Below are 55475 nucleotides of genomic sequence, written 5' to 3'. Positions count from 1 at the left end.
TCTCTGGGACTTCCAACGCCAGGCCGCGCAGCGAACCGTGCAGCATCTGCGCGGGGTGCATCGGGTCGACAACAGGGTGACGCTGTTCGCTCGCGTCTCTGCCACCGACGCGAAAGCGCGAATCAGGAACGCGCTTGTCCGCAACGCGCAGCTCGACGCCAACCACATCGTCGTCACCGTCATCGGGAACAGGGCCACCCTGTCCGGACACGTGCGGTCGTGGGCAGAGAAGGAGCAGGCAGGTCGTGCCGCGTGGGCCTCTCCGCACATCACTGAGGTCGAGAACAATGTGCGGGTCCAGTCGGATTGATGTCGAGAGCGCGCACTTGAGCGGAAAGTAGGATCCCATGCCGGAGAGCATCCTGGTCGGAGTCGTCGACACTCACGCTTCGCGTGAGGCGGTCGAGTGGGCGGCACGTCGCGCCTATGACCGCAGCGGCAGACTCACCCTCATATCGATCGTCGGTGGTGCTGTAGGCGCGGTCGGGGAGGGGAAGATGCTCCGGGAGGCTCTCTCGTTGACGGAGACGATGCTTGCGCGTGAGGCGACTCGGTTGCAGTCGCGCGGACTGACCGTGGACACGCGTGTGGGGCGCGGCGATCCGGTCGGCGAACTCATCGATGCCTCGATGGTCGGCGACCTCCTCGTCATCGGAAGCGACCATCGCGGTCCGTCGAAAGGGCACCGACGCGGTCTGCACGGTGTCCGCATAGCGGCGGGCGCTCATAGTCCGGTCGCGGTGGTGCCCGACATCGATCTGACCGACCGCAGCGGCGTTGTCGTGGGCATCGACGGATCAGTTGATTCCGAGCGGGCGCTCGATTTCGCTGCCGAGGAGGCGGACAGAGGTGGCGACGTCCTCACGACTGTGACGACATGGACGACCGTTCCGCTGCCTGTGGGTATGCACGGCTACCCGTCGACCTACCTGTCAGGGATGCAGCAGGCGTCAGAAGAGACACTTGCCATCGCGCTGGCCGGGATCGGGCAACAGTATCCGGACCTCGTCGTGCATCGCGTGGTGGAGAGGGGCAGTCCGGGCCGGACGATCAGCGATCGGGCAGCGAAAGCTCGACTGGTGGTGGTGGGGTCTCACGGGCGCGGGGCGATCGCTCGTTTTCTTCTCGGGTCCACCAGCGAGGAAGTCCTCGCCCGGCTCGCGACCGCCACCGTCGTGGTCCGCTAAGCGAGATCCCGTGGGCCCCGCAACGCCCGCAATGCGTAGAGGATCGTGGCCAGATCTACCAACTCCTGCGTGACCGCGCCAGCGACTGCGGGGATGATCCCGGTCATCGCCACGATCATGAGCGCGAGACTCAGCCCGATACCGATCCAGATCGCAGTGAGCGCGACCCGCAGCGTGTGTCGGCCGATGGATACGGCGTCCACGACCTTCGACAGCGAATCCACGAGGATCACGATGTCGGCGGCATCGCCGGCCGCCGTCGCGCCTTTCGCGCCCATCGCCACGCCGATGTCGGCGGCGGCGAGCACGGGGGCATCGTTGACTCCGTCGCCGATCATCATCACCGGGCGTGGCTGCAGGTCTTGAGCGAGCCGTACTTTCTCGGGCGGGAGGAGTTCCGCGTGAATGTCGTCGACGCCGATCCGATGGCCCACGGCTTCCGCCGTCGACCGGACGTCGCCTGTCAGCATGATGATCCGTTCGATGCCGTGACTCCGGAGCCAGGACACCACGGACGCGGCTTCGGGACGCGCGTCATCGGCAAGTACCAGAACGCCGGCGAATCGTCCGTCCACGGCCACGTATGCGGCGGCTTCGCCGACGTCGAGCGTGGCCCTGGGGGTATCGGGTGCGATAGCGGTGACGTAGGCGGGTTTCCCGACGGTCACGGTGCGCCCGTCGATCGTCGCCACGACGCCGTTGGTCGCTTCTTCACGTGCGGCGCTGGCGGTGCGCAGCGCGAGGCCCCGATCCTCCGCAGCGCGACGGATACCGTCGGCGAGAACATGGGAGGAGTACTCCTCTGCGGAGGCGGCGAGCATCAGGAGCTCATCCGCATCGAAGCCTTCGCCGGGTCGGACGTCGATGAGTCGTGGGCGGCCCTGGGTGAGGGTTCCCGTCTTGTCGAAGGCGGCGGAACGCACGCGGGCGATCTGCTCGATGACGGCGCCGCCCTTCATGATCACGCCGGCCTTCGCGGCCCGGGAGAGCCCACCGAGGAAGGCGACCGGAGCGGCGATCAGGAGTGGACAGGGCGTTGCCAGGACCAGGACCTCTGCGAACCGTGTCGGATCACTCGACAACGCCCACGCGGCCCCGGCGAGAACGAGCGAGACTGCGGTGAACGGGATGGCGAATCGGTCGGCCAGCCTCACCACGGGCGCATGGGAGTCTTCCGCTGCACGCACGAGAGCGACGATCTGTTGATACTGGCTGTCCTCGCTGGTCCGTATTGCTCGGATACGCACCGCCCGGTTTCCATTGATCGCCCCGGACAGCACCTCTCCGCCCGCCTCACGAGTGACCGGCATGCTCTCGCCTGTCAGCGACGACTCGTCGAAGGATCCGGTCTCCGTGAGAAGAGACCCGTCGACCGGCACGATCTCTGAGGGCCGGATGAGAAGCACGTCCCCGATCTTGACCTCGTCGACAGGAACATCATGAATGGCTTCGCCAGCGTCCGCGTCCGCATACTCCAGGACGTGCGCGGTGCGAGGCGAGCGGTCCAGAAGTGCGGAGAGATCGCGCTTTGCTCGTCGTCCGGCGAAGTCCTCCAGCGCCTCGCCCCCCGACAGCATCAACACGATGATCAGCGAGGCTATGTACTCGCCCACGGCCAACGTGGCGATCATCGCCACGAGCGCCAGAATGTCGAGACCTACGTGCCCTCGGAGCACATCCCGCACCATTCGTACCAGTGTCCAGCTGATGAATGCGGCGACGTAGATCGTGGCCGCCCAATGACCGGTGCTTTCGGCTCCCATCACCAGCGCCGTGACGACTCCGACGAAGACGAGAACCGTGAGGGTGATGATCGGGTACCGCAACAGGACTGGTCTCAACGGTTCAGGTCTTCGCCCGAAGATGACTGAGAGGGCTCGCTGTCGACCGCCTTCTTCGTGTGCACGATCAGGACGGGGCAGTGAGCGTGTTCCGCGCAGGCAGCGCTGACCGATCCGAGGAGGAGCCCGACGAAGCCGCCGTGCCCGCGGCTGCCGAGGACCAGCATCGATGCCGAGTTGCTGAGGCCGATCAGGGTTCGCGCGGCGGACCCGAGCAGGACTTCGCTGGTGAGGTCGTGTGGTGGGTTGCCGGCGAATGCTCCCCGGATCGATTCATCCAGAGCTTCGCGGGCGAACTCAGAGGGTGACCACTCGATAGCCAAGTAGGGATCGATCGGGGGAGCCGTCCAGGTCGTGACGACATGCAGAGGCTCCTTCAGCGCCTTCCCCAGACGTGCTGCGTAGCGGAGGGCGTCGATAGAGGAATCGGATCCGTCCACGCCGACGACGATGTGGTGCGTGTGTGTGTTCGACATAGCTTCACGATCCTGCTTTTCGCTTCAGGCCACTGGGCCAAAGGTCACACGGAGCAGAACTTCGTCGGTTCTACTGTGCGGCGGAACCCTCGCCCTCGAGGGCTCAGGGCGCGCTCTGCGCCTCAAGATCGAAGACCCTGCCGCGAACCTCGGATGCATCGATCCGTACCCAGCGGTCTTTCTCTTCCGGGGCCCATGGGTGCACACCCAGTCGTTCTGCCGCGAGCACGTCGGCGTCGCGGTCGAATTCCTGGGCGGTCCCTTTCACCACCACGCTGAAGGCTTCATGCTCGTCGTAACCGTCGATCTCGAAGGCGACGGCCGCGCGGATGGTCAGCTCGAGCAACTTCGTGCCTGCTGAGGTTCGAAAGATGATCGTTCGACCGTCGGTCTTGTGGTTGATCGGGAAGATGTCGATCTCTCCCGCCGCACCGCAGGCGATCCGTCCGTAGGGGGCTCGGGCGAGACGGTCCCAGCACTCGTCCTCGGTCAGCTGTCGTGTCGGCGAGCGTTCGATCTCGGTCATGATTCTCCCGTCCGGAGAGGTTCCTGTCTCGCTCTCATCGTGCACGGGGGCCTCAGCGACCCGGGGGACCAAGGTCCCGTCATCGCGTGGGCTGCATCGACACGGGCGAGGGACCTTCGGCTCTATCCCGCGACTGTCCCCGGGCGAGACTGCGTGCATGGACGCATCTCGGACTTCCTCTCCCGCGCAGACAGAGATCGCGGTCGACGTCGCGACCACATCCTCTTGGCCGCTAGGAACCGGAGACCAGCCTTCTGCGTCCACCCTGGAGGGTCTGAACGCCTGGTGGCGGGCAGCGAACTACCTGTCCGTGGGGCAGATCTACCTTCTCGACAACCCGCTTCTCCGCGAGCCTCTCAGACCTGAGCACATCAAGCCTCGACTCCTCGGGCACTGGGGAACGACCCCGGGGCTGAACCTCATCTACGCCCACCTCAACCGAGTGATCCGGGAACGCTCTCTCCACACGATCTACATCGCCGGGCCAGGACATGGGGGACCGGGGATGGTCGCGAACGCCTACTTGGACGGCACCTACAGCGAGGTCTACAACAGCATCGACCGCTCCGAGGACGGACTGCGCCGTCTCTTCCGCCAGTTCTCGTTCCCCGGAGGGATCCCGAGCCATGTGGCGCCGGAGACGCCCGGGTCGATCCACGAGGGTGGGGAACTGGGCTATTCCCTCTCTCACGCGTACGGCGCCGCGTTCGACAACCCTGGCCTTCTCGTCGCTGCAGTCGTCGGAGACGGCGAGGCGGAGACGGGGCCGCTGGCGACGAGCTGGCACGGGAACAAGTTCCTCGATCCTCTTCACGACGGCGTCGTTCTTCCGATTCTCCACCTGAACGGGTACAAGATCGCCAACCCGACTGTGCTCGCACGTATCCCCGAGAAGGAGCTGCTCTCCCTCATGCGTGGGTACGGGCACACTCCGTATCTCGTCTCCGGCGGGTTCGATGGTGAGGACCCGATGGACGTACATCGCCGTTTCGCGATCGTGCTGGATGACGTGCTCGACCACATCGCACAGATCAAAGCGGATGCCACGGCCGGCGTTCTCCGCACCCGGCCGGCATGGCCGATGATCATCCTGCGCACGCCGAAAGGGTGGACATGTCCGCGCGAGATCGACGGACATCCGGCGGAGAACAACTGGCGTTCACACCAGGTGCCTCTCCGTGACGCGCGTGACACTGAAGCGCACACAGCGCTGCTTCGCTCGTGGCTGCTGTCGTACCGGCCGGAAGAGCTCTTCGATCAGAACGGTGCAGTGGCTGAGTGGGTGACGGCGCTCGGTCCAGTCGGAGAGCTCCGTATGAGTGCGAACCCTGTGGCCAACGGCGGGCTGCTGAGGAAAGAACTGCGACTCCCGGACTTCCGCGAGTACGGCGTCGACGTGCCCAGCCCCGGCGCCACGGTGAGCGAGGCCACCCGCGTCCTCGGAGGCTGGCTTCGTGACGTGATCACGGCCAACCCCGCGAACTTCCGCATCTTCGGTCCCGACGAGACAGCATCCAATCGACTTGATGCCGTCTTCGAGGTGACAGACAAACAGTGGAACGCGGAGTCGCTGCCGATGGATGCCGACAATCATCTGGCACGCTCCGGCAGGGTCGTGGAGATGCTCAGTGAACATCAGTGCCAGGGCTGGCTCGAGGGGTACCTGCTGACGGGACGCCACGGCATCCTCAACTCGTACGAGGCGTTCATCCACATCGTGGACTCGATGTTCAATCAGCACGCCAAGTGGTTGAAGACCACCCGGAGCATCCCCTGGAGGCGGCCGATCTCCTCCCTGAACTACCTGCTCAGCTCACACGTCTGGCGGCAGGATCACAACGGACTCTCGCACCAGGACCCGGGATTCATCGACCATGTCGTCAACAAGAAGGCCGACGTCGTGCGCGTGTACCTCCCGTTCGATGCGAACACCCTCCTGTCGACCTACGACCACTGTCTGCGCTCACGTGGCTACGTCAACGTCGTCGTCGCAGGAAAGCAGCCCGCGCCGAACTGGCTCGGGATGGATGCGGCGATCGAGCACTGCACCCGTGGGCTCGGCATCTTCGACTGGGCGGGTTCCGAACGTGCCGGCGAGGAACCCGATGTGGTGCTCGCCGCAGCGGGCGACGTACCGACCTTGGAGGTCCTCGCGGCGTCATCCATCCTTCGCCGGCGACTTCCCTCCTTGAAGGTGCGTGTGGTGAACGTCGTCGACCTCATGCGCCTGCAGACCGAGGGGGAGCACCCGCATGGTCTCGGAGATCGAGAATACGACGCGATCTTCACCACCGACAGCCCCGTGATCTTCGCCTACCACGGCTACCCCTGGCTGATCCATCGTCTGACGTACCGGCGACGCGGCCACGACCAGCTCCACGTCCGCGGGTACATCGAAGAAGGAACGACGACCACCCCGTTCGACATGGTGATGATGAACGACCTCGACCGCTTCCACCTCGTGATGGATGTGATCGACCATGTGCCCGGCCTGGGACCCCGGGAGGCCGCCCTGCGTCAGGAGATGCAGGACTCGCGCGTGCGAGCGCGGGCCTACACGCGGCTCCACGGAGAAGACGCGCCTGAGATCAGGAACTGGGAATGGCGCGAGCCGGAGCCGGAGGCAGAGCCACAGCCAAGTGGTGAGGCCCGCGACGAAGAGCGGTCGAAAGGAACAGGATGATGAACACGACAGAACACATCGACGATCGAGATGTCCAAAGGGCTGTCTCTCAGGAGCTGCAATGGACACCGGGTCTCGATGACGCGGCGATCGGAGTGGCTGTGACGGATGGCGCGGTTGCCCTGTCGGGTGAGGTGAACACCTACTCGGAGCGCCTGGCGGTGAAGCACGCGGCTCTCCGCGTCCGTGGCGTGAGCACCCTGGTCGACGACATCGTCGTGCGGCCGATGGACGGCGCGCAGATCACGGACACCGACGTGGCCAGGGAAGTCGATCACGCGCTCCACGCCGCCGCGAACGTGCCGATCACGGTCAAAGCGGTGATCGAAGAGGGAGAGGTCACGCTCATGGGGGAGGTCGAATGGGACCATCAACGCCGGTCAGCGAAGCGCGCAGTACAACACCTCAGGGGGGTCATGAATGTCAACAGCCTGATCACGTTGAGTGCACGACCATCGGCAGCGGATGCAGAAGACCGCATTCATGGTGCCATACTCCGGAACGCGGCCGTGGATGCGAACGCGGTCTCCGTCGCGATTGAAGGGACCACGGCGATCCTCACCGGCACCGTGCGCTCCTGGCCGGAGAAGAGTCAAGCGGCAGACGCGGCCTGGGCCTCACCATACGTGACATACGTGGACAACCGCATCGACGTTCGCGCCCGGTAACAGAGGGAAGGACCTACGGGGCGCGATGATCGAACGCGCGGCTCGCTCTTTCGGCCTGCAGGACCGCCGCCTGTGTGCGTCGCTCGAGACCCAGTTTGTTCAACAGAGATGAGACGTAGTTCTTGACGGTTTTCTCCGCGAGACCGAGGCGGTCGCCGATCTGCCGGTTGGAGAGCCCCTCAGCGATGAGGGCGAGGACCTCCTTCTCGCGCATGCTCAGAGCACCGAAGCGAGGATCAGCAGTGTCGGCACGATCGACGGTGCCAGTGACATGGCACACCATCGAGGGTTTGATCAGTCGCTGGCCCTGCGCGACAGCACGGATCGAGCGGAGTAGTTCATCGGTTCGGAGCGTCTTCATCAGGTAGCCGGCCGCGTCTCCGAGAACGGCGGCGAACAAGGCATCGTCGTCATCGAATGCCGTGAATATCAGACACTGCACCTGTGGGTGCGTTTGGCGGATCTCGCGACACAGATCGATGCCACTGCCATCGGGGAGATGCACGTCCAAGACCGCCACATCCGGCAGAGTCGCGGCGACGACCTCTCGTGCATCGTGAACCGTTGCTGCTTCACCGACGACGCTGAGATCAGACTGCGTCTCGAGGAGATCCGCGATCCCGCGCCGCACCATCTCATGATCGTCTACGAGAACGATCCGGAACATGTCGTCCTCCGATCCCCTCACACTGACGGGTAACCACAGAGTACAACTCCGCGGCGACTCGCCCTCGGGACTTTCGACCCTGCTCACAGGGGCGCGTTGGCGATTGACTGGACGCGTCTAGACCGCCGACGAGAACACGTCGGCGGCTGATCCGAGGACCCGATGCTCAGGAGACCCACCATGGCGAATGATGACCCCAACCCGTACTACCGGGAGCCACCGACCGCGCCGGAGACGGCCGCGTCAGCCGGTGTGGAGGAGATCGGAACAGCCGCTTGTTGGAAACTGGTCGAGGCGAACTCGCTCGGTCGGCTTGCGATTCAGAGCATCGACGGACGCCCTGATCTGTTTCCCCTCAACTACCTCGTGCATGAGGGCAGCGTCTTCATGAAATCGGCGCCCGGGGCCAAGCTGCGAAGCCTTGCCGGGCATCCGGACGTTGCTCTCGAGATCGACGGGGTGGATGGCGCGTTCCAGTGGAGCATCGTGATCCGGGGTAACGCGACGCGCATGGACACCGATGCTGACATCGAAGCATCCGGCATTCTCACGCTTGCATCCGACAGTCCCACGGCGAAGCACAACTACGTGCGTCTCGTGCCCGACACAGTGACGGGCCGCCGTTTCCCCGTCCGCAGCCCATCCTCGACGCGGAGGAACGTCCCATCCGCTTCCACTTCGGGCAGGCGCGCACGTGACGAGCATGTCGATCAAGGTGCTTCCGGGGCACGGACGGCCGATAAGCCGCAGCCCATCCCGCACCTCCCGCCGTGGGGCGGATAACTCGTCGACGCTCCGCCACCGCACCCGAAAGGGTCGCGGTTAGCCGCCTCTCATGGGGCTTCACCGTTCGCAGGGTGTGGGGCCCTGGCGAACGAGGAAGGGCGGCGCAGAGGGGGGACGTGGGCAGGGGTGGTGCTTCGGGCAAACCACCCCTGCCCATATGAACGTCAGCCGACCGACCCGTTCGGCGTATGCACGATCAGAACCGGGCATTGCGCGTGGGACGCACAGACGGCGCTTACCGAACCGAGCAAGAGCCTCGCGAATCCGCCGCGTCCGCGGCTTCCCACGACGAGCATGGTGGCGCGATCGCTTTGTTCGAGCAGTACGGCAGCGGCCGGGCCGGGAACGGCAGACCGGCTGAACCGCTCCGGAGGGGATCCTTGAAAGGCCTCCTGCATCGCGTCTTCTAGCAGGCGTTCCGCCTCTGCCTTCGGCGACCAGTCGGAGCTCGGGTCGAAAAGACCCAGCATCACCGGGTAGGTCCACGCGATGACCGCTTCCAATGGTGCGCGGAGTGCTGTCGCGATCGTCGCGGCGCGGATGAGCGCCTCAACCGACGATGCGGAACCGTCTACCCCGACGACTACGGGCGGAGTGTTTGCGTTGTCGCTCATGAATTCTGGGCCGATTCCGGTGAGGTACGGTCGGCGGCAGTGCGCCGCACGACGAGGACAGGGGCATCGATATTCACGAGGACGTCGTGCGTCACAGCGCCGAGCGCGTGCCCGGCGCCACTTGGGTGCCCTGCCCCTACGACGAGGAGTGCGGCGTTGCGCGAGGCGTCGAGCAGTGCCTCTGCGGGCGGTCGCTGCGTGTAGCGCGTTCGAACCCTTGTGCCCGCATCAACCAGGCTCTCCAGGGCAGCGACACGAGCCGCGATGGTGGCCCGCGTTTCGACCATGGCAGGAATCACCCCGCTGAAAAACGAATGGATGAGCTCGATCGGCTCCTGGCGAGCGCTGGCCTCACCGGCGGCAGCGCGGATGATAGCAGTCATGAGATCGTCGTCCTTCACGCCGGCGACGATTCCGCGTCGGAACCGTAGATCGATCATCGGGATAACCGCCACAGAGCAGCGCGCCTCGGCGGCGATCTGCAGACTCACAGAGCCGAAGACACGACTGTGAATGAAGCCGGTCTTGCCCGTACCGATGACCAGAACGTCATCGGCGGTCACGAAGCGAGCGAGCGCTTCTGGAACCCGCCCACCGATATGGACGATGTCCATTTCCTGTGTGCCGACCTTGTGAGCAGGCGTTTGCTCCGTAACGCCACCACCGACGTGCACTCGCACCAGCGGAATGCCATCACGGCGGGCGTGGGACTCTGCCCACCGTCCTGCGGCAGCCGCGTCGGAATCGCCGACGCCAAGTACATATCGAGCGGGCATGCGTGCATCGCCTTCGCAGATCAGATCGGGCATTCATCCCATGTTGCGACTCGCTTCACTCGCGGCGCAGAGTCGAAGGTCCCCCGGGCGCGGTGTGCGAGTAGTGTCATCAGCAGCGGGAGGCCGGAAGGGAAATGTGATGGCCGACGATCACCTCCAAGTGCCTGACCAGAAACAAGCGGACCTAGAGAAAACGATCGGGGAGTTGCTGGATCGTGCCCATCTCGTCCTTGCGGATCAGGGACGACTGAGAAGCCTTCTGCGCGCGAATCAGGCCGTCGTGGAGGACCTCGAACTGGAGCATGTGCTCCGTCATATCGCGGAAGCAGCCGTCGACCTCGTGGAAGCGCAGTACGGCGCGCTCGGCGTCATCGACCGCGACGGAGGTCTCGAGCAATTCATCCATGTAGGCATGAAGGAGGGACTGGCCCACCAGATCGGCCATCTACCGGAGGGGCTGGGCATCCTTGGGGCAGTCATCGAGAGCGAACATCCCATTCGGCTTGACGATCTCGGAGAAGACTCGCGGTCGGTCGGGTTCCCCGCACATCACCCTCCGATGCGCAGCTTTCTCGGGGTACCCATTCGCGTACGAGACGAAATCTACGGAAACCTGTATCTCACGAACCCAGCCGCGGGCTCGTTTTCGGAAGAGGACGAGGAGCTCGTGCTCGCCCTCGCGTCGACAGCGGCGATCGCGATTGACAACGCGCGACGCTTCGAGGAGTCACGGAGGCTGCAGCGGCTGAGCGGCGCACTCGCTGAGATCAATGCTGCACTCTTGTCTCCCGATGCGGGAGACGTGTTCGGCGTTCTTGCCGAACGCGTGGCGACTTTGGTTGACGTCGACATGGTCTGCATCGTCGTCTCTGACCCGCTCTCGGGGGAGTACCGCGTAGAGACTGCGCGCGGGCTCGGCGCCGCAACTCTTGAGGGGGTCGAGGTGCCGGCCAGTAACTCCCTGATCTCAGCGGCGATCTCCGGCGGAGGTGTCGTGGTAGCCGATGGAATCCTCGGGATTCTGTCGGACGAGCTGCAAACCAAGGGTGGATCCACGGTGGCCGTGCCACTCATCGTCACCGGTGCACCAGTCGGTGCGCTCTGTGTGACGCGCAATGAGAGTGGTCGTCGGTTTTCGCCCGAGGACCTTTCCACCCTTGCGGAATTCGCAGCGCAGGCAGGGCTCGCCCTCGCGCTCGCCCAGGCCCGTGTTGATCGCCAGAGGTTGGATCTCATCGAAGAGCGCGCTCGTATCGCCCGAGATCTCCATGACAATGTCATCCAGCGCCTGTTCGGGACAGGGTTAGGGTTACAGGCGCTTGCCGCACGATTGCCTGCGCACGCTGTCGCCATTAGTGCGCAGGTGGCAGAGATCGACGCTGCGATCGCCGATTTCCGTACGGCAATCTTCACTCTTCAGACCTCTGACCCCGAATCCGTTCGACACCGACTCATCGATATCGCGAATGAACTCGCGCCGCTGCTCCAGAGTCCACCCCGAATCGCTTTCGCTGGCCCGGTCGATCTGCTGGTGACCGGCAGACTCGCGGAAGACGTCATCGCGGTGGTGCGAGAGGCTCTTAGCAACGTGGCTCGTCACGCCCACGCGGACAGCGCGGAGGTCAGCGTCTCCGTCACAGCGTCGCTCGTCACGGTTCTCGTGGAAGACGACGGAGTCGGCGTTCGCGAAAAACTACCGCGGTCCAGCGGTACTGCGAACCTCCGCAAGCGAGCACAAGCGCATGGTGGTACGTGCGAGATCGAGCGGCGAAGCACAGGTGGCACACGGGTACGCTGGCGCGTGCCGCTCGGATCGACGTCGCAGGCAGCCTCATGACCCGGGTCTTCCTCGTGGACGATCATGAGATCGTTCGCCGCGGCATCGCCCAGATCATCGACGCGGAACCGGGTCTCGAGGTTGTGGGGGAGTCCGGCACGGTGCAGGGGACTCGCGGCCGTGTCTCAGCGACGCTTCCGGACATCGTCGTCCTCGATGTGAACCTTCCGGACGGCAACGGGGTGGATCTGTGCCGACTCATTCGATCCGACCACCCCGAGATCCGGTGCCTCATCCTGACAGCCTTCGACGACGACGCTGCGAGCATCGCAGCGGTGATTGCAGGTGCATCCGGATACGTGCTCAAGACGATCCGCGGAACGGACCTCGTCGACTCGATCCATCGTGCGGCGCGGGGAGAGAACCTCATCCCCACGGACGTCTCCGATGGCGTGCACCGCAAGCTCGAGGCTCGAGTAGCGGAAGCTCGATCGCCAGCGGTGGAGTTGACTCTCAGAGAACGCCAAGCGCTGACGCTGATCGCGGAGGGGCTCACCAACCGTCAGATCGGTGAGCACCTCGGCCTCGCCGAGAAGACCGTCAAGAACTACGTCTCCGGGCTCCTCGCCAAGCTCGGCATGCAACGCCGCACCCAAGCTGCTGTGTTTGCAACGGAAGCGTGGGAAGGTCGCGCCCGGCCGTGATCAGGCGTCCGTCGGCTCGGCCGAACGCTCCCGCGAATCGATCGATCGCAGTCGCCTGATCGACGTCGGCTGTGTTGACCTCCCGCGCTCCCATAGTCATTCGTCGAACGTCAGCCCTCTGTGGCGCAGAAGGCCCGGGCCCAAGGTCCTGGCCTCACCATTTCGCCGGGGGACCTTCGGCCCTGCCCGGCGAGTTCGTGAGAGGAAACGTTGGAAGGAGGGAAAATCACATCGCTGAAGGAGCACTATGAACAACTCGATCTTCGCCGTCCTTCCACCGCTGCAGGTGGGCCCCGCTGACCTGGCACTCCCGCCGACCCGGCCCATCGACATCACCGCTCTGAAGCGCGAGGAGAAGGAATCGTGACAGCGACCAGCTCACCCAGCCCGGGGCCGATGATCACGATCGTCTACGAATCGCTGTTCGGGAACACTCGTCTCATCGCGGAAACGATCGCGGACGGCATCCGGGAACAGCACATGCCGGTTTCCGTCGTGCCCGTCGCGAAAGCAGCCGCGCTCCCAGAATGCGATGTCCTCGTGGTGGGAGCTCCCACCCACGCACACTCGTTGAGCAGCCCGGCATCACGCACAGAAGCCGAACGATGGGCGCTCAATCCCTCGAGGCACCTGGCGCTCGAGAGCGGGAGTCTGACCACAGGAGTCCGAGAGTGGATCGAGCTACCGCCCGCCGCACGACACGGCTACGTGGCATTCGATACCCGTGTCGACATGCCACGCATCTTCACCGGTGCTGCGTCATCCGCGATCGGGAAGCGTTTGAAGAAGCACGGGCTGCGCGAGGTTCTCGCAGCGGAGAGCTTCCTCGTGGACAAGGACAGTCGTCTTCTCCCGGACCAGCATGACCGCGCACTGCGCTGGGGCCGTGAGATTGCGGCAACCGCGCGGGCACTGACAGGCCCATCGACACGAGTGCACACGTGAACGCCACGACTACGCGCCAGGCGCGGCGGTCCCATGATCATCGTCTCCGCGAGCGGGATGCTCGACGGCGGACGAATCTTGCACCATCTCCGCGCCTGCGGACCCGAGCACCGCAACACCATCGTCCTGACCGGCTGTCAGGCCGGGGGCACACGCGGCGCTCGACTTCTTGCGGGGGAACGGTCTCTCCGGATCTTCGGTAACGATGTGCCGATCCGGGCCGAGGTCGCGATGATCGATGCGATGTCAGCTCATGCGGATGCCGACGAGCTCATCGCATGGATGAAGCGTGCTCCTCATCCGCCCCAGGCCGTATACGTCACCCACGGCGAACCTTCCGCAGCGGACACTCTCAGACTCCGAATCGAACGGGAGATGGGGTGGCCGGCTCAGGTGCCCGATCAAGAGCAGCAAGTTCAGATCACGGAGCACCATGCAGCTGCGCACGCGATGTCGGCCTGATACATGAGATCAGCAGCTTCGTCGACGCTGCGGCGAAGGACCTTCGACCCGACCAGTGCGCCTGCACAGCGAAAGACTTCGAGCGTACCCATCCCGTCAAGGAGGAATGATGCGAGCAGCAGTTGTCTCAGAGTTCGGTTCACCGGCGCACGTGGACGAGCGTCCGATCCCACAGCCCGGTGCCGGCCAGGTCCTGGTTCGCTTGGAAACGTGCGGACTCTGTCACACCGACATCCACGCGATGCGCGGAGATTGGCCCGTGAAGCCGAACCTGCCTCTGGTCCCGGGCCACGAAGGCGTGGGGATCATCGAGCAGATCGGAAGCGGCGTCACCACCCGGACGATCGGCCAGCGCGTGGCGATGCCCTGGCTCGGCCACGCGTGCGGTGACTGCCGCTACTGCGTCAGCGGCCGAGAGAACCTCTGCGAACACCAGTACAACAACGGCTACGCCGTCGACGGAGGATTCGGCGAGTACATGCTCGCCGACGCGCGCTTCGCCACTCCCGTTCCTGACGGCGTCAGCGCCCTCGACGCCGCACCTCTCACCTGTGCCGGAGTCACGACTTATGCGGCGATAAAGAATGCACGCGTCACACCCGGAGAGACAGTCGCCATCTTCGGTGTCGGTGGACTCGGGCACCTCGCGGTCCAGTACGCACGCCTGGTCGGCGCGAAAGTCGTCGCGGTGGATGTCACTGCCGAGAAGCTCGACCTGGCCATAGCCCTCGGCGCGGACGATGTCATCAACGCGCGGGAGACGGATCCGGTTCAGGCGATCCGGGATCTCGGCGGAGCCGACGTCGTCGTGGTCCTCGCCGTCGCGCCTGCAGTCTTCAACCAGGCATTCGACTCGCTGAATCGCGGAGGCAGACTGGTGCTCGTCTCGCTGCCAGCCGGAGGGGAGCTGACCGTGCCGGTCTTCGACACCGTCTTGAAGGGGATCAGTATCATCGGCTCGATCGTCGGAACCAGACAGGACCTCGCCGAGGTGTTCGCGCTGCATGCCGCAGGGAGGACTCGGGTGGTCACCGAGACACGCGAACTTCAGAGCGTGAACTCCTCGGTTGAGGAGGTGCTCGCCGGCACGGTGCCAGCACGTCTCGTCTTTCAATTCCACACCGCGGACGTCGTTCCGGTTCGCGAACCCGCTCTGGGGCCTCGATAGGACTCGCGGACGACGCGACATCACAGGCAGCACTTTCGGTGACGTCAGAACCGGAGCACGCGAGTTCGGCTGTCCTCGATGCTGACGGAGGCGGTTGTGCCGTGGTTCGCACGTCACCGCCTCCAGAATCTGAGAACTTGACTGGGGGAGTGGTGACGGCGCCAGTCCTCCCAGACGGGCGCCTACACGTTCAGAGCCGTCGGCACTCGATACTGCGGCAGTCCCAGAGATAACCGGCTCGCCGCTCACCTACCCAGGCCGCGATTCTCGCTTCGACGCACCGGGCAGGTCGCCTCACCGTGCGAAAACTGAGAGACCCCAAGTGAGATCGGCTTGCGCAGGTGACTTCGAGCTGCGCGACGGCGCACCGGTGTCGTTCACGATTGACCGGGACCATGCCATCACCCACCAGGAGACATGGTCGAGTACCGACCGGATGACGGCGTCGCCCGTGCAGAGAGGATCATCAGCGAGGACATTTCTGCTCAGCAGAGCCCTGCGGAGGGGAGTCGCTTTCCGCCTGTTCTGACATAATGTGCATTATCGGCGTTACCGTGTTCATGCCGAACGGAGGCCTCGCTAGGCTCGAGGCGTGAACGGAAGCAACGTCGAGATCGACTGGGAAGCCGCACGCGGAGCCAACCTCCAGAACTGGGATGACCGCGTGCCACTGCACGAAGCGGCGTACGGGCTGGATGCGTTCGACGACACGACGCACATCAGTGACGTCGTGACTGACGACCTGCCTGTGCTCAGCCGATTCCTGCCCGGCGACACTCTCACCGGGCTCGACCTGTGCCACCTGCAGTGTCACATCGGCACCGACACGATCTCGTGGGCGCGTTCCGGGGCGGTCGTCACAGGCGTCGACTTCTCAACGCCCGCGCTGCGCGTCGCGGCCGCGCTCGCCGACCGCGCGCAGGTCGCCGCCACCTGGGTGGAAACGGACGTTCTCGACGCGCGCAGCGCGGTGTCGGGCGACTTCGACGTCGTGTACACGAGCATCGGCACGATCTGCTGGCTCGAGGACCTCGATCGCTGGGCAGCTCAGATCGTCGCACTGCTGCGTCCGGGCGGAACGTTCTTCATCCGCGACGGGCATCCCGCACTTCTCGCCCTCGACGAGGATGCGCAGGAACTCACGACGCGCTACCCGTACTTCGGAGACGGCCGCGCGCAGCAGTGGGACGACGAGTCCACCTATGCGGGTGACGGCACGGTCGCGCATTCGAGGACGTACGAGTGGCCGCACCCTCTGTCCGAGATCCTCGGCGCACTGCTTCGCGCAGGCCTTCGTCTCGTCCACTTCGATGAGGGACGAACGCTCCCGTGGCGGTTCAGCCCCCGAATGGTCGAGGTCCCCCGCGGCTACGCGTGGCCGGAGGCTGAGCGAAACCTCATCCCCTGCACGTTCACGATCGTCGCCCGCAAGGACTGACGGACACGGCCTTCTCCGACGTCGCCTGATCGGGCCCCGACCTAGGCGCCCACGTAGGCGGCGAGGTGCTCCCCAGTCACCGTCGACTTCGCCGCCACGAGGTCTGCGGGGCTCCCCTCGAACACCACGCGTCCACCGTCATGACCCGCGCCGGGCCCGATGTCGATGATCCAGTCGGCGTGCGCCATCACCGCCTGATGATGCTCGATGACGATCACGGTCTTGCCGGACTCCACGAGCCTGTCAAGAAGTCCGAGGATGTTCTCGACATCGGCGAGGTGCAGACCTGTGGTGGGTTCGTCGAGGACATACGTGTCGCCCTTCTCCCCCATCTGAATGGCGAGCTTGATCCGCTGACGCTCACCACCCGACAGCGTCGACAGGGGCTGGCCGAGTGAGAGATAGCCGAGTCCGACATCTTCGAGCCGCGCGAGGATGGCCGCAGCGGCAGGCAGCTTCGCATCGCCCTCGGAGAAGAAGACACGCGCCTCGGACACGGGCAGATCCAGCACCTGGGTGATGTCCTTGCCCGCGAGCTTGTACTCGAGCACAGCGGCCTGGAAGCGCTTGCCGCCGCAGTCCTCGCAGGGCGTCTCGATCGTGTCCATGAACCCGAGCTCGGTGATGATGACGCCTGCGCCCTTGCACGTCGGGCAGGCGCCCTCGGAGTTCGCGCTGAAGAGAGCCGGCTTGACCCCGTTGGCCTTCGCGAACGCTTTGCGGATCGGCTCCAGCATCCCGGTGTATGTGGCGGGGTTACTGCGACGCGAGCCCTTGATCGCCCCCTGATCGATCGCCACCACACCCTCGCGCTTCGAGACCGAGCCGTGGATGAGCGAGCTCTTGCCCGAACCCGCGACACCCGTCACGACTGTCAGGACACCCGTCGGGATGTCGACGTCGACATCCTGCAGGTTGTTCGCCGTGGCGCCGCGCACCTCGATCGCCCCGTCGCTCGTGCGCACGGAGGGCTTGAGGGCTGCTCGATCGTCGAGGTGCTCACCCGTGAGGGTGCCGCTGGCCTTGAGTCCGTCGACGGTGCCCTCGAAGCAGATCTCGCCACCCTTGCTTCCCGCGCCGGGGCCCAGGTCGACCACATGGTCGCCGATCGCGATGGTCTCGGGCTTGTGCTCGACCACGAGCACCGTGTTCCCTTTGTCTCGCAAGCGGAGCAGCAGCGTGTTCATGCGCTGGATGTCGTGTGGGTGCAGCCCGATCGTGGGCTCGTCGAACACATAGGTCACATCCGTCAGCGACGAACCGAGGTGGCGGAGCATCTTGATGCGCTGCGCCTCTCCCCCGGACAGCGTGCCGGACGGACGCTCGAGGCTCAGGTATCCGAGCCCGAGAGTGACGAATGCGTCGAGATTGGCGCTCAGTGCCTCGAGAAGAGGCGCTGCGCCGGGCAGCTCGAGACCTGCAACCCACGCGGCGAGGTCGGTCACCTGCATCCGGCAGGCGTCGGCGATGCTGATGCCGGCGATCTTCGACGAGCGCGCGCCCTCCGTGAGGCGGGTCCCGTCGCACTCGGGACAGGTCGCGAACGTGGCGACGCGCTCGACGAAGGCGCGGATGTGCGGCTGCAGGGCATCCAGGTCCTTCGAGAGCATCGACTTCGTGATCTTCGGGATGAGCCCCTCGTAGGTCATGTTGATGCCCGAGATCTTGACCTTCGTGACCTCGCCGTACAGGAACAGGTGCCGCTGCTTCTCGGTGAACGACGACACAGGCTTGTCCGCCGGGTAGAAGCCTGACGCGGAGAATCCCTTGACCATCCAGCCGTCGGCCGTGTACCCGGGCACCATGATGGCGCCCTCATCGAGCGACTTCGACTCGTCGACGATCTGAGCGAGGTCGAGGTCTGATACCGCTCCCCTGCCCTCGCACCGGGGACACATGCCACCGAGATAGATTGCATCCTTGACGATCTTCTTCTCACCGCCGGGCCCGGTCATCACACCGCTGGCCTTCTGCGTGGGGATGTTGAAGGAGAACGCCGTCGGTCCTCCGATGTAGGGCTGACCGAGCTTGCTGAAGAGGATGCGCAGCATCGCGTTCGCGTCGGTGACCGTCCCCACGGTCGACCGGGGGTTGGCCCCGAGCCGCTCCTGATCGACGATGATCGACGTCGTCAGCCCCTCCAGGACATCGACGTCCGGGCGAGGCACGGACGGCATGAAGCCCTGCACGAACGCACTGTAGGTCTCGTCGATCATCCGCCTCGACTCCGCCGCGATGGTGTCGAAGACCAGCGAGCTCTTGCCGGAGCCGGAGACTCCCGTGAACACCGTCAGACGACGCTTCGGGATGTCGACGCTGACCTCTTTGAGGTTGTTCTCGCGGGCTCCCTGAACGCGGATGAGGTCGTGTCCGTCGGCGACATGGGTCATGGTGGTCCTCAGTGTTCTCAGCCGGTGTCAGCCGGCCTGGTTGATGCGGAGAAGGTTGCCTGCGGGATCGCGGAAGGCGCAGTCGCGCACTCCGTACGGCTGATCCATGGGCTCCTGCACGACGTCGGCACCCTGCTCGACCAAGCGCTCGAAGAGCCCGTCGAGGTCGTCGCTCGCGAGGGTGAGCGCCGTGTAGCTGCCCTTCGCGATGAGCTCGAGGATCGTCTGCCTCTCGGCGTCGGTGATCCCCGGGTCGGTTGCCGGCGGATGCAGCACGATCGACGTCTCGGGCTGATTCTCGGGGCCGACGGTGAGCCATCGCAACCCGTCGTAGCCGACGTCGTTGCGCACCTCGAAGCCGAGGGCGTCGCGATAGAAGCCGAGGGCTGCCTCGGCATCCGTGTGCGGAAGGAATGCGTAGTGGATGCTGATCTTCATGGGTTCAGGCTAGATGTGCGTCGGTGCGGGGTGCTTCTTGATTCCTGATCGGTCTGATGACCTGCTTCGCGTGCACCGTCGGGATGCCGTCGACGTTGGTCGCGCGTTCACGGTACACGCTGGGTGAGACACCGACGAGCTCGGTGAATCGGGTGCTGAAGGTGCCGAGCGACGAGGACCCCACTTCGAAGCACACCTCCGTGACCGAGAGGTCGCCTCGGCGCAGCAGCGCCATGGCCCGCTCGATCCGACGGGTCATCAGATAGGAGTACGGAGACTCGCCGTATGCCTCTCGGAATCGACGGCTGAGGTGACCTGCCGACATGTGCACCCCCTTCGCGAGTGCTTCGACATCGAGGGGCTTCGCGTACTCGCGGTCGATACGGTCGCGCACCTTGCGCATGACGACGAGCTCGCGGAGACGGGCGTCGTCGTCAGGAGTCACGAATAGATCCTGCCATGACGCTTCATCACGCGGTATGTGCTTCTGAGATACCGCGGAGGACTCGCTCCCCCATCCCCACCCGGACAGCGCTACTCTGTGATCATCCCTCACAGGAATTTCTCAGAAAGGGTCCCCCACCATGGCCACTCCCCTCGCTTCCGAAGCGAAGTCGCTCTTCAAATCCATCCGGGTCGTCCTGGCGGTATCCGGAGTCATCGCACTGATCGCCGGCATCATCCTGCTCGTCTGGCCGCTCAAGTCCGCGGTGATCGTCACCGCCATCTTCGCGTCCTACCTCGTCGTCGCCGGTCTCGTCTACATCGGCCTCGGGATCTTCTCGAAGGTCAAGGGCGGTTGGGCTCGCGCCGGACACATCGTGCTCGGCCTGCTCTACATCGTCGCCGGCGTCATCGCCTTCGCGAACCTGGGCGTCGCCGCAGCGACACTCGCGCTCGTCGTGGTCATCTTCATCGGCATCAGCTGGATCGTCGACGGCGTGGTCGCCCTGTCGCTGCTCGGACAGGACGGCTCGCGCGTCTGGACGCTCCTGTACGCGTTGCTCAGCATCATCGCGGGTATCGTCGTGCTCTTCTCGCCGCTCTACGCCGCCGCCGTCCTGTGGCTGGTGCTCGGCATCTCGCTGGTCGTCCTGGGCATCGTTCAGATCGTCCGTGCGATCACGCTCGGCAAGGACGCGAAGAACTTCGTCGCGTCGGTCAACGCCGACACCGCGAACTGACAGCAGACAGGAAGAGGGCCCCGTCCATCAGGACGGGGCCCTCTTTCTGTGTCAGCGGGTCACTCGGCAGCGAAGGCGCTCACGTCGCCGACGAGACGCGTGTTGTCCGTCGGCACCGGGTCGACCGCGGCGCGTGCGACCTCGGCTGCGAACTCGGACACGTTGTAGAGCTTGCCCGCGGACTCGCGGCGCTCGGCGATCGCGCCGGGGTTGGCACGCTCGAGGAGTGTCGCCGTGATGGTTCCCTCGATCATGTCGCCGGAGACGACGGTGAAGCCGATCCCCTTCTCTGCCAGGCCCGGGATGCGCTCCCGGAGGGCGTCCTCCCCCGCGCGCTTCGACAGTGCCACCGGCTCGTACTCCGGCATCGTGGGCGTCGTGCGGATGAAGTGCGCCTGGTGGCTCGTGACGAACACCACGCGCGCGTCCTCGGTGAGCAGCGGCGTGGCCGCATCGAGCACGCTGAGCTGCGCGTCGCGGTTCAGGAGGAGCGCGTAGTCCTCGGCCATGCCGGACTCCATGCCGCCGGATGCGTTGAGCACGAGCACGTCCAGGTGTCCGAACTCCGCCTTCACGGCGTCGAACATCTCGGCGACGGATGCGGGGTCGGTGAGGTCTGCACCGACGACGAGGACACGGCGACCCAGTTCACGCAGCTGAGAGGCGAGCTTCTCGGCGCGCGGGGCCTTGTTGCGGAAGTTGATCACGACGTCGGCGCCTGCCTCGGCGAGATAGCGGACCGTGTCAGCGCCGATGCCTCGGGACGAACCGGTGACGAGGGCGACCTTGCCCTCGAGGGATCCTGCGGGAAGAACGTCGGTCACGGTGACTCCTCTGATGCGTGAAACGCCGTGATGACACGGCGCCTCCAGACTATCAAGGCGGCCTCCGCGGCCCGAGACCCGACCGATGGCGCGTGATAGGTTGACCGCAAAGGAGGCCGCATGGACAACTTCGCGACATTCGTTCAGTTCATCGACCAATGGGCATGGATCGGGTGGCTGGTCCTGATCGCCATCTTCCTCGTCATCGAGATGCTGACGCTCGACTTCACCTTCCTCATGCTCAGCTTCGGAAGCGCCGTCGGACTCGTCACCGACTTCATCGGCATCCCCGTCTGGGTGCAGGTCCTGATAGCCGCGGCGGCCGCAGCACTGTTCATCCTGTTCCTGCGCCCACCGCTGATCAAGCGGCTGCACAGGGGCGAGGACCCGACGAAGTCCAACGTCGATGCACTCCTCGAACTACGAGGCACCGCTCTTCAGGACATCACCCAGATCACCGGCCAGGTGAAGCTCAGCAACGGCGACACCTGGACAGCCCGCACCGCCGGACCCGTGCCCATCCCGCAGGGGTCCCCGATCGCGGTCGTCGCGATCAGCGGCGCGACCGCCACCGTCCGTCCCGTCAACGACTAGGAGAACCTCTTGGACGACGCATCGTTCATCCCCGCTGCGATCGGGTGGATCCTCGTCATCGCGATCATCATCTTCGTGGTGGTCACGCTGGCCAGATCCATCCGCATCATCCCGCAGGCGACGGCAGGTGTCGTCGAGCGCCTCGGTCGGTACCACAAGACGCTCATGCCGGGACTCAACATCCTCGTCCCCTTCATCGATCGGCTGCGTCCGCTGATCGACATGCGCGAGCAGGTCGTGTCGTTCCCGCCGCAGCCGGTGATCACGGAAGACAACCTCGTCGTCTCGATCGACACCGTGGTGTATTTCCAGGTGACGGATGCCCGGGCCGCGACCTACGAGATCGCGAACTACCTCGGCGCCGTCGAGCAGCTCACCACGACCACACTCCGTAACGTCGTGGGTGGCCTCAACCTCGAAGAGGCACTCACCAGCCGCGACAACATCAACGGCCAGCTGCGCGTCGTTCTCGACGAGGCCACCGGCAAGTGGGGAATCCGCGTCGGGCGTGTCGAGCTCAAGGCGATCGATCCGCCCATCTCCATCCAGGACTCGATGGAGAAGCAGATGCGCGCAGAGCGTGATCGCCGAGCAGCGATCCTCACGGCCGAAGGAACCAAGCAGTCCGCGATCCTCGAGGCAGAGGGTTCGCGGCAGGCCGAGATCCTGCGAGCCGAAGGTGACAAGCAAGCGGCGGTCCTGCGCGCTCAGGGTGAGGCCGAGGCCATCCAGAACGTCTTCACCGCCATCCACCAGGGTGCACCGGACGACAAGCTGCTGGCCTACCAGTACCTGCAGATGCTGCCGAAGATCAGCGAGGGACAGTCGAACAAGCTCTGGATCATTCCGAGCGAGCTGACCGAAGCCCTCAAGGGGATCGGCAGCGCGTTCACGCCGAAGCCCGGGCAGCCACCGACCAACCTGCCCGGCGCGTGACGCACCCGTACTTCGAGAAGGCACGTCACCCCCGAGTCCTCGCTCACCGCGGTCTTGTCACTGCGGCGGGTGAGGACTCCGGTGTGTGGGAGAACTCCGCGGCCGCCTTCGCGGCGGCGCATGCGGCGGGCGCGGAGTACATCGAGACCGACTGCCAGGTGACTGCAGACGGAGACGTCGTGCTCTTCCACGACTCGACGCTGCAACGCCTCGCCGGGGATCCCCGCGCGGTCAGCGAGGTGCGCACACGCGAGCTCGCCCTCATCTTCGCCGATCACGGCGGTCTCCTCACGGTCGCGGACGCGCTCGCCTCGTTCCCGACCGCGCGTTTCAACATCGACGTCAAGACGGCGGATGCGCCGCACCTGCTCGGCCCGATCCTCGTGGATCACACGGAGCGAGTCCTCGTCACGAGCTTCTCCGATGCGAACCGTCGAGCCACCGTCGCCGCGGTCCTCCGAGCCGGCGCAGCGTTGCGACCGGCCACCTCGGGCGGCAGCCGCACGATCGCCGCCGTGCGCGGGCTCTCGGCTCTCCGCCTCTCCCCCGCGCGGGTGCTGCGCGACATCGACGCGCTTCAGATTCCCGAACGGCACGGCGCACTCAGGATCCTCACCCCTGCTCTCCTCCGGTCCGCACACGCGCACGGCACCGAAGTGCACGTGTGGACGGTGAACGACTCGGACGACATGCGCAGGCTCGTCGCGTTCGGTGTGGACGGAATCGTCTCGGACCGCGCCGATCTCGCCCTGGCGACATTGGCCGGCTGAACGCGCCACGCCGCCCATACGCGCTCGCGCTGGGATTCCGCTGTGAATAGCGCCGAGAACCCGCTTGCGTGGATGAAGCGCACAGGCTGGAGCGTTATACCTGACAGCGACGAGAGGACCACACAATGGCAGATCGCAGCCTACGCGGCATCCGACTCGGCGCCCAGAGCCTACAGAGCGAAGAGGGCGTCGTGTTCATGGAGCGCCGTGAAACCACCTACATCTGTGACACCTGCGGCCATGTCACGAACCTGATGTTCGCAGCGGACGCAGAGCCGCCGCAGACCTGGGAGTGCCGTGCCTGCGGCGCGGACGCCCGCCTGAACGTCGACGGCCAGGCCGTCACGCTCGACGCCGCCGACGAGAAGGCCGCGCGAACGCACTGGGACATGCTGTTGGAGCGTCGGACCCGCGCGGAGCTCGAGGAGCTTCTCGAAGAACGACTCGCCTTCATCCGCGCCCGCCGCGGAGCCGGTGAAGACCCGACCCGCGAGAAGATCGGCGCCTAACGCCTCCGAGCGCGCAGCCACCCGAAGGCGAGCGCGCCCAGGCCGCCCCACAGCAGGATCTGCTGAATCCAGGGGCCGAGAGCAACTCCCGCTGTGAGGCCGGAGCGAAGTTCGACATCCTCGAGCAGCGCTCCGGCCTTTCCCGCATCCAGGCTCGAGACGGTGGAGCCGTCCGGGCGGATCACCTGGCTCGTCCCGACCGTCGAGATGTTGACCACGCTGCGACCGGTCTCGATCGCCCGCATCCGTGCGAAGGCGAGCTGCTGCAGATTCTCGTCGGTTCCGCGGAAGTCCGCGTTGTTCGTCTGGAAGACCAGCACCTCGGCGCCCTCTGCCATTCCCTCGTTGATCACGTCGTCGTAGATCACATCGAAGCAGATGGCGAGACCGACCTTCACGCCGTCGACGTCGACCACCGGAGCGTTCGAACCAGGCGTGTACTCCCGCTGGATCAGACCGATCAGATCGGGCGCGAGGGCATTGAAGAAGGGCCTGTCCGGCACGTACTCGCCGAACGGCACCGGATGCCGCTTGTCATGGAGCTGTCCGGTCGCCCCGTCCTCGGTCCACAGCAGCGAGGTGTTGTAGAAGAGTCCGTCACGTTCCGTGGCGGCGTTGGCGAGCAGGGGTGCGCCGATGCGCGAGGCGATCGCGCTCATCCGCCTCGCCAGCGACTCGGACTGGAACGGGTCGAAGTCGAGCGAACCCTCGGGCCACACCAACAGGTCGACGTCTTCGCCGTAGAGCGGCACGGTCGCATCCGTCTGCGCATCGATGAGCGAGTACGGCTTTCGCTCATCGAAATAGCCGCTCGGCCCGTTCCCCTGCACGGCGGCGATGCGCATGGATCCGCTGACGGTCGTGGGGAACAACGGTGTGACGAGCAGCGCGACAGCGACGACGACCGGCGCGACCAGGGCCGTCGGGTGACGCCAGACCCTCTCACGCACCACCTGGATGACCAGGGCGACGACGAACACCATCAGGAAGCTGAGTCCGCTCACCCCGATCCAGGACGCGACGTGCGCCAGCGGACTCTCGGCCTGACTCATGCCCAGACGGGCCCACGGGAAGCCTCCGTACGGCCACGAACCCACGAACAGCTCCCGCCCAACCCAGAGTGCGGCGACGACTGCCGGAAGGAGCAGGAGCCGCGCCCAGAGACCCGGCAGAGCCCTGGGGATCCAGCGATAGGCGAACGTGATCAGGATGAGCGCGACGGCCGTCAGGACGCCTTCCAGCACGCTCAGTGCGGCCCAGGGCAGCGGACCCAGGTAACGCGAGGTGAATGACACCAGCAGCCCGAAGAAGATCACTCCGTAGACCAGCCCCACCGCCAGCGCACCTCCCGCCCTGCGTCCGATGAGTGCGATCAGCAGCAACGCGGTGGCCGGGAAGGCGAGCACCCACACCGCGGTGTCGGGATACGACAGATCCATGAGCAGCGCTGCGGCCGCTGCAGCGGGAAGCGCGAGCGAGAGCGGCAGAAGTGGGCGCTGTCGCGCTCGGGAGTCAGGCATCGTTCCTCTGGTCACATCGAAGAATAGGCGACGATGCCGCGACGGACACCGTCGAGTGCGACGCGCGCGTTCCGGGCGAGAGCCCCGTCTTCGGCGACGATCGAGAGCTGATCGAGGAGGTCGATCGTCTGCTTCGCCCAGCGCACGAAGTCGCCCGCGGCCATGTCCGCGTCCACCAGCACACGATCCAGCATCCCCCCGCGCGCCCATGAGTGCATGGCACCGGCGAGTCCGGCGGCGAGAGGCTCACTGCCCGGAAGGTGATGATCCTTCTCGAGGTCGTCAAGCTCCGCCCACAGCGTCGTGGTCTTCTCGTATGCGGCGCGGAAGGCTCCGCGTGGGAGATCACGCTCCCCCGAATTCGCCTCGTCTCGGCGCGGCTCGTAGACGAGGCAGCACGCCATCGCCGCCAACGACGGGGCGTCCAACCCGTTCCAGAGGCCTTGCCTGAGAGATTCGGCCACCAGGAGGTCGCGCTCACCGTAGATGCGTCGCATCGTGCGCCCCGCCTCCGTGAGGCTGGTCTCGTCGTCGTCATCGCGTCGCAGGTAGTCGAGCGTCTCGAGCACCTCGACGACCCGGTCGAAGACCCGCGCGACCGTTCCGGTCCTGTTCTCGATCTGGCGACGGATGCGGTCGGTCTGCCGCTTGAGCTTCCAATACCGCTCGGCCCAGCGCGCGTGCGATTCGCGGTCGGGGCAGCGGTGGCATCCGTGTCGCTGCATTCGCGTACGCAGACCCTGGATCTGCTTCATGCGCTTGTCGCGCGTGACCCGCGGAGCGTTCGAGTCCTGGCGGTTCTTCTTCTCGAGGTCGCTCAGCTCACGGCGGATCGACGCGTAGTCGAGGAAGTCTCCGTGGTCGCAGACCATCGCCGACTTGTACCCCTCGAGTGACTCGTCGGCCTCTCGCACCTGCCGTGCGAGTCCCACGACCGCGCGGTCCGCCTGGAACTGGGCGAACGACGACTCGAGGATCTGACGGGCACGAGCCTTTCCGAACAGGTCAATCAGGTTGACCGCCATGTTGTACGTCGGGCGGAAGCTGGAGTTGAGCGGATACGTGCGACGAGACGCGAGTGCAGCGACGGACTGGGGATCCATGCCCTCGGTCCACTGCACGACGGCGTGGCCCTCGACGTCGATGCCGCGACGCCCCGCGCGTCCTGTCAGCTGCGTGTACTCCCCGGAGGTGATCGCAACGCGCGCCTCGCCGTTGAACTTCTCCATCTTCTCGAGGACGACGGTTCGAGCCGGCATGTTGATCCCGAGAGCGAGGGTCTCGGTCGCGAACACGACCTTCACGAGCTTGCGTTTGAAGAGGTCCTCCACGACCTCCTTGAAGGCGGGAAGGAGACCGGCGTGGTGAGCGGCGACGCCTCGTTCCAGGTTGTCGAGCCACTCGAAGTAACCCAGCACCCCGAGGTCCTCGTCCTGCAGAGACCTCGTGCGTTCTTCGACGATCGCACGGATCTCGGCACGCTCATCGGCCGACGTGAGCCGTACGCCCGAGCGCCTGACCTGCTGCACGGCGGCATCGCAACCGACCCGGCTGAAGATGAAGAAGATCGCCGGAAGGAGATTCGAGCGTTCGAGGAGACGGATGACGTCCGGCCTGTCCATCCGCTCGATGCGGCGCACGTTCGAAGCGCGGACCGGTCGCCGTCCGCCTCGCGGCGGGCGCTGTGCCTGTCGCCCCGCGTGGCGATTGCTGCGGTACGACTGCGCGTCGCGGTTGTTCTCGTAGTTCGAGCCGGTGAAGGAGCGGATGCGCATCAGCTCCTGATTCACCTGCGCGGTGGCGACGCCCGCGCGGTCGTCGAACAGCGGCAGGAGGTCGTCGCGTACCAGCACGTGCTGCTCGAGCGGCACGGGCCGGATCTCGGAGACGATCACCTCGGTGTCGCCTCGCACGGTGTCGAGCCAGTCACCGAACTCCTCGGCGTTCGAGACGGTCGCGCTGAGCGATACGAGCCGCACGTGCTGCGGGAGGTGGATGATCACCTCTTCCCACACGGCACCGCGGAAGCGATCGGCGAGGTAGTGCACCTCGTCCATGATCACGTACTGCAGATCGCGCAGAGCGGCCGAGTCCGCGTAGATCATGTTGCGGAGCACCTCGGTCGTCATCACGACGATGCGGGCATTGCCGTTGATGTTCGTGTCACCGGTCAGCAGTCCGACCTCGTCGGGTCCGTAGACATCGACCAGTTCGCGGAACTTCTGGTTCGACAGGGCCTTCATCGGCGTCGTGTAGAACGCCTTGTCCCTCGGGGTCTGCATCGCCAGATGGATCGCGAACTCGCCGACGATCGTCTTGCCTGCCCCGGTCGGCGCAGCCACGAGCACGCTGCTGCCGTCCTCGAGCGCGTGACAGCCCTCTATCTGGAAGGGGTCGAGCTCGAACTTCTGGCTGGCACCGAATGCGACGGTCGCGGGGTGCCCGGCGGCCTCACGGGCGGCGGCGTACCGCTCGGAGGGCGAGCTCATGCGCTCACGGGTTCGATGCCTGCGGCCTCATCGCGCTTTCGCTTGCGGCGGTCGAACAGCATCGAGACGAAGGTTGCCGCGAAATACAGCACGATCATGGATGCCATGAGGAGCAGCATCGAGAAGACGTCGGCAGGCGGAGTGGTGATCGCTGCGAAGATCGTGCACACGAGGATCGCGACCCGCCATCCCTTGAGGATGTCGCGGCCCGACATGACTCCCGCGAGGTTCAGCGCCACGAGGAAGACGGGGAGGACGAAGGCGATGCCGAGCACCAGCAGGAACTTGAAGACGAAGTCGTAGTACGTCGAGTAGTCGAAGAACTGCGCCATTCCCGTAGGCACGAACGACGCCATGATCTCGATGACGTGCGGAAGGACGAAGAACGCCACGGTGCACCCGCCGAAGAACAGCGGGATCGAGGCACCGAGGAAACCCCACGTGTACTGGGTCTCCTTCTTCGTGAGCCCCGGCATGACGAAAGCCCATACCTGCCACAGCCAGACGGGTGCCGAGATCAGAAGCCCGATCGCGAACGCGATGCGCATGCGCAGATCGAAACCGCTCGTGACGGTCGTGAAGTTGAGGCCGACGTAGTCACGCCCCGCCTCTTCGGCGATGGTCCGGATCGGAATCGACAGGAGTTCGATGATCGGGCCGGTGACGAAGAACGCGATGACCATCCCGACCACCAGCGCGCCGGCGGCGATGAACAGCCGCCGGCGGAGTTCGACCAGATGCGCACCGAGAGACATCCGCCTGTCTCGGCCGGATGTCTCCTGGTCGGCGGATTCGAGAGCGGACACAGACTACGCGGATCGAGGAGGCTGACCCGGATCCGTGTCGCGAGCCGTCACCGTGGTGTCCGCGACGGATGCGGTGGGCGTCGGCGCACCGGGCTCCGTGGCGTCACTCGCGTCCTCGTTCTTCATCGCCTTCATCTCACCCTTGAACACGCGCGCGGACTGTCCGAGGCTCTTCGCGAGTGCCGGCAGCTTCGCCGCACCGAAGAGCAACAGAATGACGGCGAGGATGATCAGCAGATGTGGCCAACCGAAAGCGCCCATGATTCTCCTTCGTCGTTTCCTGCAAGTCTAACCGGCGTTGTCGCCATCCGGGTGGCGATACAGCGCGAGTCCGGCTTCTGCCCACTCTCGGGCCGCCGTGCGCGCCACCGTCGGCTCGACCACTTCGAGCGCCCCACCGAAGCGTGCGGCGAGCCGTTTGATCCCCCGGGGATCCGCGAGGTGGAGTCGTGCGGTCACGACGCCGTCCTCGATCTCCACGTTGTCGGACGTCAGGAAATCGCCGAGCAGCGGCGCCACCCGCTCCGGCACGCGGACACGAACCTCCCCCTCGTCGTCGAGAGCGGAGAAGGCCTCGGGGACGTGGTCTCCCGCATGCGTGATCGGGATGTCTGTCAGGCGCGCGTCACTCACCCGGTCGAGGTGGAACGTGCGCATCGCCTGGCGCATGTGGCACCACCCCTGCAGGTACCACTGCGCGTTCGTGATGATCACCTGCACGGGATCCACCGTGCGGGTCGTCGGCTCGGCATCCGGCGCCTGGTAGGTGAACGACACCGCGACACCGCTCCGGACGCCCTGTGACACGACCTGCCGCACCTCGTCGACCGCGCTCGGAGCGACCACGACCTCGGCCGGCGCGTCGGCCGCGCCACGGGAGAGCTTCGAGATCAGTCCGGTGACGAGGCCCGAATCCGAGACGGCGGGTACCGCGGCGACCATCTGGAGACCGGCGAGAAGCGCCGCCGCCTCGCGCGCGGTGAAGCGTGGGACGCGGCGCAGGGCGACGTCGTTCGTGATCTCGATGACGTCCTCTTCGTCGAGCAGATCCCAGTTGATGTCGAACATCTCCTGTGGCTGCTGCCAGAATCCGGAGTCGCCCGGGAGGCCGATCACGGTGAGCTTCTCGACCATCTGGCGCATCTCGGCGGTGGTGACACCGAACTCTTCCGCCGCCTCCGCCAGCGACACCTGTCCGTGCTCGAGAAGGTAAGGGACGAGAGTCAGGTACACCCGCACCCGATCGGCCGCGAGCAACGGCTTCGTCTGGGCGCTCATGCGGTCTCCCCCGCCACGGAGTTGGTGGTCACGACGGCAGTCAGCCGGTCTACCACGGCATCACGGAGAGCCGCCGGCTCGACCACGCGCACCTCCGGCCCGTACGAGGCGAGCTCGTCGGCGAGGATGTGCAGGTCGACGAAAGGCACGAGGATCCCCTGCGTCGCCGCGGGGACTCCACGGCGACCCAGACGCAGCGAGGCCTCCGTCCCCGGGGTGATCTCGAGAAGAGCGGAGTTCTGCGACGCGACCTGCTGGAGTCCCGCCAGGGCGCGCTCTCCCGCCCCTTCGCGAAGCTCCGGAGAGAACGAGGTCGGTGTGATCTTGACGTCACCGACGATCCGGCTGAGGAGGAACATGCGGTCGGCGTCGATGTCGACATCCACGCCGAAGACGTGCCACCGGGCCTCGTAGTCGACGAGAGCCAACGGGCGGATCCGGCGGCGACGCGGGGCGCTCTCCCCCGGCTTGAGGTAGTCGAACGTGACCACCCGGCTCTTCTCGATCGCGTCCTGCAGCTGAGGGAACGCCGCATCACGCGCCGTGATCCGCGGCGCGAAGCCGATGATGGGCTCGTCACCGTCGATTCCCAGTGCACGGATCTTGCGCACGCCGGCCGTGGCATCGCTCGACGCCGACTCCGCACTCCACACGCTGCCTGCGAGCTGCAGCACGGCGAGCTCGGCAGCGGTGAACTCGATGTCGCTCGGCAGGTCGTATTCCGCCTGCGGAATACGGTAGCGAGCCTCACGGAGGTCATTGGGGTCGGCTTGGTCGCCGATCGTCTCGACAGGGACGCCGAGAGTGCGCAGCTCGTCCTTGTCTCGCTCGAACATCTTCTCCAGCGCATCCGACCGCACTCCGGCGTCGGCGCGCTGGCGATAACCGGAGACGTTGTCGAGGATCTGCTGCTTGGTGAGCCCGATCTCCGTGGCCATGAGCGCCACGACGAGATTCGTCAGACGCTCCTCCGCGGGAATACGGGCCGCCATCACTGCTCCGGTGCGGGGACGATGCCCAGGATGTCGACGACGATCACCGTGGCCGGGTTGCCGTCCGCCTCGGGCACGACGACCAGCAGCTGTGATCCGACGGTCGCGCCGACGAGCTCTTTCGCGGCGGGTCCGATGTTGGGCTCCGCTCCCCACGTGGTGGAGGTGACGGTCTTGTCCTCCCAGCCGAGACCCGTGATGTTGGTCACGATCGTCGAGTCCTTCTCGACCTTGGCGCCGTCTCCCTTGATCAGCGTCTGCGTCACCGCGGTCTTCGGAGCAGCGCTGTCGGGGATGATCACGCCGGGCGTTCCGTCAGGTGCCCGCACGACGGTCGGCATTCCACGGGCGTCGTTGAACTGGGAGGCGCCTTCGGCCCGCGCGAGGTAGACGTCGAGGACGTCGACGACCGCCACGATGTTCTCGCCCTCGGCGAGGCCGAAGGCCTCCACGTTGGCATCGCCGAAGTCTTCGGGAGTCATCACCGCGACGATTCGGCTGCCGCCGGTGGCGCACTCGAGCACCGTCTCGAGGCCGGGCGAACGCTGGGCCCAGTACGAGATGCTGTGCACACGGCTGGTGTCGCCGTTGTACTCCGATTCATACAGCTTCTTGCCGCTCTTCCCGCCGTAGAAGGCGAGATCGAGCACCATCGGCTGGGAGACGGACTCGAGCGTTCGTCCGTCACCGGTGATGATGTCGGTGTATGCGGTCTCATCCGACTTGACGGGGCTGTAGACCGTCACGTCCGGCGCGTCGCCGAGGTCGCCCTCGACCGTGACCGAGTCGGCCACGGAGGCGGTGGAATCGGCCGTTCGATCGCACGCGGATCCCGCGAACGACGGAGCGGATGCGCATCCGCTCAGAGCGAGGACGGCGAGGCTGAGGGTGGCCAGAACGGCGGACGTTTTACGCACGCGCTCAAGTCTATTCCGTCAACGACTCCGATTCGCGCGAACCGGAGGCGAGGCGCGCCCCCTGGGCGGCCTTCTCGGCCTCGCGCGCACGCTTGCGGAGGTTCTTGTCGTTGATCTCGCGATCGCCGACCGCCCCCGGTGTCCACTGCTCCACATCCGCGTCGCCATAGCTGCTCTTCGACGCGCGACGCTTGACCTGCGGCGCGACCGCTCCGGGAGCGAGACGACGCGCGGTCAGCAGGAAGCCGGTGTGCGCGACCATGCGGTGATCGGGTCGCACGGCGAGGCCTTCGACGTGCCACCCGCGCACCATCGTCTCGGAGGCTTCCGGATCCGTGAACAGCCCCGTGCTCCGGATGTACTCGGCCACGCGGGAGAGCTGGGTCGCGGTGGCGACGTAGCAGAGCACGACTCCGCCGGGCGTCAGCGCATCGGCGACGACGTCCATGCACTCCCAGGGCGCAAGCATGTCGAGGACCACACGGTCGACCGTGCCGGCGGGGAACTCCTCAGGGAGCGCTTCGGCGAGGTCCCCGACCACGACGCTCCACGTATCCGGAGTCTCGCCGAAGAACGTCTCGACATTGCCGCGCGCGACCTGCGCGAACTCCTCGCGCCGTTCGAACGAGACCAGCCTGCCGGCGTGACCGATGGCCCGCAGCAAAGACAGCGACAGGGCACCGGAACCGACCCCCGCCTCGACCACGACGGAGCCGGGGAAGATGTCGGCCTGCATCACGATCTGCGCCGCATCCTTCGGGTACACGATCGCAGCGCCGCGAGGCATCGACATCGCGAAGTCGCGCAGCAGGGGTCGCAGAGCGAGATAGTCATGACCGGAGCTGTTGGCCACCACAGAACCGTCGGGCAGACCGATCAGGTCGCGGTGCCGCAGCACTCCCTGGTGGGTGTGGAGCTCGCCGTCCTCGCGCAGCGTCACGGTGTGCAGGCGTCCCTTGGGCCCGGTCAGCTGCACCCGGTCGCCCTCTCGGAACGGCCCGCTCGGCCGCTGTGAGGTGGTGGTCGTCATCGGGTGGCTCCCGTCATGGAGTTCTTGCGGTCGAACAGGTCGATGAGGTCGGCGGCGGTGCGTCCCTCGAGCGTCGGCCAGAGCTCATGCGCTCCGACATGGTCGAGCGGCACGATGTGCGGGACGCCGAGCGCGACGGCTCCGGAGGCGATCCCGGCACGGAGTCCGGTCGGCGAGTCCTCGATCACGACCGCGTCGGCGATGTCGATCTCGAGCAGCCCTGCGGCGTGCAGATACGGCTCCGGGTGCGGTTTGGGATTGGTCACGTCATCGCCGGCGACGACGATGTCGAATGCGTCGAACTCGATCAGGTCGACCACGCTCAACGCCATCCGGCGGAGCGACATGGTCACGAGTCCGGTCGGGATCCCTGCCGATCGCAGGTCCTGGAGCAACTCGCGCGCACCCGGACGGAACGGCACGCCCTGCGTGCGCAGCGCCTCCTGCACTCCGTCGGTGAGCAGCGCGACGATGGCCTCGGCATCCATGTCGACGCCGGCGTTCTGCAGGATGATCGCACTGTCGATCAGCCCGTTGCCCACCAGCTGCAGAGCGTCTTCGTGACTCCAGGTGCCTCCGAAGGATTCGACCAGCCGGGTCTCCGCCGCCATCCAATACGGCTCGGTGTCGACGAGTGTTCCGTCCATGTCCCAGAGGATCGCGCGGGGCTGTCTGCTCACTGAACCATGTTAGCCGTGGCTCCGCGCCCTCCCCGCGCAGTCGGACTAGCCTGGAGGGATACCGATCCGGATATCGCGAAGGGAGCCCATGATGGATGTCCTCGGTTCACGCATCGTCATCGTCGCCTTCGACGGCTGGAATGACGCGGGCGAGGCGGCGAGCGGCGCGATCGCCGCACTGCGCGAGACGACCGATTACGACCTCGTGCACTCGATCGATCCCGAGCTGTACTTCGACTATCAGTACACGCGCCCCGCGACGAAGATGGATGCCGAAGGGCGCCGTCAGCTCACCTGGCCGGAGGCCGGACTGTGGCGTCCGCGCAATCCCGCGCCCGGGCCGGAGTTCTGGGTGCTGACCGGAGTCGAGCCCGCGCGCACGTGGCAGGCCTTCGCGGCGGAGTTCATCGACGTCGCGCTCCGTGATGACATCACCGGCTTCGTGACCCTCGGCGCCATGCTCTCGGACGTGCCGCACACCCGACCGATCTCGATCTTCGCCTCGAGCCAGAACGAGCAGGTGCGCGAGGCGCACGGTCTGGAACGTTCCCTGTACGAGGGCCCCGTCGGGATCCTGAGTGTGATCGAGCACTTCGCCGAGAGCGCCGGCATCCCGACAGCGAGCCTCTGGGCCAGCGTGCCGCACTACGTCGCGTCTGCGACGCCGTCGCCGAAGGTCACCCTCGCACTGCTCGACCGGCTCGAGGAGCTGACCGGCGTCGATGTGCCGCGTGATCATCTGCGCACCGAGGCCGCCGCGTGGGAGGCCTCGATCGATGCTGCCGCAGCAGACGACGAGGACATGACGGAGTACATCCAGCAGCTCGAGCGGACCCGAGACACGTGGGACTCCCCCGATGCCTCGGGTGACGCGATCGCACAGGCGTTCGAGCGGTATCTCAAGCGCCGCGGAGACGGCCCCGGGGACCACAAGCGCTAGTCCCCGGGTGTGTCTCCGCGCTCAGGCCGCGATGACGCCCGTGCCGAGCAGGACCAGCAGGACGGTTCCGAGCAGGATGCGGTAGATCACGAACGGCAGGAAGCTGCGCTTCGAGATGTAGTTCATGAAGAAGGCGATCACTCCGAGAGCCACGACGAACGCGATGCCGGTCGCAGCGAGCGTGTCGCCGAACGAGAAGAACGACGGCTCGTCCCAGCTCTTGAACACCTGATAGAAGCCGCTTCCGAAGACCGCGGGGATCGCGAGCAGGAACGCGTACCGAGCCGCAGCGGCGCGCTCGTAGCCCAGGAACAGCCCCATCGTGATCGTTCCACCCGAGCGTGAGACTCCGGGGATCAGCGCCAGAGCCTGCGCGAAGCCGTAGGCGATGCCGTGCGGGTACGTCAGCTGGTCGAGCTTGCGGCGCTTGGCGCCGACGTGGTCGGCGATGCCGAGCAGGATGCCGAAGACGATCAGCATGATCGCGACGATCCACAGCGACCGGAAGACGGTCTCGATCTGGTCCTGGAAGAGCAGTCCGAGCAGCACGATCGGGATGCTGCCGATGATGATCATCCAGCCCATGCGCGCGTCGGGATCGCTGCGAGGAACGCGGCCGGTCAGGGAGCGGAACCACTGTGCGATGATCCGCACGATGTCGCGCCAGAAGAAGACCACCACCGCCGCCTCGGTGCCGATCTGCGTGATCGCGGTGAACGCGGCGCCCGGGTCCTCGCCGGAGGGCAGGAAGGTTCCGAGGATGCGCAGATGGGCGCTGGAGGAGATCGGGAGGAACTCGGTGAGTCCCTGGACGATGCCGAGGATGAGCGCTTCGAGCAGGTGCATGGAGGAGCTTTCTGAATCGTGGTGCGCGGGCACCGAGCCGACGGCTCAGTACGTGCGCAGCAGATCGGCCAGCACCCGCTGACCGAAGACAAGCGATTCTACGGGTACGCGCTCGTCGACTCCGTGGAACATGCCCGTGAAGTCGAGGTCTGCAGGAAGCCGCAGAGGGGCGAAGCCGTAGCCGGTGATGTCCAGGTAGGCGAGCGCCTTGTTGTCGGTGCCCGCGCCCAGCAGATACGGGATCACCGGCACCCCGGGGTCGTGGCGACCGAGGCTTGCGACCATCGCCTCGACCAGATCGCCGGCGAAGGGCGTCTCCATGCCGATGTCGCGCACGACGATCTCGATCTCGATGTCATCACCGACGATCTGCTGCAGCTCGCCCAGCACGTCGTCCTCGGTCCCGGGGATCACGCGCACGTCGATCAGCGCCTCGGCCCGCTCGGGGATCACGTTGTGCTTGTAGCCTGCCGTGAGCGCCGTCGGGTTCGTGGTGGTGCGGAACGACGAACGCAGGAATGCCTCCGCGGGCCCCGCGGCTGCGGCGAGAGCATCCGGATCGTCGACCGAGCGCCCGGTGAGGTCGCTCAGCCCCTGCAACAGGGCCCGGGTGGTCGCGGTGAGTCGCAGCGGCCACCGCGTGCGTCCGATCGCCGCCACCGCTTCAGCGAGCGTGGTGACCGCATTGTCGTCGTGCAGACGGCTGCCGTGGCCCGCACGCCCCTTCGCGACGAGTCTGATCCAGATGAGCGCCTTCTCGCCCACCTGCAGCAGGTACGCGCGACGATCATCGACGGTGATCGAGTACCCGCCGACCTCACTGATCGCTTCGGTGGCGCCGGCGAACCACTCGGGCCTGTTCTGCACGACGAGTGCCGACCCCTCGACCCCGCCGTTCTCCTCATCGGCGAAGAACGCCAGCACCAGGTCGCGCTCGGGCTGCTCCCCCGCTCGCAGGATGTCGGCGACGGCGGTGAGGATCATCGCGTTCATGTTCTTCATGTCGACGGCCCCGCGACCCCACAGCATCCCGTCCTTGACGATTCCGGCGAACGGGTCGACGGTCCAGTCCTCGGCCATCGCCGGCACGACGTCGAGATGTCCGTGCACGACCAGCGCAGGCTTGCTCGAATCGCGCCCGGGGACGCGCGCCATCACGTTCGTGCGCCGCGGGATCGGCTCGTAGTACTCGACCTCGAGTCCCAGCTCCTCCAGGTAGGCGCCCACGTACTCGGCGGCCTCCCGTTCGCCCTTCGCGTTGCCTCCACCGAAGTTGGAGGTGTCGAAGCGGATCAGGTCGCTCGCGATGCGGACGACCTCGGGAAGGGAGGGATCGGTCATGTGCTCAGGCTACCGAAACGCCGTGGCGCGCCCGGGCGTCACGGCCGGTTTCAGGGAGCCTCGAAGCTCGTGCTAATGTAAATCTTCGTTCGGCAACGAACATCCAACACCTGCGCGGGTGGCGGAATGGTAGACGCGCTACGTTGAGGTCGTAGTGCCCGTAAGGGCGTGGGGGTTCAAGTCCCCCTCCGCGCACAGACAGGCCCCGGATATCTTCACGATAACCGGGGCCTTCTTCGTATCCGAAGACGAACCCGTTCCGGATGCGACAGGAGGCGGATCTCCGTGCGAAGAACCGCCCCCTGTTGCTGTGTCAGATCACGCGTCACCGGGCCTCAGACCGCTCCCACCCCGAACACCAGGCCGAGCACGTACGTGATCGCCGCCGCGCCGAAGCCGATCGCCAGCTGGCGAAGCGCGCGCCGGAGGGGCGGCCCGCCTGACAGGATTCCGACCATGGCGCCGGTGGTCAGCAGCGCGACCCCGACGAGCACGAGTGCGACGATGACCGCCGTGGCCCCGTCGAGGCCGAAGATCCAGGGCAGCACCGGGATGATCGCTCCGGAGGCGAACAGCAGGAAGCTCGAGATCGCTGCGGTCCAGTCGCTTCCCACGATCTCGTGATCGTCGCCCGCATGCGCGTGCACGGTGACCGGACCGGTCACGGTCCGCTCCACGCCCGCCCTCGCCGCGGAGACGATCCTTCGCGCACGTTCGAGCGCCTCGTCCGGACCGATCCCACGCGCGCGGTAGACGAGCGCGAGTTCGTTCTCATCGATGTCGAGGTCGGCGGCGGACGCAGCGGCATCCTCGTTGGCCTCGGTCGCCGCCAGCAGCTCCCGCTGGGATCGGACGGACACGAACTCCCCCGCCCCCATCGACAGTGCCCCGGCGAGCAGCCCGGCGATACCGCTGAACAGCACGAAACCCGAGCTCACTCCGGTCGCGCCGATGCCGAGCACGAGGGCGAGGTTGCTGACGAGGCCGTCGTTCGCTCCGAACACCGCGGCGCGGAACGACCCGGACAGACGCCTTCTGCCGCGCGCGGCGAGACCTCGCACCACCTCGTAGTGCACCTTCTCGTCGGCGCGCATCGCCGGTGTCGCGTACTGCTCGGAGTCGTAGGGCGAGCGAGCCTCGGCGCTCTGCGCAAGCGCGAGCACGAAGATCGATCCGAACCGGCCCGCCATCCACCCGAGCAGGCGGGAGCGGACGCCGGCACGCGGCAGACGTGCGGGCTCGTCTCCGAGCAGGTCGAGCCAGTGCTGTTCGTGGCGGCGCTCCGCATCGGCGAGGCGGAGCAGGATCTCCTTCTCCTCCCCGGTGCGGCGACTCGCGAGGTTCTGATACACGCGACCTTCAGCTCGTTCTTCGACGAGGTAGCGCGCCCAGCGGCGACGATCGGCGGCGGTGGGCTCGGCGGCAGCGGGGGCTGTCATGATGTCTCCTGATCGAGGGATCCCCAGGCGGGGCAACCGTTCAACGCTAGCTTCGCGTGACGCTCTCAACGCCAGGGATGCAGCGATTGCCAGCTTTTCGGGACTCCGAACCGGGCCTTTTCCGGCCAACCACGGACGCCGTCAGGTGCGGACGCGCTTGCGCAGGACTTCGATGCGCGACTGCAGCTGGGTGACGGTCGCCTGGGCGACGGCGGGCCCTCCGCAGATACGACGGAGCTCCGCGTGGACGGACCCGTGCGGCTCGCCCTTCTGCCGCGCATACAGCCCCACGAGACTGTTCAGAAGCTGCCGCTGTTCGCGCAGGGTGCGATGCAGGGGCGCCGGGAGCGTCGTCGTCTCTGCGGGCCCTGCCTCGGCCTCGCGCACCTCACGAAGACGCGACTGCCGAGCCTGGCGCTGCATGAGCAGCTCGTGCACGTGCTCCGGCTCGAGGAGTCCGGGGAACCCGATGAACTCCTCCTCTTCGGGCGTCCCCGGTTCGGCAAGCTGTCCGAACTCCTGCCCCTCGAAGACGACGCGATCGAAGTGAGCCACCGACGACAGCGCCTGGTAGCTGAACTCCTGGGTCAGCGCGTCAGAGGTCTCCTCCTCGCGGTTCGCAGACTCGAGCAGCGAGTCTTCGAGGCCGTCGTCGTCTTTCGACTGACGGTCGAGCGCGTGTTCGCGCTGCTTGTCCATCTCGTTCGCGAGCCCCATCAGCACCGGGACCTGGGGCAGGAACACGCTCGCCGCCTCACCTCGGCGCCGCGCTCGCACGAAGCGACCGATGGCCTGCGCGAAGAAGAGCGGTGTCGACGACGAGGTCGCGTACACGCCGACGGCGAGACGAGGGACGTCGACCCCCTCGGACACCATGCGCACCGCGACCATCCAGCGGTCCTCGCTGGCGCTGAACTTCTCGATGCGCTCGGAGGCCGTCGCATCGTCGGACAGGACGACCGTGGGCCGCTGACCGGTGATGCTGTGGAGGATCTTCGCGTACGCCCTCGCGACGGTCTGGTCCGTGGCGAGGACGAGCCCCCCGGCATCCGGCACGTGGTTGCGGATCTCGGTCAGGCGGCGGTCCGCCGCCGACAGCACCGCCGGCATCCACTCGCCCTCGGGGTCGAGAGCCGTGCGCCACGCCTGAGATGTGACGTCTTTCGTGTTGTCCTGCCCCAGATGCGTCTCGAGCTCGTCGCCGGTGCTCGTGCGCCACCGCATCTTGCCGGCGTACATGTGGAACAGCACCGGTCGCACGACGCCGTCTGCCAGGGCCCGGCCGTAGCCGTAGTTGTAGTCGGTGCGGGAGATGCGCGCACCTGACTCGTCGGGGTGGTACTCGACGAACGGGATGGGCGCCGTGTCGCTGCGGAACGGCGTACCGGAGAGAAGCAGCCGACGCTTCGCGGGCCCGTAGGCGTCGCGGATCGCGTCGCCCCAGCTGAGTGCGTCCCCGCCGTGGTGCACCTCGTCGAGGACCACGAGCGTCTTCGCGTCCTCGGTGAGGTGCCGGTGGACGGACGACTTCGCAGCGACCTGCGCGTACGTCACCACGGCGCCGTGATAGTGCCGGGCGGGCGCCCAGTCGCTGTTCCGGAACCGCGGGTCGAGTCGGATGTGCACGCGTGCGGCGGCATCGGCCCACTGCGTCTTGAGGTGCTCCGTCGGGGCGACCACGATGATGCGGTTGACCTCGCCCATGCGCATGAGCTCGACCGCGAGCGTGAGGGCGAACGTCGTCTTTCCGGCGCCGGGTGTCGCCGCCACGAGGAAGTCGCGCTGGTCGGCCTGGAAGTACTGCTCGAGAGCTTCCTGCTGCCACGCACGCAGCTTGTTCGCGGTACCCCAGGGGGCGCGCTGAGGAAAGGACGGAGAGAGCATCGAGACAACGATAATCGCTGCCACCGACACTCGGCGCGATCATGGTGACGCCCGCGCGCGTCCTCGCCGCCGGCCTGCGCATCCGAGTAGGCTCGGTCACTGCGCGGTCGCCACGACGGGCCGCGTCCGTTCGCGAAGGAGAGCTGGATGACAGACCAGGATTCGACCCGAACCCCGCAGACCGACAATGCCAGTGCACACCCGTGGCGCCGCTTCGTCGCCATCGGCGACTCGTTCACCGAGGGGATCGGCGACCCCGATCCCTCGCGTCCCGGGAATCACCGCGGGTGGGCCGACCGGGTCGCCGAGGTGCTGTCGCAGCAGGTCGACGACTTCGCCTACGCGAACCTCGCCGTGCGCGGCAAGCTGATCGCCCAGATCGTGCAGGACCAGATCGAGCCGGCGATCGCCCTGCATCCTGATCTGATCTCGATCTGCGCCGGGGGGAACGACGTGATCCGTCCCGGCACCGACCCGGATGCGATCGCCGTCCAGCTCGAGGATGCGGTCGCCCGTCTGTCGTCCACGGGGGCAGCAGTACTCCTCTTCACCGGAGTGGACACCGCATTCACTCCGGTCTTCCGCGCCTTCCGAGGCAAGGTCGCGATCTACAACGAGAACATCCGCGCGATCGCCGAGCGCCACGACTGCATCGTCGCGGACCAGTGGGCTCTCAAGGTCGTGCAGGACATGCGCTTCTTCGACGACGACCGCCTCCACTACAACCCGCTCGGCCACCACGAGGTCGCGCGGATGGCTCTGCGCGCGCTCAACGTCCCCAACGACCTCGAGGCCATGCAGCCCGAGACGATCCCGATCCGCACCTGGCGCGAGGCGCGCTCCGAAGATCTGGGTTGGGCGCGCGAGCACCTCGTTCCCTGGGTCCTGCGGCGTCTGCGCCACGAGTCGTCGGGCGATCACATCATGGCGAAGCGACCGGAGCCCTCGCCGGTCGTCTTCCCCGAGCTCGACTGACGACCGGGTCAGCGGGTCGGCGGATCAGCGGATCAGTTCGAGCGGAGCGCCCACAGCGCCACCGCCGCCGCAGACGCCACGTTCAGGGAGTCGACGCCACCGGCCATCGGGATCGTCACGACGGTGTCCGCCTTCTCTAGTGCCGTGCGTGAGAGCCCGTCCCCCTCTGATCCCATCACGAGCGCGACACGCTCCGGGCGCTGCGCGACGTACGCGTCGAGCGTCACCGCATCGTCGCGCAATGCCAGCGCGGCGACGTCGAAACCCGCGCCGTGGAGATCCACGATGGCCGTGTCCCAGTCGGTGATGCGGGTCCACGGAACCTGGAACACGGTCCCCATGCTGACGCGCACGCTGCGTCGGTACAGCGGGTCCGCTCCCCCGGGCGACACCAGCACGGCGTCCGCTCCGAGTCCCGCGGCCGCACGGAACGCCGCACCGACATTCGTGTGGTCCCCGACGTTCTCGAGGATCAGGACCAGGGTCGCTCCGTCGATCACCTCGCGGACGGGCGGCAGCTCGGGTCGATGCATCGACGCGATCGTGCCGCGATGCACGGCGAAGCCGGTCACCGATTCGGCGACCTCGTCGGGGACGACGTACACCGGCACGTCGAGATCGCCGACGATCGCGCGGATGTCGTCGATGCGACGCTCCTGCACGAGGACGGAGCGAGGACGGTGACCCGCCGCGACAGCCCGGGCGATCACCTTCGTGGATTCGGCGATGTAGAGCCCACCTTCCGGCTCCTTCACCGTTCGGAGCGCCGTGTCGGTGAGCCCCCGATAGTCGTCGAGTCGTCGATCGTCGGGGTTCGTCACGCGCAGCAGTTCCACGCGCCCCAGTCTGCCATCGCTCGCTCGGCACGTTCCGCGACCGACGGCGAAGCGTGGCCCTCACCGCACGCCGTAGACTCCCAGAAGGAGGTCCTGTGAGCACATCGAGTCCGGTCGAGTTGTCGGCCACCATCGCTCGCACCGCCGAACTCCTTCGGGGTCGCAGGATCGCGTTGCTCACGGGAGCAGGCATCTCCACAGACTCCGGCATCCCGGCGTATCGCGGCGAGGGATCCCGCAACCGGTCCGACCCCATGACCATCCAACGGTATCTGGCCGATGAAGCCGCTCGGCGCCGCTACTGGGTCGGCGGACACCTCGGATGGCGAGCGTTCGCCAGAGCCGACCCGAACCCCGGGCACGTCTCGCTCGCGGCGATGGAGTCCTCCGGCCACGTCAGTGGCGTCATCACACAGAACGTCGACGGACTTCACCTCCGTGCAGGCAGCTCGCACGTGATCGAGGTGCACGGCACGATGCGCCGTGTGCTCTGTCTGAAGTGCGGGCAGGTGTTCGATCGTCGAGACATCGCGGCGCAGATCGAAGAGCGCAACCCATGGATCTCGGTGCCGGAGAACGTCGCACTGGCCCCCGACGGCGACGTGCTGCCCGAGAGCACGGAAGGCTTCATCATCCCCGTCTGCACGGTATGCGGCGGGATGCTCAAGCCGGACGTGGTGTTCTTCGGCGAATACGTCCCTCAGGACCGTTTCAAGGCCGCCGAGTCGCTGCTCCGTGCGAGCGATGCGATGATCGTCGCCGGGTCCTCGCTGGTCGTCAACTCGGGGGTCCGCCTCGTCGAACGGGCGCGGCGTCGCAGCATCCCCCTCATCATCATCAACCGCGAGCCCACGCGCGCGGATGTCTGGGCTGATGTCACCATCGCCGCAGGCACCAGTGACGTGCTCCCCGCCATCCAGGAGCTTCTCGAATGACCCTGCTCACCCTCGTCCGCCACGGTCAGACCGACTGGAACCTCGCTCGACGGATCCAGGGTTCGACGGACATCCCGTTGAACGAGAAGGGTCGTGCAGACGCACGGACCGCGGCCGAGCGCCTCGAAGGCACCACGCACCACGCGATCTACAGCAGCCCGCTCGCGCGGGCGCGTGAGACGGCGGAGATCATCGCAGCGCAGCTCGGACTCGGCGCGCCTGTGCTCGTGCCCGACATCCGGGAGCGCGAGTTCGGAGAGGGCGAGGGGATGCTCGTCTCCGAGTACATGCAGACCTACGGTGACTGGCAGTCTCCGGTCCCCGGTGCGGAGACGCTCGAAGAGGTCGCGGAGCGTTCGATGGGCGCTCTCGACGCGATCGCCCGTGATTCCCGTCGACGCTCGACTCCCCTCGCGGAATCGGTGATCGTCGTGGCCCACGGTGGCGTGATCCGCTCGCTGATCGCTCACGTCTCTGGGGGCACTCTCCCCCGCGACGGCGACCCGATCGTCAACGGGTCCGCGCATCGCTTCGAGGCGTCTCCCGGGATGCTGCGCCTGCTGGACCAGTCCGTCCTGATCTGACCCGGTTACCGAGATCAGCGTCGCTCCGAACCGACTCAGTGACTCCGAACCGACTCAGCGTGCTCGGGCGAGCACCGAACGTGCGTGCCGAAGAACCGGCTCGTCGATCATCCGCCCTTCGAAACGGAACACACCGCGCTCGGACTCGGCCGCCGTGAGCACGGACCGCGCCCAGCGGAGAGCAGCCTCGGTGGGCGCATAGGCCTCACGGATCGCCGAGACCTGGCTCGGATGGATGCAGGCGGTCCCGGCGAAGCCCGATGCCGCAGCATCCTCCGCCTCCGTGACGAGACCGTCGAGATCGTCGATGTCGATGTGCACCGCGTCGATCGCTCCCTTGCCGTGCGCGCCGGCCTCGAGGAGCACGCGCGACCTCGCATAGCGCGCGATGTCGCGATAGCCACCGGTGGCGAGGCGGCTCGAGGTCCCTCCGAGAGATGCGACGAGATCCTCCGCACCCCACATCATCGCCACGATCTGCGGATGGGCCGCGATCCGGTCCGCTGCGTGCACGCCGCGTGCCGTCTCGCACAGTGCGATCAGCGAGAACCTCTCGTCGAAGGCGGCGAGGCTCTCGGGACTCTCGGTCTTGGCGACCATGACGGTGCGGAAGTCCGTCTGCGAGAGCGTCGCCAGATCTGATGCGAACGCGTCGGATCCTGGCGGGTTGACACGGACGACCACCCGATCGGGATCGAGATCGGCATCGATGAGGTTGCCCCGAGCAGTCGCCTTCGCGTCCGCGAGCACGGCGTCCTCGAGGTCGAGGATGACGGCATCCGCCTTCTCCAGCGCGCCGCGGAAACGCTCAGGGCGATCAGCCGGACAGAACAGCAGTGCCGGTCCGAGTTCGAAGGTCATCGGGATGCCCCGTCCGGCAGGCAGTGCACGAGCACCGAACGCGTCGCTGTGGCGACGACCGTCTCGTCCTGGTTGCGCCCGGTGTGAGCGATGGTCACGATCCCCTGTCCTGGGCGCGAGGCAGAGAGTCGCCTGTCGGTGATCACGCTCTCCGTGTAGAGGGTGTCGCCCGCGAACAGCGGGTGCGGGAACGTGACGTCGCCGAAGCCGAGCTGCGCCACGAGGGTTCCCTGGGTGAGCTGGGCCACGGATGCGCCGACCATCGTCGACAGCGTCCACATCGAGTTGATCAGGCGCGCGCCAAACGGCGCCTGCGCGTCAGCGAACGCCGCATCGAGATGCAGTGCCTGCGTGTTCATCGTCAGCGTCGTGAACAGCACGTTGTCGGCCTCGGTGGCCGTGCGCCCTGGACGGTGCAGGTAGCGGGCATCGAGGACGAACTCCTCGAAGTAGAGGCCTCGCTGGATGATGTCACGTGCGGTCACTGTCGCCCCCTCGGTCGATCGGAAGGTCGCATGCTGCCACGCTACCCGGCGAGCCCGAGGCCCCGCGCGATCACGAGCAGTTGGACCTCCGTGGTGCCCTCTCCGATCTCGAGGATCTTCGAGTCCCGATAGTGGCGCGCCACGGGGAACTCGTTCATGAATCCGTTGCCACCGAAGATCTGGGTCGCATCCCTCGCATTGTCCATCGCGGCTTCGCCTGCGACGAGCTTGGCGATGGCGGCCTGCTCGGCGAACGGGAGTCCGCTGTCCCGCAACCTCGCAGCATGGCGCCAGGCGAGCCGCGCGGTGTGCACCCGCGCGCGCATGCGTGCCAGGGTGAACTGGGCGTTCTGACGGGTGCTGAGCGCGCTTCCGAGGATCGTGCGGCTCTTCGCGTAGTCGACGGCCGCTTCCAGGCATCCCTCCGCCGCCCCTGTCGAGAGGGCGGCGATCGCGATCCGCCCCTCGTCCAGGATGCTGAGGAAGTTGCGGAAGCCGCTCCCCCGCGCTCCGAGGAGGTTCGCCGCCGGCACCCGTGCGCCGTCGAAGGTCAGCGGATGCGTGTCGGAGGCGTTCCACCCGACCTTGTCGTAGGGAGCTTCCACAGTGAACCCCGGCGTGCCGTTCGGGACGATGATCGTGGAGATCTCCTTGCGTCCGCCCTCGTTGCCGGTGACGGCGGTGACCGTGACGAATCGAGTGATGGGCGTCCCGGAGTTGGTGATGAACTGCTTCGATCCGTCGATCACCCACTCACCACCGTCGAGGCGCGCCGTCGTGCGAGTCGCGCCTGCGTCGCTGCCGGCCTCGGGCTCTGTCAGACCGAATCCGGCCAGGGCGCGCCCGCTGAGCAGATCGGGGAGATATTCCTGTTTCTGCTCCTCGGTTCCGAATCGGAACACCGGCATCGCGCCGAGACTGACGCCGGCTTCGAGGGTGATCGCGATCGACTGGTCGACCCGACCGAGTGCCTCGATCGCGATGCCCAGGGCCATGTAGTCGCCACCCTGCCCGCCGTACTCCTCGGGAAACGGCAACCCGAACAGCCCGAGGTCACCCATCTGCCCCACGACGTCCATCGAGAGCGTATGCGTGCGGTCGGCTTCGTACGACTGCGGCGCGACGACGCTGTCGGCGAAGTCGCGCACCATCGCTGCGAGCTCGCGCTCCTCGTCTGTCAAGTCCTGCATCATCGGTTCTCCTCCGTCGTCACGCGGGCGACCGGCTGGTCACGCCGCACCTGGTCGCCCACAGCGACCAGCAGGCTCACGACCCCGTCGTGCGGGGCGAGCACAGGGTGCTCCATCTTCATCGCCTCGATCGAGACGATCGGCGTGCCCGCCGTCACCGAGTCGCCGTCGCCCACGTGCACGGCGACGATGCTGCCCGGCATCGGGGCTCGGGCCTCGGGGCTTGTCGCCTCGGTTCGCTCGTCACGCGCCAGCAGGCGTCGCTGCATGCGCTGGCGGCGATCGACCGGGCGCAGTCGTGCAGTGCGGCCGTCCTCGCTCGCCCAGACCGCGCCGTCGCCGTCGGTGGCGACCGCGACGCCCGGGCCGCGTGCTTCACGCGCCTCCGGCGCGAAGAGGATCTCGTCCTGATCGGTGAGGAATGCGACCTCGCGTGACGCGCCAGCGCTGACAGCGTTCCACACCGCGCCGGCGCGGCGCGTGATCTGTGCACCCGCCCCCGAGGCGGTGTCGATCCGTGCCAGGCCTCCCGCGACGGCCAGCATCGACGCCGTCGGCGGGACGACCTGCAGAGGAAGAAGGGTCTCGATCAGCCCCGTGTCAAGATCTCCGGCCACCACACGCTCGTCCTGGCACAGCGTGCGCAGGAAGGCGATGTTCGTGTCGACCCCGAGCACGACGGTCCGTCTCAGGGCCTCGTCGAGGCGACGGAGGGCTGTGGCCCGGTCGGCGGCGACGGCGATGACCTTGGCGATCATCGGGTCGTAGAACCCTGTGACCTCGGAGCCCGTCTCCACCGCCGCATCCACGCGCACCCCCTGCGGCGGATCGAACAGCAGCACGCGGCCCGTGGACGGCAAGAACCCTCGTTCGGGCGACTCCGCGTACACGCGCGCCTCGACGGCGTGGCCGCGTACCGGCGGAGCCTCATCGAGTCGCCCTCCCGCGGCGACCTCGATCTGCAGGGCCACGAGGTCGAGTCCGGTCACCTCCTCGGTGACGGGGTGCTCGACCTGCAGACGCGTGTTCATCTCGATGAAGAACACGTCGTCGGGCTCGTCCGCGTCGATGAGGAACTCCACCGTGCCCGCGCCGACGTACCGCACGCTCTCGGCGGCCTGGATCGCCGCCTCCAGAAGACGAGTCCTCGTCGCATCCGGGATGCCCGCAGACGGCGCCTCCTCGATGACCTTCTGGTGTCGACGCTGGAGCGTGCACTCGCGCTCGCCGAGTGCGATCACGGTGCCATGGACGTCACCGAAGACCTGGACCTCGATGTGACGCGGACGCCGGATGAGTCGCTCGAGGATGAGGGCGTCATCGCCGAACGCCGATGATGCGACCCGTCGGGCCGACGCCAGCGCCGAGCTGAGCGCCGTCGCATCGGCGACGACCTCCATCCCTTTGCCGCCGCCTCCGGCGCTCGGCTTCACCAGCAGCGGGAATCCGATGGCCGTCGCCTCTTCGGCGATCTCCGCGTCGGACAGCCCCCGGGCGTCGAATCCGGGAACCACCGGCACGCCGGATCGCATCACGTGATCCCGCGCCTTCGCCTTGTCGCCCATGATCTGGAGGGCATCGACCGACGGACCGATGAAGACGATGCCGCTCTCTGCGCAGGCTTCTGCGAGGCCCACGCTCTCGGAGAGGAACCCGTAGCCGGGATGGATGGCCTGAGCGCCGGTGGCGCGCGCGGCACCGATCACGGCGTCGATGTCGAGGTAGGACTCGGCAGCGGGAGCGGCGCCGATCCGCACGGCATCATCGGCCTCCCGGACGTGCGGCGCATCCGCATCCGCATCGCTGTAGACCGCGATGCTGCGTATGCCGAGGGCGCGAAGGGTCCGGATGATCCGGCGCGCGATCTCCCCCCTGTTCGCGACGAGGACAGTGTCGAATCGCTGAATGGTCTGCATAGTCATCACGGTCACATCCGGAAGAGGCCGAAGCGCGGTTCGGGCAATGGGGTGCGTGCCACCACGTCGAGAGCGAGGCCGAGGAGGTCGCGTGTCTCCGCGGGGTCGATGATTCCGTCGTCCCAGAGCCGGGCGGTCGCGTAGTACGGCTCGCCCTGCGTCTCGTACTGCTCGCGGATGGGCGTCTCGAATGATGCCCGTTCCTCAGAACTCCAGTCTTCGCCCCGGGAGGCGAGCTGGTCGCTCTTGACGGTGGAGAGCACGGAGGCTGCCTGCGCACCGCCCATCACGGATATCCTGCTGGCCGGCCAGGTCCACAGGAACCGCGGAGAGTAGGCCCTGCCGCACATCGAGTAGTTGCCCGCGCCGAAGGATCCGCCGATGATCACCGTGAGCTTGGGCACCCGCGTACTCGCCACGGCCGTCACCATCTTCGCGCCGTCCTTCGCGATCCCGCCGGCCTCGGCATCCGATCCGACCATGAAACCCGTGATGTTCTGCAGGAACAGCAGCGGGATGCCGCGCTGATCGCAGAGTTCGATGAAGTGTGCCCCTTTGAGCGCCGATTCGCTGAAGAGAACTCCGTTGTTCGCGACGATCCCGACCGGGTGGCCGTGGAGCCTGGCGAACCCGGTGATGAGGGTCTTCCCGTACTCCGCCTTGAACTCGCGCAAGCTGTCGGCGTCGATCAGGCGATCGATGACCTCGTGCACGTCGTAGGCCGCGTTGACGTCGACCGGAACGACGTCATAGAGCGATCCGAGCTCCGCGGGCGGACGGCTGTCGTGCACCTCCCAGGCGGGCCGATGCGGGGCCGGAAGCGTGGCGACGATGTCGCGCAGGATCTCGAGGGCGTGCTCGTCGTCCTCCGCGAGGTGGTCGACGACGCCGCTGCGTCGGGCATGCAGCTCGCCGCCGCCGAGTTCCTCGGCCGAGACGACCTCGCCGATCGCCGCTTTCACCAGGGGTGGTCCACCGAGGAAGATCGTGCCCTGGTCTCGGACGATCACGGTCTCGTCGCTCATCGCGGGGACATACGCCCCGCCGGCCGTGCACGAGCCGAGGACGGCCGCGAGCTGTGGGATGCCCTCGGCCGACATGCGGGCCTGGTTGAAGAAGATCCGACCGAAGTGCTCGCGGTCGGGGAACACCTCATCCTGCTTGGGGAGGAAGGCCCCGCCCGAGTCGACCAGATACAGGCAGGGCAGACAGTTCTCCAGGGCGATCTCCTGCGCGCGCAGGTGTTTCTTCACCGTCAGGGGGTAGTAGGTGCCGCCCTTGACCGTGGCGTCGTTGCAGACGACCATCACGTGCCGCCCGTGCACGAGGCCGATGCCTGCGATCACGCCTGCCGCGGGTGCTTCTCCCCCGTACAGACCGTCGGCCGCCAGCGGAGCGATCTCGACGAAGGGGCTCCCCTCATCGAGAAGTCGGGCCACGCGCTCACGCGGCAGGAGCTTTCCGCGCGCGACATGACGGTCACGAGAGGCCTGCGGCCCACCCTGAGCGACGACCGTCAGCCGGTGGTGCAGCTCGGCAGCGAGAGACTGCTGGGTTGCGGGCATCGTGTTGTCCTCCTCGACCCACGTGGCGCCTGCGACTTCGCTCTGGCGCACTCGATGCGTTCTCGGTTAGTGTTCACTAACCGATTGCATCAGGTTAGCGAGGATTAACTGAGATGACAAGCCCCGTCACCGCGCGAGACCGCGCCAAGGCAGAGCGCTCCGACGCGATCCTCCGAGAAGCCGCACGACTCTTCGCCGACAGCGGATACAACGGCGTGAGCCTCGAAGACATCGGCGCAGCCGTCGGGGTGTCCGGCCCCGCTGTCTACCGCCATTTCGCAGGGAAGCAGGCGCTGCTCGGGGCCGTCCTCGTCAAGGTCAGCGACGACCTCGTCGCCGGCGGAACCCGCGTCGCCGCCGAAGGCTCGACCCCCGAGGAGCGGATGCGTGCGCTCGTCGCCTTCCACGTGGATTTCGCGCTCGGACATGCCGACGTGATCCGCGTGCACGACAGGGACGTGGCCCAGCTCGACGCCCGCGACCACGCCGAGGTGCGGCGTCTGCAGCGCGCCTACATCGAGCTGTGGATCAGCACGCTGGCCCCGCTCGTCGATGCCGATGCCGACGAGCTGCGGTTGCGCGTGCAGGCGTGCTTCGGGCTCATCAACTCCACCCCGCACAGCACCCGTGCGGCCGCCCGCCAGCGCTCCGCCACCGCGACAGTGCTCGCCGCGATGGCGGAGTCGGCGCTTCGCGCGGCTATCTGAGCAGCATCGCGCGCCCGGGCTCCTCCAGCACGTCGGCCACGTCCTTGAGGAACGTCGCTCCCTCCGCTCCGTCGACGAGACGGTGGTCGAACGACAGACTGAGCGTCATCACCTGGCGCAGCGCGATCTCGCCGCGGTACTCCCACGGCTGACGTCTGACCGCGCCCACCGCGAGGATGCCGGACTGCCCCGGTGGCAGGATCGGTGTGCCGGCATCGATCCCGAACACACCGATGTTCGAGATCGAGAACGTGCCTCCCGACAGCTCAGCGGGCGATGTCTTCCCCGCACGCGCCGTCTCGGCGAGGGAACGAAGCGCGTCTGCGAGGCCCGGGAGGGTGAGCGCCTCGGCGTCGCGGATGTTCGGCACGATGAGACCGCGCTCGGTCGCCGCCGCGATACCGAGATCGACGTAGTGGTACTGGACGATCTCTCCCGCGGACTCGTCCCATCGGGCGTTCAGGCCCGGTGTCCGCCCCAGCGCCAGACACACGGCCTTGGCGACGACGGCGAGCGGACCGATCCGGTGCGCTGACAGTGCCCGATCCTCTTTGAGCGACGCGAGAAGATCCATGGTGGCCGTGACGTCCACGGTGTGGAACACCGTCACGTGTGGCGCCGTGAACGCACTCTCGACCATCGCGGCCGCCGTGTGCTTGCGCACCCCGCGGATCGGGATCCGGGTCTCGCGCAATGCCTCGTGCGGCAGCGTCGCGAGCTCGGGAGCGGGCACATCCCTCGGAGGGGCGGTCTCCGCGGAGCCGATGCCGGTGCGCGCCGCGTAGTCGTCGATGTCGTCGCGCCGGATGACGCGGTCGCCCACCGAAGCGGCCACCAGGACGAGATCGACTCCCAGACGCTTCGCGTGAGCACGCACGGGCGGCGTCGAGCGGGGACGTTCGACGACCGTCTCGACGCTCACGGTCGGAGATGCGTCGTGCGGTGCCGCTTCGAGGACCGCGGTGTCGGTCGCCGGCGTCGAACCTCCCGCCCGCCGTGCGCGGCGAGCGGGACGACCGGATGCCGACGGTGCGGCGCCGTACCCGACGAGGTTGGGCTGCGCCTTCTCCTCTGCGGGAGAACTCGTGGCGGGCGCCTCCTCGGCTCCCTCCACATCGAAGGCGATCAGCGGCGAGCCGACCGCGACGGTCTCCCCTGCCTCTGCGTGCAGTGTCGACACGACGCCCTCGTACGGCGAGGGCAGTTCGACCACGGCCTTGGCGGTCTCGACCTCGGCGAGCGTCTGGTTCAGCGCCACCGCGTCGCCCGGTGCGACCAGCCACTGGATGACCTCCGCCTCGGTCAGTCCCTCACCGAGGTCGGGCAGTCGGAACTCGGCGATCATGCGTCCGCTCCCGTCAGACTGTTCGGGCGGTCGAGCACGCGGTCGACCGCGTCGAGCAGGCGATCGAGATCCGGCAGATGGTACTTCTCGAGCTTCGCGGGCGGGTAGGGCACGTCGTGGCCCGTGACCCGGAGAGGCGCGGATTCGAGGTACTCGAAGCAGAGCTCCGTGATGCTCGCGATGACCTCTGCCGCCATACCGGCCTCGCGCGAGGCCTCGTGAGCCACCACCACGCGTCCCGTCTTGCGGACGGATGTCGCGATCGTGTCGTAGTCGACGGGCGAGAGCGACCGCAGGTCGATGACCTCCAGGGAGGTCCCCTCGTCCTCGGCGGCCTCTGCTGCCTGCAGCGCCGTGGAGACCATGGCGCCGTACGTGATCAGAGTCGCATCCGTGCCGGACCGGACCACACGGGCGAGGCCCATGGGCGCGGCGTCCGCCAGCGGGGCGTCGAGGTCGACGTCGCCCTTGTGGTGGTACAGCCGCTTCGGCTCGAAGAAGATCACCGGGTCGTCGGACGCGATCGCCTGGCGCAGACTCCGGTAGGCGTCCTCGGGATTCGACACCGCGATCACGCGGAGTCCCGCCGTGTGCACGAAGTAGGCCTCCGGCGACTCGGAGTGGTGCTCCGCCGCACCGATGCCGCCCGCCCACGGGATGCGGATCGTGATCGGCATCTTCACCCGGCCCTGCGTGCGGTAGTGGAGCTTCGCGACCTGGGCGACGATCTGGTCGAACGCGGGATAGACGAATCCGTCGAACTGGATCTCGACGACCGGACGGTATCCGCGGAAGGCGAGTCCGACGGCGGTGCCGACGATGCCCGACTCCGCGAGGGGGGTGTCGATCACGCGCGAGGCTCCGAATTCATCGAGCAGCCCGTCGGTGACGCGGAACACTCCGCCGAGCTTGCCGATGTCCTCTCCGAGCAGGACGACCTTCTCATCGTCGCGCATCGCCTGGCGGAGACCGGCGCCCAGGGCCTTTCCGAGAGTGAGTTCGGTCACGTTCACGCCTCGCCTTCGAAGGATGCGAGGTATGCGGCGTACTCGCCGCGCTGACGGTCGAGCCCCGTGTGCGGCTCCGCGTAGACGCCGTCGAACACGGAGAGCGGTGGCCGGGTGACCATACCCAGGCACTCGGCGCGCATCTCGCGGGCGACGACGTCCGCGGCGGCCTGCGTCTCGGCCATGTGGTCGTCGCTGAGCTCGCCGAGTGCGCGAAGGTGCGCCTCCACGCGGGCGATCGGGTCGCGACGGCGCCAGGCATCGAGCTCGTCGTCCTTGCGGTAGCGGGTCGGGTCATCGGCCGTCGTGTGGGGTCCCATCCGATACGTCACGGCCTCGATGTACGCGGGACCCTTGCCCGAACGCGCATGTGCGAGCGCCCAGCGCATCGCGGCCATGCAGGCGAGGACGTCGTTGCCGTCGACCCGGAGGCTCGGAATGCCGAAGCCGGGAGCACGGCCGGCGATCGGATACTGCGACTGCACCGACACGGGCTCCGAGATGGCCCAGTGGTTGTTCTGGCATACGAAGACGACGGGCGCCTGATACGACGACGCGAAGATCATCGCCTCGTTGACGTCCCCCTGACTCGTCGCGCCATCGCCGAAGTAGGTGACGGCGACCTCGTCTGCTCCGTCGTGCCTGATGCCGAGCGCGTAGCCGACGGCATGCAGTGTCTGCGCGCCGATGATGATCTGCAGCGGAGCGACACGGAGCGATGCGGGGTCGTGCCCGGCACCCTCCTCGCCACGCCACATCCGCACATAGTCACCGGGCTTCGCGCCGCGCGCGTAGATCACGCCGGTCTCCCGGTAGCTGGGGAAGACGTAGTCCTGAGGGGCGAGCGCCCTCGCGGTGCCGATCTGCGTCGCCTCCTGGCCCTGGCACGGGGCCCACAGGCCCAGCTGTCCCTGACGCTGGAGCGCCACGCCCTCGGCATCGATCCGGCGGAGGATGATCATGTCGCGGTGCAGCGCGCGCAGTGACGCCGCATCGATGTCGTCGACGAACGCGTCGAGCTGGGGGTTCGCGATGCGCGTGCCGTCGGGCGTGAGGATGCGCTCTGCGAGTTCGAGATCCTGTGCCGTGTCGGCGATCGGGGTGATCTGCGGTGACATCATCGTCCTCCTCATCAGTGGCCGTCGTCACGGGTTCTACGCGCGGCCCCAGCATCATCGCCGGTTCACTCGAGAGTACGTCCGCTCATCACCTCGCTCAAGCAACCGGGAGCGGCTTGAGCATGTTGCCAAATCCGGGCGGGGGTGACCCTGCTATCGTTTGGCACTATGGCCGGACTTGACCGCATCGATCTGGAACTTCTCGCCGCTCTCGCCGATGACCCTCGCGTCACGATCGTCGCGCTGGCGGAGAATCTCGGGCTGTCACGGAACACCATCCAGGCGCGTATGGCGCGTCTCGAGCAGACCGGCGTCTTCATGTCGTACGAGCGGTCGTTCTCCACCGACGTCCTCGGATTCCCCCTGCAGGCTTTCGTCAGCATCGGGGTCCGTCAGACCGAGTTGCCTCGCATCATCAACGAGCTGGCTCGCATCCCGGAGGTCGTCCAGGCACACGGGCTCAGCGGCTCGATCGACCTGCTCGCTCGTGTCGCGTGCCGCGACGCTCGCCACCTGTTCGACACGGATGCACGCATCCTGTCGATCGACGGCGTCGAGCGCACCGAGACCTCCCTTGCGATGGGCGAGGTGATCCCGTTCCGGGTCGCGGGGCTCATCGGCCTCGCGCGGCGGGAATCCTGAGGAATCGTCGGATGGCGCCCGCCGCTTCGGCGGGCGTCTCATAGTGGATCAGGTGGCCGACGTGCGCGATCTCCACCAACGTCCCGTCGTCGAACCGCGTCACGAGCTCTCGTTCCACTTCGATCGGCGTGATGTCGTCGCGTTGCGCGGCGACCAGCAACGTGGGCACGTCGATCGCGGCGGCGAACTCGCTCACATCGTGTGACACGCTCGCCACGAACGCATCCCGGAGCACATCACGGTCGGCGAAGCGCGAGAAGTAGGTGTCGTGCTGGTCATGGATGAATCGGCGGAGCTCACGATCCGAGGTCTTGGCCATGGTGATGCTCATGACCCGGACGATCAGACGGTTGCGCAGCAGCGCGGTGCCCAGCTTCTCGGGAAGCCGAGCGCCCAGGGCGTAGTACATGACCGCGAGACGGGTCATGATGCCCTTCGGCCCTTCCAGCGCCGGGGCGCCGATGGGGTTGATCAGGATGAGACGCGGGGTCTCGAGTCCGCCCGCGACTGCGGCGGACGTGACGATCGAGCCGAAGGAGTGTCCGAGGATGACCGCACCGGGGGCGACGGCTGCCGCGAACTCGGTGAGCCATGCGACGTACTCCGCCAGGTCGTACGCACGACCCGGCACCGGAGCCGTCTCGCCGAACCCCGGAAGATCGGGAGCGATGACGTGCGCCTCCGGCAGGAAGGCGAGGACGGACTCGAGGCCGTGGTGATCGCCGCGGAAGCCGTGCACCGCGATGACGGTGACCTCGGCGTCTGCGGAGCCATACTCCCAGTA

General features: G+C 66.8%; 55 protein-coding genes and 1 tRNA gene (2 of these 56 running past the window's edge). 23 read left to right on the top strand and 33 right to left on the bottom strand.

Annotation, left to right across the window (positions count from 1 at the left end; genetic code table 11):
* Nucleotides 1–310: the 3' portion of a BON domain-containing protein gene (locus JOF42_RS11195; RefSeq protein WP_210097926.1), read on the top strand. The gene continues 362 nt to the left of window position 1, outside the view; the window shows 310 of its 672 coding nt (coding positions 363–672); the start codon falls outside the window, past its left edge; its stop codon occupies nucleotides 308–310.
* A 37-nt stretch (nucleotides 311–347) separates the two neighbouring features.
* Complete coding sequence (locus JOF42_RS11190) at nucleotides 348–1187, top strand: universal stress protein (RefSeq protein ID WP_210097925.1); 840 nt, start codon at nucleotides 348–350, stop codon at nucleotides 1185–1187.
* On the opposite strand, the gene JOF42_RS11185 is transcribed toward JOF42_RS11190, so the two are convergent.
* The 3 genes from JOF42_RS11185 to JOF42_RS11175 form a co-directional block, all read right to left on the bottom strand.
* Entirely contained in the window at nucleotides 1184–3028 is a 1845-nt protein-coding gene (locus JOF42_RS11185) for a heavy metal translocating P-type ATPase (RefSeq protein ID WP_210097924.1), read from the bottom strand. The genes JOF42_RS11190 and JOF42_RS11185 overlap by 4 nt on opposite strands.
* The gene (locus JOF42_RS11180) at nucleotides 3025–3504 is read right to left on the bottom strand and encodes a universal stress protein (RefSeq protein ID WP_210097923.1); all 480 of its coding nucleotides are present in this window, start codon (nucleotides 3502–3504) and stop codon (nucleotides 3025–3027) included. The genes JOF42_RS11185 and JOF42_RS11180 overlap by 4 nt, the downstream gene beginning before the upstream one ends.
* A gap of 103 nt (nucleotides 3505–3607) precedes the next feature.
* The gene (locus tag JOF42_RS11175; RefSeq protein WP_210097922.1) at nucleotides 3608–4030 is read right to left on the bottom strand and encodes a pyridoxamine 5'-phosphate oxidase family protein; all 423 of its coding nucleotides are present in this window, start codon (nucleotides 4028–4030) and stop codon (nucleotides 3608–3610) included.
* A 157-nt stretch (nucleotides 4031–4187) separates the two neighbouring features.
* Here JOF42_RS11175 and JOF42_RS11170 point away from each other — a divergent pair, with 157 nt between their 5' ends.
* Together JOF42_RS11170 and JOF42_RS11165 are read left to right on the top strand one after the other, a co-directional pair.
* Nucleotides 4188–6713 carry a phosphoketolase family protein gene (locus JOF42_RS11170; protein ID WP_210097921.1) on the top strand — a complete coding sequence of 842 codons (2526 nt, stop codon included), beginning with the start codon at nucleotides 4188–4190 and terminating at the stop codon, nucleotides 6711–6713.
* Nucleotides 6710–7381, top strand: coding sequence for a BON domain-containing protein (locus tag JOF42_RS11165; protein WP_307803589.1), 672 nt, complete (start codon nucleotides 6710–6712; stop codon nucleotides 7379–7381). The genes JOF42_RS11170 and JOF42_RS11165 overlap by 4 nt, the downstream gene beginning before the upstream one ends.
* Nucleotides 7382–7394: 13 nt before the next feature.
* On the opposite strand, the gene JOF42_RS11160 is transcribed toward JOF42_RS11165, so the two are convergent.
* Nucleotides 7395–8048, bottom strand: coding sequence for a response regulator (locus JOF42_RS11160; protein WP_210097919.1), 654 nt, complete (start codon nucleotides 8046–8048; stop codon nucleotides 7395–7397).
* Nucleotides 8049–8228: 180 nt separating this feature from the next.
* Here JOF42_RS11160 and JOF42_RS11155 point away from each other — a divergent pair, with 180 nt between their 5' ends.
* Entirely contained in the window at nucleotides 8229–8831 is a 603-nt protein-coding gene (locus JOF42_RS11155) for a pyridoxamine 5'-phosphate oxidase family protein (protein WP_210097918.1), read from the top strand.
* Nucleotides 8832–8998: 167 nt separating this feature from the next.
* Here the strand turns inward: JOF42_RS11155 and JOF42_RS11150 are convergent, their stop codons facing one another.
* Both JOF42_RS11150 and JOF42_RS11145 read right to left on the bottom strand, forming a co-directional pair.
* Nucleotides 8999–9448 (bottom strand): universal stress protein, encoded by a 450-nt coding sequence (locus JOF42_RS11150; RefSeq protein ID WP_210097917.1) that lies wholly within the window; start codon nucleotides 9446–9448, stop codon nucleotides 8999–9001.
* Complete coding sequence (locus JOF42_RS11145; protein WP_210097916.1) at nucleotides 9445–10257, bottom strand: universal stress protein; 813 nt, start codon at nucleotides 10255–10257, stop codon at nucleotides 9445–9447. Before JOF42_RS11145 ends, JOF42_RS11150 begins: the two co-directional genes overlap by 4 nt.
* Nucleotides 10258–10363: 106 nt before the next feature.
* Here JOF42_RS11145 and JOF42_RS11140 point away from each other — a divergent pair, with 106 nt between their 5' ends.
* From JOF42_RS11140 to JOF42_RS11115, 6 genes are all read left to right on the top strand, one after another.
* Nucleotides 10364–12061, top strand: a complete 1698-nt coding sequence (locus JOF42_RS11140) for a GAF domain-containing sensor histidine kinase (RefSeq protein WP_210097915.1) — start codon at nucleotides 10364–10366, stop codon at nucleotides 12059–12061.
* Entirely contained in the window at nucleotides 12058–12705 is a 648-nt protein-coding gene (locus JOF42_RS11135; RefSeq protein WP_210097914.1) for a response regulator, read from the top strand. Before JOF42_RS11140 ends, JOF42_RS11135 begins: the two co-directional genes overlap by 4 nt.
* 396 nt (nucleotides 12706–13101) lie before the next feature.
* Nucleotides 13102–13650, top strand: a complete 549-nt coding sequence (locus JOF42_RS11130; protein ID WP_210097913.1) for a flavodoxin family protein — start codon at nucleotides 13102–13104, stop codon at nucleotides 13648–13650.
* A gap of 33 nt (nucleotides 13651–13683) precedes the next feature.
* Nucleotides 13684–14112 (top strand): MBL fold metallo-hydrolase RNA specificity domain-containing protein, encoded by a 429-nt coding sequence (locus JOF42_RS11125; RefSeq protein WP_210097912.1) that lies wholly within the window; start codon nucleotides 13684–13686, stop codon nucleotides 14110–14112.
* A 109-nt stretch (nucleotides 14113–14221) separates the two neighbouring features.
* Nucleotides 14222–15280 carry a zinc-dependent alcohol dehydrogenase gene (locus tag JOF42_RS11120; RefSeq protein ID WP_210099174.1) on the top strand — a complete coding sequence of 353 codons (1059 nt, stop codon included), beginning with the start codon at nucleotides 14222–14224 and terminating at the stop codon, nucleotides 15278–15280.
* 592 nt (nucleotides 15281–15872) lie between these two features.
* Entirely contained in the window at nucleotides 15873–16718 is an 846-nt protein-coding gene (locus JOF42_RS11115) for a class I SAM-dependent methyltransferase (protein ID WP_210097911.1), read from the top strand.
* 41 nt (nucleotides 16719–16759) lie between these two features.
* On the opposite strand, the gene JOF42_RS11110 is transcribed toward JOF42_RS11115, so the two are convergent.
* The 3 genes from JOF42_RS11110 to JOF42_RS11100 are packed head-to-tail and all read right to left on the bottom strand — an operon-like array spanning nucleotide 16760 to nucleotide 19949.
* The gene (locus JOF42_RS11110) at nucleotides 16760–19108 is read right to left on the bottom strand and encodes an ATP-binding cassette domain-containing protein (RefSeq protein WP_210097910.1); all 2349 of its coding nucleotides are present in this window, start codon (nucleotides 19106–19108) and stop codon (nucleotides 16760–16762) included.
* A gap of 27 nt (nucleotides 19109–19135) precedes the next feature.
* Nucleotides 19136–19546: a VOC family protein gene (locus tag JOF42_RS11105; protein WP_210097909.1), complete on the bottom strand. Its 411-nt coding sequence runs from the start codon at nucleotides 19544–19546 to the stop codon at nucleotides 19136–19138.
* Between the two features lie 4 nt (nucleotides 19547–19550).
* The gene (locus JOF42_RS11100) at nucleotides 19551–19949 is read right to left on the bottom strand and encodes a helix-turn-helix transcriptional regulator (protein ID WP_210099173.1); all 399 of its coding nucleotides are present in this window, start codon (nucleotides 19947–19949) and stop codon (nucleotides 19551–19553) included.
* A 181-nt stretch (nucleotides 19950–20130) separates the two neighbouring features.
* Between JOF42_RS11100 and JOF42_RS11095 the strand changes: the two genes are divergently transcribed.
* A complete protein-coding gene (locus JOF42_RS11095; RefSeq protein WP_210097908.1) occupies nucleotides 20131–20730 on the top strand; it encodes an HdeD family acid-resistance protein in 600 nt (199 codons plus the stop codon).
* 59 nt (nucleotides 20731–20789) lie between these two features.
* On the opposite strand, the gene JOF42_RS11090 is transcribed toward JOF42_RS11095, so the two are convergent.
* Nucleotides 20790–21554: an SDR family oxidoreductase gene (locus JOF42_RS11090; RefSeq protein ID WP_210097907.1), complete on the bottom strand. Its 765-nt coding sequence runs from the start codon at nucleotides 21552–21554 to the stop codon at nucleotides 20790–20792.
* A gap of 120 nt (nucleotides 21555–21674) precedes the next feature.
* Here JOF42_RS11090 and JOF42_RS11085 point away from each other — a divergent pair, with 120 nt between their 5' ends.
* The 4 genes from JOF42_RS11085 to JOF42_RS11070 all read left to right on the top strand — a co-directional run bounded on the left by JOF42_RS11085 (nucleotide 21675) and on the right by JOF42_RS11070 (nucleotide 24363).
* Nucleotides 21675–22148 carry an NfeD family protein gene (locus JOF42_RS11085; protein ID WP_210097906.1) on the top strand — a complete coding sequence of 158 codons (474 nt, stop codon included), beginning with the start codon at nucleotides 21675–21677 and terminating at the stop codon, nucleotides 22146–22148.
* 9 nt (nucleotides 22149–22157) lie between these two features.
* The gene (locus JOF42_RS11080) at nucleotides 22158–23084 is read left to right on the top strand and encodes an SPFH domain-containing protein (RefSeq protein ID WP_210097905.1); all 927 of its coding nucleotides are present in this window, start codon (nucleotides 22158–22160) and stop codon (nucleotides 23082–23084) included.
* Nucleotides 23081–23854 (top strand): glycerophosphodiester phosphodiesterase family protein, encoded by a 774-nt coding sequence (locus JOF42_RS11075; RefSeq protein ID WP_210097904.1) that lies wholly within the window; start codon nucleotides 23081–23083, stop codon nucleotides 23852–23854. The genes JOF42_RS11080 and JOF42_RS11075 overlap by 4 nt, the downstream gene beginning before the upstream one ends.
* Before the next feature lie 125 nt (nucleotides 23855–23979).
* The gene (locus JOF42_RS11070; RefSeq protein WP_210097903.1) at nucleotides 23980–24363 is read left to right on the top strand and encodes an RNA polymerase-binding protein RbpA; all 384 of its coding nucleotides are present in this window, start codon (nucleotides 23980–23982) and stop codon (nucleotides 24361–24363) included.
* Here JOF42_RS11070 and lnt read toward each other — a convergent pair.
* From lnt to JOF42_RS11025, 9 genes are read right to left on the bottom strand one after another with little or no spacing between them, the layout of a single operon-like run.
* The gene (gene lnt / locus JOF42_RS11065) at nucleotides 24360–25883 is read right to left on the bottom strand and encodes an apolipoprotein N-acyltransferase (protein ID WP_210097902.1); all 1524 of its coding nucleotides are present in this window, start codon (nucleotides 25881–25883) and stop codon (nucleotides 24360–24362) included. The two genes, JOF42_RS11070 and lnt, sit on opposite strands and share 4 nt — an antisense overlap.
* A gap of 11 nt (nucleotides 25884–25894) precedes the next feature.
* Nucleotides 25895–28372, bottom strand: a complete 2478-nt coding sequence (locus JOF42_RS11060) for a DEAD/DEAH box helicase (protein ID WP_210097901.1) — start codon at nucleotides 28370–28372, stop codon at nucleotides 25895–25897.
* A complete protein-coding gene (gene tatC, locus JOF42_RS11055; protein ID WP_210099172.1) occupies nucleotides 28369–29127 on the bottom strand; it encodes a twin-arginine translocase subunit TatC in 759 nt (252 codons plus the stop codon). The genes JOF42_RS11060 and tatC overlap by 4 nt, the downstream gene beginning before the upstream one ends.
* Before the next feature lie 54 nt (nucleotides 29128–29181).
* Entirely contained in the window at nucleotides 29182–29439 is a 258-nt protein-coding gene (tatA, locus tag JOF42_RS11050; RefSeq protein WP_210097900.1) for a Sec-independent protein translocase subunit TatA, read from the bottom strand.
* Between the two features lie 27 nt (nucleotides 29440–29466).
* On the bottom strand, nucleotides 29467–30456 hold the full coding sequence (locus JOF42_RS11045) for a helix-turn-helix transcriptional regulator (protein WP_210097899.1): 990 nt from the start codon (nucleotides 30454–30456) through the stop codon (nucleotides 29467–29469).
* Nucleotides 30453–31448, bottom strand: a complete 996-nt coding sequence (locus JOF42_RS11040) for a helix-turn-helix transcriptional regulator (RefSeq protein WP_210097898.1) — start codon at nucleotides 31446–31448, stop codon at nucleotides 30453–30455. The genes JOF42_RS11045 and JOF42_RS11040 overlap by 4 nt, the downstream gene beginning before the upstream one ends.
* On the bottom strand, nucleotides 31448–32365 hold the full coding sequence (locus JOF42_RS11035; RefSeq protein ID WP_210097897.1) for a hypothetical protein: 918 nt from the start codon (nucleotides 32363–32365) through the stop codon (nucleotides 31448–31450). The genes JOF42_RS11040 and JOF42_RS11035 overlap by 1 nt, the downstream gene beginning before the upstream one ends.
* Nucleotides 32366–32375: 10 nt before the next feature.
* A complete protein-coding gene (locus JOF42_RS11030) occupies nucleotides 32376–33395 on the bottom strand; it encodes a tRNA (adenine-N1)-methyltransferase (RefSeq protein ID WP_210097896.1) in 1020 nt (339 codons plus the stop codon).
* The gene (locus tag JOF42_RS11025) at nucleotides 33392–34075 is read right to left on the bottom strand and encodes an HAD family hydrolase (protein ID WP_259159062.1); all 684 of its coding nucleotides are present in this window, start codon (nucleotides 34073–34075) and stop codon (nucleotides 33392–33394) included. Before JOF42_RS11025 ends, JOF42_RS11030 begins: the two co-directional genes overlap by 4 nt.
* 91 nt (nucleotides 34076–34166) lie before the next feature.
* Here JOF42_RS11025 and JOF42_RS11020 point away from each other — a divergent pair, with 91 nt between their 5' ends.
* The gene (locus tag JOF42_RS11020; RefSeq protein WP_210097895.1) at nucleotides 34167–35015 is read left to right on the top strand and encodes a PAC2 family protein; all 849 of its coding nucleotides are present in this window, start codon (nucleotides 34167–34169) and stop codon (nucleotides 35013–35015) included.
* 21 nt (nucleotides 35016–35036) lie between these two features.
* On the opposite strand, the gene JOF42_RS11015 is transcribed toward JOF42_RS11020, so the two are convergent.
* On the bottom strand, nucleotides 35037–35861 hold the full coding sequence (locus JOF42_RS11015; RefSeq protein WP_210097894.1) for an undecaprenyl-diphosphate phosphatase: 825 nt from the start codon (nucleotides 35859–35861) through the stop codon (nucleotides 35037–35039).
* Nucleotides 35862–35906: 45 nt separating this feature from the next.
* Nucleotides 35907–37202: a M20/M25/M40 family metallo-hydrolase gene (locus JOF42_RS11010; protein WP_210097893.1), complete on the bottom strand. Its 1296-nt coding sequence runs from the start codon at nucleotides 37200–37202 to the stop codon at nucleotides 35907–35909.
* A gap of 112 nt (nucleotides 37203–37314) precedes the next feature.
* Here JOF42_RS11010 and JOF42_RS11005 point away from each other — a divergent pair.
* Nucleotides 37315–37397, top strand: a tRNA-Leu gene (locus JOF42_RS11005).
* A gap of 140 nt (nucleotides 37398–37537) precedes the next feature.
* Here the strand turns inward: JOF42_RS11005 and JOF42_RS11000 are convergent.
* Together JOF42_RS11000 and JOF42_RS10995 are read right to left on the bottom strand one after the other, a co-directional pair.
* Complete coding sequence (locus JOF42_RS11000; RefSeq protein WP_210097892.1) at nucleotides 37538–38641, bottom strand: VIT1/CCC1 transporter family protein; 1104 nt, start codon at nucleotides 38639–38641, stop codon at nucleotides 37538–37540.
* 141 nt (nucleotides 38642–38782) lie between these two features.
* A complete protein-coding gene (locus JOF42_RS10995; RefSeq protein ID WP_210097891.1) occupies nucleotides 38783–40525 on the bottom strand; it encodes a DEAD/DEAH box helicase in 1743 nt (580 codons plus the stop codon).
* 147 nt (nucleotides 40526–40672) lie between these two features.
* On the opposite strand from JOF42_RS10995, the gene JOF42_RS10990 reads away from it, so the two are divergent.
* On the top strand, nucleotides 40673–41500 hold the full coding sequence (locus JOF42_RS10990) for an SGNH/GDSL hydrolase family protein (protein ID WP_210097890.1): 828 nt from the start codon (nucleotides 40673–40675) through the stop codon (nucleotides 41498–41500).
* A gap of 32 nt (nucleotides 41501–41532) precedes the next feature.
* Here the strand turns inward: JOF42_RS10990 and JOF42_RS10985 are convergent, their stop codons facing one another.
* Nucleotides 41533–42336: a TrmH family RNA methyltransferase gene (locus JOF42_RS10985; RefSeq protein ID WP_210097889.1), complete on the bottom strand. Its 804-nt coding sequence runs from the start codon at nucleotides 42334–42336 to the stop codon at nucleotides 41533–41535.
* A 95-nt stretch (nucleotides 42337–42431) separates the two neighbouring features.
* Between JOF42_RS10985 and JOF42_RS10980 the strand changes: the two genes are divergently transcribed.
* Nucleotides 42432–43271, top strand: coding sequence for a Sir2 family NAD-dependent protein deacetylase (locus tag JOF42_RS10980; RefSeq protein ID WP_210097888.1), 840 nt, complete (start codon nucleotides 42432–42434; stop codon nucleotides 43269–43271).
* Nucleotides 43268–43855, top strand: a complete 588-nt coding sequence (locus JOF42_RS10975) for a histidine phosphatase family protein (RefSeq protein WP_210097887.1) — start codon at nucleotides 43268–43270, stop codon at nucleotides 43853–43855. The genes JOF42_RS10980 and JOF42_RS10975 overlap by 4 nt, the downstream gene beginning before the upstream one ends.
* Nucleotides 43856–43909: 54 nt before the next feature.
* On the opposite strand, the gene JOF42_RS10970 is transcribed toward JOF42_RS10975, so the two are convergent.
* Genes JOF42_RS10970 through JOF42_RS10950 form a run of 5 tightly spaced genes read right to left on the bottom strand, consistent with a single transcriptional unit; the run spans nucleotide 43910 to nucleotide 49872 of the window.
* Nucleotides 43910–44716, bottom strand: coding sequence for an HpcH/HpaI aldolase/citrate lyase family protein (locus JOF42_RS10970; RefSeq protein ID WP_210097886.1), 807 nt, complete (start codon nucleotides 44714–44716; stop codon nucleotides 43910–43912).
* A complete protein-coding gene (locus JOF42_RS10965) occupies nucleotides 44713–45201 on the bottom strand; it encodes a MaoC family dehydratase (RefSeq protein WP_210097885.1) in 489 nt (162 codons plus the stop codon). Before JOF42_RS10965 ends, JOF42_RS10970 begins: the two co-directional genes overlap by 4 nt.
* A 41-nt stretch (nucleotides 45202–45242) precedes the next feature.
* A complete protein-coding gene (locus tag JOF42_RS10960; protein ID WP_281070739.1) occupies nucleotides 45243–46391 on the bottom strand; it encodes an acyl-CoA dehydrogenase family protein in 1149 nt (382 codons plus the stop codon).
* Entirely contained in the window at nucleotides 46391–48307 is a 1917-nt protein-coding gene (locus tag JOF42_RS10955; protein WP_210099170.1) for an acetyl/propionyl/methylcrotonyl-CoA carboxylase subunit alpha, read from the bottom strand. The genes JOF42_RS10960 and JOF42_RS10955 overlap by 1 nt, the downstream gene beginning before the upstream one ends.
* Before the next feature lie 11 nt (nucleotides 48308–48318).
* A complete protein-coding gene (locus JOF42_RS10950; protein ID WP_210097883.1) occupies nucleotides 48319–49872 on the bottom strand; it encodes a carboxyl transferase domain-containing protein in 1554 nt (517 codons plus the stop codon).
* 113 nt (nucleotides 49873–49985) lie between these two features.
* Between JOF42_RS10950 and JOF42_RS10945 the strand changes: the two genes are divergently transcribed.
* Nucleotides 49986–50579: a TetR/AcrR family transcriptional regulator gene (locus JOF42_RS10945; RefSeq protein WP_210097882.1), complete on the top strand. Its 594-nt coding sequence runs from the start codon at nucleotides 49986–49988 to the stop codon at nucleotides 50577–50579.
* Here JOF42_RS10945 and JOF42_RS10940 read toward each other — a convergent pair.
* From JOF42_RS10940 to pdhA, 3 genes are read right to left on the bottom strand one after another with little or no spacing between them, the layout of a single operon-like run.
* Nucleotides 50572–51924, bottom strand: coding sequence for a dihydrolipoamide acetyltransferase family protein (locus JOF42_RS10940; protein ID WP_210097881.1), 1353 nt, complete (start codon nucleotides 51922–51924; stop codon nucleotides 50572–50574). The two genes, JOF42_RS10945 and JOF42_RS10940, sit on opposite strands and share 8 nt — an antisense overlap.
* The gene (locus JOF42_RS10935) at nucleotides 51921–52931 is read right to left on the bottom strand and encodes an alpha-ketoacid dehydrogenase subunit beta (RefSeq protein WP_307803587.1); all 1011 of its coding nucleotides are present in this window, start codon (nucleotides 52929–52931) and stop codon (nucleotides 51921–51923) included. Before JOF42_RS10935 ends, JOF42_RS10940 begins: the two co-directional genes overlap by 4 nt.
* A 2-nt stretch (nucleotides 52932–52933) precedes the next feature.
* Nucleotides 52934–54049 carry a pyruvate dehydrogenase (acetyl-transferring) E1 component subunit alpha gene (pdhA, locus tag JOF42_RS10930; RefSeq protein WP_210097879.1) on the bottom strand — a complete coding sequence of 372 codons (1116 nt, stop codon included), beginning with the start codon at nucleotides 54047–54049 and terminating at the stop codon, nucleotides 52934–52936.
* A 168-nt stretch (nucleotides 54050–54217) separates the two neighbouring features.
* On the opposite strand from pdhA, the gene JOF42_RS10925 reads away from it, so the two are divergent.
* Nucleotides 54218–54691 carry an Lrp/AsnC family transcriptional regulator gene (locus tag JOF42_RS10925; protein WP_056307813.1) on the top strand — a complete coding sequence of 158 codons (474 nt, stop codon included), beginning with the start codon at nucleotides 54218–54220 and terminating at the stop codon, nucleotides 54689–54691.
* Here the strand turns inward: JOF42_RS10925 and JOF42_RS10920 are convergent.
* Nucleotides 54663–55475, bottom strand: the 3' portion of a protein-coding gene (locus tag JOF42_RS10920; RefSeq protein ID WP_210097878.1) for an alpha/beta fold hydrolase. The gene runs 87 nt beyond the window's last position; the window shows 813 of its 900 coding nt (coding positions 88–900); its start codon lies off the right edge, out of view — the gene reads right to left on this strand; it ends in the stop codon at nucleotides 54663–54665. The genes JOF42_RS10925 and JOF42_RS10920 overlap by 29 nt on opposite strands.

Origin of the sequence: Microbacterium phyllosphaerae (genome assembly GCF_017876435.1) — a bacterium.
Classification (GTDB): domain Bacteria; phylum Actinomycetota; class Actinomycetes; order Actinomycetales; family Microbacteriaceae; genus Microbacterium; species Microbacterium phyllosphaerae.
Note: the sequence above shows the minus strand (reverse complement) of the source record. Positions and strands in the feature narration are given on the sequence as shown.

What these genes read in the sequence shown, in the direction of transcription:
- pdhA (WP_210097879.1), bottom strand. Translation starts at nt 54,049, where the DNA reads ATGTCACCGCAGATCACCCCGATCGCCGACACGGCACAGGATCTCGAA.
- JOF42_RS10975 (WP_210097887.1), top strand. Translation starts at nt 43,268, where the DNA reads ATGACCCTGCTCACCCTCGTCCGCCACGGTCAGACCGACTGGAACCTC.
- JOF42_RS11180 (WP_210097923.1), bottom strand. Translation starts at nt 3,504, where the DNA reads ATGTCGAACACACACACGCACCACATCGTCGTCGGCGTGGACGGATCC.
- JOF42_RS11160 (WP_210097919.1), bottom strand. Translation starts at nt 8,048, where the DNA reads ATGTTCCGGATCGTTCTCGTAGACGATCATGAGATGGTGCGGCGCGGG.
- JOF42_RS11030 (WP_210097896.1), bottom strand. Translation starts at nt 33,395, where the DNA reads ATGACGACCACCACCTCACAGCGGCCGAGCGGGCCGTTCCGAGAGGGC.
- JOF42_RS10960 (WP_281070739.1), bottom strand. Translation starts at nt 46,391, where the DNA reads ATGCAGGACTTGACAGACGAGGAGCGCGAGCTCGCAGCGATGGTGCGC.
- lnt (WP_210097902.1), bottom strand. Translation starts at nt 25,883, where the DNA reads ATGCCTGACTCCCGAGCGCGACAGCGCCCACTTCTGCCGCTCTCGCTC.
- JOF42_RS10970 (WP_210097886.1), bottom strand. Translation starts at nt 44,716, where the DNA reads ATGACCTTCGAACTCGGACCGGCACTGCTGTTCTGTCCGGCTGATCGC.
- JOF42_RS11140 (WP_210097915.1), top strand. Translation starts at nt 10,364, where the DNA reads ATGGCCGACGATCACCTCCAAGTGCCTGACCAGAAACAAGCGGACCTA.
- JOF42_RS11120 (WP_210099174.1), top strand. Translation starts at nt 14,222, where the DNA reads ATGCGAGCAGCAGTTGTCTCAGAGTTCGGTTCACCGGCGCACGTGGAC.
- JOF42_RS11020 (WP_210097895.1), top strand. Translation starts at nt 34,167, where the DNA reads ATGGATGTCCTCGGTTCACGCATCGTCATCGTCGCCTTCGACGGCTGG.
- JOF42_RS11100 (WP_210099173.1), bottom strand. Translation starts at nt 19,949, where the DNA reads ATGCGCAAGGTGCGCGACCGTATCGACCGCGAGTACGCGAAGCCCCTC.
- JOF42_RS10925 (WP_056307813.1), top strand. Translation starts at nt 54,218, where the DNA reads ATGGCCGGACTTGACCGCATCGATCTGGAACTTCTCGCCGCTCTCGCC.
- tatC (WP_210099172.1), bottom strand. Translation starts at nt 29,127, where the DNA reads ATGTCTCTCGGTGCGCATCTGGTCGAACTCCGCCGGCGGCTGTTCATC.
- JOF42_RS11015 (WP_210097894.1), bottom strand. Translation starts at nt 35,861, where the DNA reads ATGCACCTGCTCGAAGCGCTCATCCTCGGCATCGTCCAGGGACTCACC.
- JOF42_RS11095 (WP_210097908.1), top strand. Translation starts at nt 20,131, where the DNA reads ATGGCCACTCCCCTCGCTTCCGAAGCGAAGTCGCTCTTCAAATCCATC.
- JOF42_RS11170 (WP_210097921.1), top strand. Translation starts at nt 4,188, where the DNA reads ATGGACGCATCTCGGACTTCCTCTCCCGCGCAGACAGAGATCGCGGTC.
- JOF42_RS11175 (WP_210097922.1), bottom strand. Translation starts at nt 4,030, where the DNA reads ATGACCGAGATCGAACGCTCGCCGACACGACAGCTGACCGAGGACGAG.
- JOF42_RS10995 (WP_210097891.1), bottom strand. Translation starts at nt 40,525, where the DNA reads ATGCTCTCTCCGTCCTTTCCTCAGCGCGCCCCCTGGGGTACCGCGAAC.
- JOF42_RS10990 (WP_210097890.1), top strand. Translation starts at nt 40,673, where the DNA reads ATGACAGACCAGGATTCGACCCGAACCCCGCAGACCGACAATGCCAGT.
- JOF42_RS10950 (WP_210097883.1), bottom strand. Translation starts at nt 49,872, where the DNA reads ATGCCCGCAACCCAGCAGTCTCTCGCTGCCGAGCTGCACCACCGGCTG.
- JOF42_RS11155 (WP_210097918.1), top strand. Translation starts at nt 8,229, where the DNA reads ATGGCGAATGATGACCCCAACCCGTACTACCGGGAGCCACCGACCGCG.
- JOF42_RS11040 (WP_210097898.1), bottom strand. Translation starts at nt 31,448, where the DNA reads ATGGCGGCCCGTATTCCCGCGGAGGAGCGTCTGACGAATCTCGTCGTG.
- JOF42_RS10955 (WP_210099170.1), bottom strand. Translation starts at nt 48,307, where the DNA reads ATGCAGACCATTCAGCGATTCGACACTGTCCTCGTCGCGAACAGGGGG.
- JOF42_RS11130 (WP_210097913.1), top strand. Translation starts at nt 13,102, where the DNA reads ATGATCACGATCGTCTACGAATCGCTGTTCGGGAACACTCGTCTCATC.
- JOF42_RS11045 (WP_210097899.1), bottom strand. Translation starts at nt 30,456, where the DNA reads ATGAGCGCCCAGACGAAGCCGTTGCTCGCGGCCGATCGGGTGCGGGTG.
- JOF42_RS11070 (WP_210097903.1), top strand. Translation starts at nt 23,980, where the DNA reads ATGGCAGATCGCAGCCTACGCGGCATCCGACTCGGCGCCCAGAGCCTA.
- JOF42_RS11105 (WP_210097909.1), bottom strand. Translation starts at nt 19,546, where the DNA reads ATGAAGATCAGCATCCACTACGCATTCCTTCCGCACACGGATGCCGAG.
- tatA (WP_210097900.1), bottom strand. Translation starts at nt 29,439, where the DNA reads ATGGGCGCTTTCGGTTGGCCACATCTGCTGATCATCCTCGCCGTCATT.
- JOF42_RS11010 (WP_210097893.1), bottom strand. Translation starts at nt 37,202, where the DNA reads ATGACCGATCCCTCCCTTCCCGAGGTCGTCCGCATCGCGAGCGACCTG.
- JOF42_RS11165 (WP_307803589.1), top strand. Translation starts at nt 6,710, where the DNA reads ATGATGAACACGACAGAACACATCGACGATCGAGATGTCCAAAGGGCT.
- JOF42_RS11135 (WP_210097914.1), top strand. Translation starts at nt 12,058, where the DNA reads ATGACCCGGGTCTTCCTCGTGGACGATCATGAGATCGTTCGCCGCGGC.
- JOF42_RS11125 (WP_210097912.1), top strand. Translation starts at nt 13,684, where the DNA reads ATGATCATCGTCTCCGCGAGCGGGATGCTCGACGGCGGACGAATCTTG.
- JOF42_RS11000 (WP_210097892.1), bottom strand. Translation starts at nt 38,641, where the DNA reads ATGACAGCCCCCGCTGCCGCCGAGCCCACCGCCGCCGATCGTCGCCGC.
- JOF42_RS11110 (WP_210097910.1), bottom strand. Translation starts at nt 19,108, where the DNA reads ATGACCCATGTCGCCGACGGACACGACCTCATCCGCGTTCAGGGAGCC.
- JOF42_RS10945 (WP_210097882.1), top strand. Translation starts at nt 49,986, where the DNA reads ATGACAAGCCCCGTCACCGCGCGAGACCGCGCCAAGGCAGAGCGCTCC.
- JOF42_RS11150 (WP_210097917.1), bottom strand. Translation starts at nt 9,448, where the DNA reads ATGAGCGACAACGCAAACACTCCGCCCGTAGTCGTCGGGGTAGACGGT.
- JOF42_RS11085 (WP_210097906.1), top strand. Translation starts at nt 21,675, where the DNA reads ATGGACAACTTCGCGACATTCGTTCAGTTCATCGACCAATGGGCATGG.
- JOF42_RS10940 (WP_210097881.1), bottom strand. Translation starts at nt 51,924, where the DNA reads ATGATCGCCGAGTTCCGACTGCCCGACCTCGGTGAGGGACTGACCGAG.
- JOF42_RS11060 (WP_210097901.1), bottom strand. Translation starts at nt 28,372, where the DNA reads ATGAGCTCGCCCTCCGAGCGGTACGCCGCCGCCCGTGAGGCCGCCGGG.
- JOF42_RS11145 (WP_210097916.1), bottom strand. Translation starts at nt 10,257, where the DNA reads ATGCCCGATCTGATCTGCGAAGGCGATGCACGCATGCCCGCTCGATAT.
- JOF42_RS11190 (WP_210097925.1), top strand. Translation starts at nt 348, where the DNA reads ATGCCGGAGAGCATCCTGGTCGGAGTCGTCGACACTCACGCTTCGCGT.